We start from the raw sequence: 57199 nt of genomic DNA on the forward strand, positions 1-57199 counted from the left end.
AGAGCAGGTCGAAGGTCCGGTCCGGGGCGACCGGCTCGGCGGTCGCCGGCGGCGGGGTCAGCCGCGCCAGCCGGGTCTCGTACCAGGGACGGCGGAGCTTCAGCAGCGCGCAGAACGTCGACACGAAGAGCAGCGCGGCCGTACCGATCCCCGCCACCGGGTCGAGGCGGTTCGGGCCGTCCAGGAACGCGGGCACGCAGCTCGCCAGGCTCACGCCGAGCAGCAGGGCCCCCTGGATCCGTACCGCCGCCACGGCGCCCACCAGGCGCAGACCATCGTTCACGAGCCATCCCCACATCGATCGAAATCCGGGGAATCCTAGCTGGTCGCGGCCGCAGGAAGTCGGCCCGGCCGACTTCCTGTGCACCGGGGGCGGTCGATGCGCCTGGGGGGGCGCGCCCTGGCCGTGTCCTACCGGCGCGTGCGCCGGTCGGCGCCCGGGGCGCGGGCCGCGACGATCAGGCACAGCAGGGCCGCGACCATCGCGACCGCCGCGCCGTACTGCAGCGAGGGTGCCATGTGCCCGCCGTCCTCCAGGGCCTTGTAGAACCGGAAGAGCGTGATGCCGGTGAGCAGGCACAGCGCCAGGGCGCCGGTGACCGACAGCCAGACGAGACCGATCTCGGGTGCGAGCAGTCGGAGGAAGGCCAGGGCGGCGAGCCCGATGGCGATCCACTGGATCGCCTGCAGCGACACGGCGGCGCCGTCGACGTCCGCGAACACCCGGAACGGGCTCCGGATGATGTCGAAACCGGTCCACCGCACGTCGCCGCTCCAGCCGCTGCTGTAGCCGACCCAGGGCATCGCCAGCGAGCCGACGGTGAGCGCGGCGAGCAGCAGCGTCGCCACGGCATTGGTCCGGATGGCGGCGTACGGGGAGGACGGGGAGGACGGGGACGGCACGGGCGGCCCCGGCGGGTGGCCCGGCGGCGGAGGCATGGTCATAGCCCGGATGGTCGGCCAACTGACCTGGAAGCGCAAGGGGTTGGGCCGAACCCGGGTCGGCCTCCGGGGCGGGCCGGAGCGGGGATCGGCTTCGAGTCGACATGTGACCCAGATCACATATGTCATGACACATGTGTCGTGTAATGTGTCCGATATGAACACTTCAGCGAAGTTTCCGACCCTGGTCTTCATCCCCTGCTTCTCGGGTGCTCCGTGGAGCGCCGAGCAGCTCGCCCCCTACGGCGAGGCGCCCCGGCGGACGCTGCGGCTGCCCGAGGGCGTCGACGACATGGAGCGCTACGCCGACCACGTCCAGAACGCGGTCGCGGACCTGGACGACTACGTCCTGGTCGGCGACTCGTTCGGCGCCAACATCGCGCTCGCGCTCGCCACCCGCCGCCCGAAGGGCCTGCGCGCCCTGGTGCTGTCCGGCGGCTTCGCGGCCAACCCGGTCACCTCGAAGCCCTGGAAGGCCCTGATGCGGGTCATCGGCAAGGCCCGCGGCCCGCTCTACCGGCAGCTGACCCTGCGGGCCCACGCCCACCGCCTCGCCTCCCCCTTCGACGGCGAGGGGCAGGTGCCCTGGAGCGAGGCGCGCAGCCGGGACCTGTTCCTCGACAACACCCCGGCCGCCTCCTTCGGCGCCCGCGTGCGGGCCTCCCTGACCGCCGACTACGTCGACGCGCTCGGCCGCGTCCAGGTCCCGACCTTGGTCCTGAGCCCCTCGCACGACGTGCTGATCGGCGAGGACGCCTCCAAGGTCATGCTCGCGGGCATCCCCGATGCCCGGGAGGTCGTGCTGCCGCGCACCGGCCACATGTTCCGCTTCTCCCACCCGGTAACGTACGCGGCTGCGGTGGACGACTTCCTCGCCGCCCTGCCGACCACCCCGAAGGACGCTGATGCGTAAGGCCGAACACCTGCGGTTCGCCATCCTGGCAGCCCAGCGCGAAGGCAACCGGCTGCTGATCCAGGCCCTCAAGCCCCACGGCATCACCCCGTCCCAGGCCGAGGTGCTGCGCCTGCTCCAGCAGCACGGCACCCTGAGCCTGAGCGGGCTCGGGCAGCTCCTGGTGTGCGAGAGCGGAACCAACCCCAGCCGGCTGGTCGAACGCGTCGTCGCGGCCGGACTGGTCGAGCGCCGCACCGACGCCGAGGACCGCCGCTACCTCCACCTCAGCCTCACCCCCGAGGGCGAGCGCCTGGCCACCGAGGTCGCCGGCATCGAGGAGCTCCTCTACGCCGGGATGGACGCCGCCTGCGAGGGCCTGGACACCGACGCGATGCTCACCTTCCTCCACCGGTTCATCGACCCCCTGCCCTCGGGCGAGGCCCTCAACAAACGCCTCGACCTCGGCTGAGGCCGCTACAGGCCGAGGTCGGTGAGGCCCGGGTGGTCGTCGGGGCGCCGGCCCGGCGGCCGGTGGTACGTCCGCTCCTCCTCGGTCATGTTCCTGCCCCTCGAACGGCGGGACCCGGCAGGCGGCTCGGGCCGTCAGCGGATGTCCGAGCCGGGGTGGGCCTCGTCCCAGGAGCGGCGGGCGGTGACGATGGCGTCGTGGTGGTCGTAGGACCAGTCCGCCATCGCGCGGACCAGGTGGGTGAGGCTGTGGCCGAGCGGTGTCAGCTCGTACTCGACCTGGGGCGGGACGGTGGGGTGGACGGTCCGGGAGAGCAGGCCGTCGCGTTCCAGGCGGCGCACCGTCAGGGTGAGCATCCGCTGGGAGATGCCCGGCAGGGCGCGTTGCAGTTCGCGGAACCGCCTTACGCCCTGGGCGAGTTCAACGACGGCGAGGACACCCTGGGGGAGGCGTTCGCCGGGGTGCGGACGCTGCTGCTGATCTCCGCGGGCGCGGCCGAGGACGACGTGGTGACCGCCCGGCACGGCGCGGCGATCGCGGCGGCGGAGGCGGCGGGCGTCGAGCACGTCGTCTACACCAGCCTGTCCGGCGACGGCGACCACCTCCCCTACGCGCTCGCGCACCGCTGGACCGAGCGGCGGCTGCGCGAGTCGGCGACCCTGCGCTGGACGGTGCTGCGCAACGGCCTCTACGCCGAGCTGCTGGCCGCGATCGCCGCGCCCGGCCCGGACGGGGTGATCACCGCGCCGCTCGGCGACGGCCGGCTGGCCGCGGTGGCCCGGGCCGACCTCGCCGAGGTGGCGGCCGCCGTCGCGCTGGCGCCCGAGGCGCACGCGGGCCGGACGTACGAGCTGGTGGGGGAGCGGGCGGTGGGTGGCGCGGAGCTGGCGGAGGCGCTGGGCGCCGAGTACCGCCCGGGCGCGCTGGGCGCGGCCCGGGCGGCGGTGGCGGCCTCGGACGTGCTGGACTTCCAGGTGCCGATGCTGGTGGGCACCTGCTCGGCGATCGCGCACGGCTTCCTGGCCGGGCCGGGCGGGCCGGGCGACCTCGCGGCGCTGCTCGGCCGCCCGCCCCGCCCGGCCCTGGAGGTCATCGCGCCGGGGACGATCCGCAGGACCGGGCTCGGCTAGGCCCCGTTGATGAGGTCCTGGATGACCTGCGGTGCCTCACTGGCCTGCAGCGTGGTTCCTGGAATCGTGCCTTCGATCGCCTCGATCTTGCTCTGCATCGCCTGCATTTGGTCGCTGGTCAGATCGCCGACGAGCGTGTCGGTGGACACTTGGGCTGAGGCGGCGACGTCTGCCGCGTACTGATCGGGCGTGTTGCCGTCGGACGCGGGAGCGTACTTGCGGAAGGCCTCCAGGATCGACAGCGTCGGGTACGGACCTTGCCCGAGGAAGGAGGCGATCGCGGCGAAGCCGGTGTCGTGATCGGGGAAGATCAGGAAGTGGTGCCAGTTGAACTTGTTGGGGAACTGTCCGAAGTCCGGTCCGCCGGGAACGCCTGTGAGGTTGCCGGGATTGTTGTTGAGCCACGCGTGGCTTCCGGCGCCGGTGCGCAGATGCGGCTGGCCCCTGCGGATCTCGCTGTCGTAGATCACGAAGTTGAAGATGTGGATGCCGTTGTTGCGGTAGTCGTTCGGATCGTTGGGATCGGCGCCGGAGAACCACTGCAACCGCGGGATGTTGAGGTCCGTCGAGGTTTGCTCCCCGGATATCGCGAACTCGTTGCCCTGACCGTCGTAGTACCAGATGTGGTCGCCTGATTCGAGGGCCATGATCTGCCGCCCATCGGAGTAGAACTCGGGCACATACCTGTACGTCCAGTCTGTGCGGCGCCGCCCGGGCCCGCAACGCGGGCGGCCGCAGCCCGGAGCCCGGTCGCGTGAGAGCCCGTCAGCGATGCTGACGAACTCTCACGCGGGATCGAGGCCGGCCTCCGCCGCCGCCTCGGCGACCCACGCGGGCAGTGCCTCGCGGCAGGCCAGCCACTGCGGCGGTACGGCGGCCAGGCCGGTGCGGGCGGCGACCACGCCGCCGGTGATGGCGCAGGTGGTGTCCACGTCGCCCAGGCCCTCGGCGGTCGTCCACAGGGCGTCGGTCAGGCTGTCGAGGTGGTGCGCGGCGGACCACAGCGCGAACGGCACGGTGTCGGCCGCCGAGATCCGCTGCCCGTTGCCGAGCAGGTCGGCCGCCCGCCAGGGTTCGGTGGCGGCGGACAGGTCGGCGGCGCGGCGCAGCCCGTCCCGGACGGCGCCCGGGGGCGTACGGTCGGCGACCTCGGTGAGCAGGGCGGCGCCGGCGATCCCGGACGTGCTGCGGCCGCGCGCGGCCAGGGCCGCCGCCAGGGCGACGGCGACCGCCCCGGCGACGCCCTCCGGGTGCGCGTGGGTGACCTCGGCGGACAGCGCCGCCTGCTCGGCGGCCTCGTCCAGGTCCTCGTGGAACCAGGCGCCCAGCGGCGCCACCCGCATCGCCGCGCCGTTGCCGAGGCTGCCCCGGCCGTCGAACAGCGCGTGCGCCTCGGTGCGCCAACTCGCGGGATCGGCCCAGAGCTTGGGCAGCAGCTCGTGCATGCCGTAGCCGTAGCCGCGCCCGGAGTCGGCGCGGTAGGCGGCGCCGAAGGCCTGGGCGAGCCGTTCCTGGTGCACGGCGTCGAAGGCGGTCAGGATGCCGAAGACGGACAGCGCCATCGCGGTGTCGTCGGTCCAGTGCCAGGGGCCCTCCTCGGGCGTGCGCCGGGCCCTGATCTGGTCGAACGCCTCCCGGGGCGAGCGGAACAGGGGGAACCAGCGCTCCCCGAATCCGTCCCCGAGGGCCAGGCCCTCCACAGAGTCACGAGCGGCGGCGAAGGATGTCATCCGGGCATCCTGTCAGCCGCCGCCGTGCCCGTGCAGCGGGTTTTCGATCACTCCCCGAGTCGCTTCCCGGGTCACTCCCCGAGTCGCTCCCCGAGTCGCTCTCCGAGGACGGCGATCCGCCCCGTCGTGCGGCCGTCCGCGACCCGCTGGACGGCCTCCGCCGCGCCCGCCAGCGGCACCCGGTCGCTGACCAGCGGGCGGACCACGCCCTGCTCGGCGAGCTTGGTCAGCTCGTCGTGCGCGGTGCGGACGGCGCGCGGGTCGTGGGTGTTGTACAGGCCCCAGTGCAGGCCGAGGATCGCGTAGTTCTTCACCAGGGCGTGGTTGAGCGCCGCGGTCGGGATCTGCCCGGCGGCGAAGCCGACCACCACGATCCGGCCCTCGAAGGCGATGCACCGGGTGGAGCCGGTGTAGGCGTCGCCGCCGACCGGGTCGAAGACCACGTCCGCGCCGCGCCCGCCGGTGGCCAGCTTCACGGCGGCGACGAAGTCCTCCGCCGTCCGGTCCACCACCACGTCGGCGCCCAGTGCCCGGGCCGTCTCCGCCTTCGCCGCGCCGCCGACCACCGCGATCACCCGCGCCCCGGCGGCCTTGCCCAACTGCACCGCCGCGCTGCCGACCCCGCCCGCCGCCGCGTGCACCAGCAGGGTCTCGTCCGACCGCAGCCGCGCCCGGCGGTGCAGCGCGAACCAGGCCGTCTGGTAGCCGATGTGCAGCGCCGCCGCCTCCGCGTCGTCCAGCACCTCGGGCGCCGGGAAGGCGGCTGCGGCGTCCAGCAGCGCGTACTCGGCGAAGGCGCCGTGCGGCAGCACCGGGGTCCCGATCAGCCGCTCGCCGCGCCGCGCGCCGTCCGCGACCTCGCCGCACAGCTCCACGCCCGGCGTGAACGGCAGCGGCGGGCGCACCTGGTAGTGGCCGCGCACCATCAGCGCGTCCGGGAAGTTCACCGCCGCCGCCCGCACCCGGACCAGCAGCTGCCCCGGACCGGGCACCGGCCGCGGCACGTCCTCGGCCAGCCGCATCACCGCGGCCGGCTCGCCGAGCTCGCCCACCTGCCAGGCCCTCACAGCGCGCCGCCCTTCTCCAGTTCCCGCTGCATCCGGTTCATCCCGCCGATCCAGCGGTCCGGGTCGGTGGCCCGGTGCCGGTAGTACTCGGCGACCTCGGGGTGCGGGAGGAGCAGGAAGCGCTCCTCGCGCATGCCCGCCAGCGCCGCCGCGGCGACGTCCTCCGGGGCGATCGCGGTGGGCGCCAGCAGCGCCTCGCCGACCGCGCCGGTCGAGGCCAGCATGTCGGTGCGCACGCCCTGCGGGCAGAGCGCGTGCACCCGTACGCCGCGGTGGCGGTAGGTGGCGGCCAGCCACTCGGCGAAGGCCAGCGCGCCGTGCTTGCTGACCGCGTACGGGGCCGAGCCCAGCATGGTGAGCAGGCCGGCGGCGGAGACGGTGGAGAGGAAGCGCCCCTCGCCGCGCTCCAGCCAGCGCGGGAGCAGCAGCTCGGCCGCCCGGACGTGGGCCATGACGTTGACCTCCCAGGCGGCCGCCCAGGCGCCGGCGGGCGCGTCGGCGCCGCCGGTCGGGGCGACGCCCGCGTTGGCGCACCAGACGTCGATCTCGCCGAGCTCCGCGCGGGCCCGCCCGACCAGGGCGGCGACGCCCTCGGCGGAGGCGGCGTCGCCGGGGAGGGCGGTGCCGCCGCAGTCCGCCGCGACGGCCGCGGCCGCCTCGGCGTCCAGGTCGTTGACCACCACGCGGGCGCCGGCCGCGGCGAACGCCCGGGCCAGGGCGGCGCCGATGCCCCGGCCCGCGCCGGTCACCACCACGCCCTGGTCGGCGTGGCCGGTCGGGCCGGTCACAGGCCACCGCCGAGGGTGACGCCGCCGTCGACCACCAGGGTCTGGCCGGTGATCCAGCCCGCGTCCGGCGACAGCAGGAACGCCACCGCGCCCGCCACGTCCTCCGGCACGCCGAGCCGGCGCAGCGGGTACGCGGCCGCGACCTCGTCCTCCCGGCCCTCGTACAGTGCCTCGGCGAACCTCGTCTTCACCACGGCGGGTGCGACGGCGTTCACCCGGATCCCCTGCGGGCCGAGCTCGGCGGCCAGCTCGGTGGTCAGGCGGATCAGCGCCGCCTTGCTGACCCCGTACATGCCGATGCCGAGCGAGGACCGGATGCCGGCCACCGAGGCGACGTTGACGACGGAGCCGCCGTGCTCGCCCATCCAGGCGGCGTGCGCGCGGCGCGTCCAGGCCAGCGGGGCCAGCACGTTGACGGCGAGGATCTTGGCGGCCGCGGCGTCGTCGGTGTCCAGCACCGGGCCGTAGACGGGGTTGATGCCGGTGTTGTTCACCAGGTGGTCCAGCCGGCCGAAGGCCTCCAGGGTGCGGGCCACCGCCTCCTCCTGGTGCGCCGGGTCGTCGGCCTTGCCCGCGACGGCGATCGCGTTGTCCGGGCCGCCGAGGTCCCGGACGGCCTCGGCCAGCGGCTCGGCGCCCCGCGCGGTGAGGCAGACCTTCGCGCCGCGGGCCACCAGCTCGCGCGCGATCCCGAGGCCGATGCCCCGGCTCGATCCGGTGACGACGGCCACCCGGCCCTTGAGGGAGTGCACCACGGACGGTCCTGCCTTTCGCTGACGGGGCTCTTTCGCTGACGGGGCTCTTTCGCCGGCCGGGCCCTTCTCGCGGGCCCGGTCCTTCTCGCGGGCCCGGTCCTTCTCGGTGCTGACGGGGCCGGTCGGCCCGCCGGCCTGACTAAGCGCTTGCTCAGCATGGTGTCGGTGGGGGAGCCTGTCAACAGCCCTCCGGCACCGCCGGGGCGAATACGTGTCCGAGCTCCCTGGGAGGATGGCGGAATGACCAGAACGCCCAGCACGCCCATCGCCGACCTCTGGCCCACCCTGCCCGGCGACGCCCGCCCCGAGGCGGCGCACCGGCTGCTCCAGGCCGCCGTCGCGTCCTTCGCCGAACGCGGCTTCCACGCCACCACCACCCGGGACATCGCCACCGCCGCCGGGATGAGCCCCGCCGCCCTCTACATCCACTACCAGTCGAAGGCCGCGCTGCTCGCCGAGATCAGCCAGGCCGGGCACGCCGCCACCCTCGCCCTGGTGCGCCGGGCGGCGGCCGGCGAGGGCGACCCGGCGCAGCGGATGCGCGGCCTGGTCGAGCAGTTCACCGCCTGGCACGCCCGGGCGCGCACGGTCGGCCGGGTGGTCAACTACGAGCTGCACGCGCTGCCCGAGGACGCCTACGCCGTCGTCGCCGCGCTGCGCCTGGACATCGAGCGCGAGGTCAGCGCGCTGATCGAGGCGGGCGTGGCGGCGGGCGCGTTCCAGGTGGCGGAGGTGCGGACGGCGGCCCGCGCGGTCACCTCGCTGGGCATCGACGTGTCGCGCTGGTACACCGACCGCTCGACCGAGACGCCCGAGGAACTGGGCCGCCGGTACGGCGAGTTGGTGCTGCGGATGCTCGGCGCGGAGCTCTGAGCCGAGGGGCCTCAGCCGGTCAGGAGCAGCCGCACCGCCAGCCCGCCGACCAGGGCGGCGGAGGCCAGCGCGGTGAACAGGCGGCCGCGCGGTCCGGTGAGGGCGCGGCCGAGGAGGGCGCCGCTCGCGGCCAGCAGCAGCTGCCAGCTCGCGGAGGCGGCGAACACGGCGGCCGTGAACACCGCCCGGTCGGGGCCGGCCGGCGGGTGCGGGCCGTCGCCGAGGACGAGGGCGGCGAAGTAGAGCACCGTCAGCGGGTTGAGCAGGGTGATGCCGAGCAGGGTGAGGAAGGCCCGGGCGGGCGAGGGCGGCGCCTGCGCGCGCAGCGGCCCGCCGTCCGCGCGGCGGGCGCGCAGCGCGGTACGGGCGGTGCGGACGGCGAGGGCCAGCAGGACGAGGGCCGCGCCGATCCGCAGCGGCGTGGCGACGGGGGCGATCAGCGGGGCGAGCCCGGCGCCGCCGAGGACGGCGAGCAGCGCGTACAGCCCGTCCGCGGTGGCCACGCCGAGCGCGGCGCAGGCGCCGGTCCGCAGCGAGGTGCGGGCGGTGAGCGCCACCAGGTAGGCGCCGACCGCTCCGACCGGCACGGCGACGCCGTACCCGGCGAGCAGGCCGGCCACCAGCGCGGCGCTCACGCGAGCGGGCGGTCGGGCCTCCGGGGGCGGCCGGGACGCTGCTGTCGGCCGCTCGGCACCGGGCGGGCGGCGGCGAGGGGCGACGACAGGTCGGCGGTGTGGTCCATGCGTCGATGCTGGCCGCCCGGGGCCGGGGGCGGCAAGCGGTTTTCCGGAGACGGCCGGTAGCGTGGGCGGGGCCGTGACCGCCGCTTCGGAGGAGTGCCGATGAGTCGTCAGACCGATCCCGTGCGTGCCCTGTTGGCCGAGGCGTGGGCGTCCTGGGCCGAGCGCGGCGCCGCGCTGGACGCCGAGGGCTGGAGCCGGCCGACCAGGCTGCCCGGGTGGACGGTGCGGGAGCTGTACGCGCACGTGGCGCCGGTGCCGGAGATGTTCACCGGGCTGCGCGCGGCCGTCCTGGACGGGCCGGCGGCGGTGACCGGCGGGGCCGGGATCCTGCGCGCGTACAACCGGCCGGGCGGGATCGCGCACACCGCGGCCGACCAGGTCGCCGAGGTGGCGAAGCAGACGGCGGAGACGGCCGAACCGGCCGTGCTGCTGGCCCGGTTCGGGGTGGAGGGCCCGGCGGCCCTGGCCGGACTGGCCGACCTGTCGCCGGAGGCCGTCGTCGCGCACCCGCTGCTGGGCAGCGTGACGGTCGGCGCGCTCGGCGAGGTGGCGCTGATGGAGGCCACCGTCCACCTCCTCGACCTGATCGCGGCCATCGGCGGCCCGCCGCCCGCCGCGGCGGCGCTGGACTTCACCCGGGCGTTGCTGGCCGAGGTCGCCGACCCGGTCGCGTTCATCGAGGCCGCGACGGGCCGCAGCGCGGCGCCGGTGCTGCCGGTCATCCGCTGATCCTTGGGGCCCGCCGGCGGGGTTCGAGCAGGTCAGACGTATGATCGGGCGGAGACGTCGCCTCCGGGGGGAAGTCAGTGAGTTCGTTGATCGGCCTGCTGTGGCTGGTGCCCGCTGCCTGCTACGGCGCCGGATCGCTCGCCAAGCGCGCCCGCAAGGCGGCGACGGCCCGGCACGAGCGCAAGCTCGAACTCCTCGACCTCACGCACCGCCGGCGCGTCGCCCTGGAGGCGGCCAACCGCCCGCCCGAGCCGGTCTGCGGCTGCACCCACCACCTCGCCAAGCACGACCGGCAGGGCCGCTGCCGCGAGGAGCAGCGGACCGCCGTCGAGTGGGACGCCGAGCTGCGCCCGCTGCGCCACGAACTGCGCGCCTGCACCTGCCAGCAGTACGTCGGCCCCGAGCCGCTGGGTACGGTCTTCGCCCCGGAACTGGTCGACCCGCGCTGAGCCGGAGCCGGACACCGGGCGGCGCCCCGGTGTCCGGCAGGGATCCGAGCGACGGGCCTCGGGCCTGGAGCTGCAGACCTGGAGCTCCAGGCCTCGGCCTCCGGCCTCAGCCGAGGGCGAGCGCGCTCAGGCGGTCGGCGGCGCCGTTGAAGAGGTTCTGGTCGCCGGGGAAGGTGCCGGAGTCGGCGTACTGCCAGAAGGTCTGGTAGCCCCAGCCGTTCGGGAGGGTGCCGGGGCTGGAGGAGTAGCGGGCGATCCAGAGCGGGCTGGTGGAGCCGAAGCCGCCGTAGTTCCCGGTGCACTGGGTCCACCAGTTGGTGGTGGTGTAGATGGTCGGGTAGCGGCCGGTGCGGTACTGGACGGTGTTGCTGAAGTCGCGGATCCAGCTGACCATGGCGCTCTGGCTCAGGCCGTAGCAGGTCGCGCCGTACGGGTTGTACTCGATGTCGAGCGCGGGCGGGAGGGTCTGGCCGTCCGCGGACCAGCCGCCGCCGTGGCTGACGAAGTAGTTGGCCTGGGTGGCGCCGGAGGAGGAGTTCGGCAGCGCGAAGTGGTAGGCGCCGCGGATCATGCCCGCGTTGTAGGAGCCGTTGTACTGCTGGGCGAAGTACGGGTTGGTGTAGCCGGTGCCCTCGGTGGCCTTGACGTAGGCGAACCGGGCGCCGTTGGCGGCCGCGGTGCTCCAGTCGACGTTGCCCTGGTAGCTGGCGACGTCCATCCCGGGGGTCTGGGTGACGGCCAGGGAGGCGTACGGCGCGGCGCCGCGGCCCTCGTGGGCGGCGACGGTGGAGCCGGCGAAGTCGCGCTCGGGGTGGAAGCCGGGCCGGCCCTCGGCGACGGGGGCTGCGTCGGCCGTGGTCGGCCCGGCCGCGTACGCGGGGGCGGCGAGGCCGGTGACCAGGGCGGTGGCGGCGGCGAGGGCGGCGAGGACGGGCAGTCGGCGGTGGCCGGTCCGTCTCGGCGCGGTGGCGGCGGTGCGGGCGGAGCGGGAAGAGCGGGTCATGAGCACTCCTCTGTTCCGGTGCGGTGGCCCAAGGGGCCTACGGGTGCCGGGAGTTGATCCGGCAGGGGAGCACAGTAGCCAGGCACCCGCCGGTGCCGCCAGATATCCTCGGCCACTTCTTGAACGGACGTCACGCGGCGGCGGGCGCCCTCGCCCGTGCGGGCGGCGCCCGGCGGGGGCGGCCGGGCGGGGCGTTCGTGCTGGTCCCCGGCCCGAAGGGGCGTTCGGGCGCTGTGGCACGATGCCCGGACCGGCCGCCGCCCGGCGCGGCCGGTGCCGCCGTCAGACGAAGGGATTCGCCATGTCCGAGACCACCGCAGGTTCCGCCGGCTTCACCGGGGAGCCCACTCTCCGGACCGCCACGCTCGCCGACGTGCCGGCCCTGGTGGCGCTCGTCGAGTCCGCCTACCGCGGCGAGGCCAGCCGGGCCGGCTGGACCACCGAGGCCGACCTGCTGGACGGGCAGCGCGCGGACGTCGAGGGCGTCGCCGCGGCCGTCCAGGACCGGGACGGCGTGGTCCTGGTGGCCGAGCGCGACGGCGCGCTGATCGCCTGCTGCCAGCTGGAACGGCGGGCGGACAGCGCCTACTTCGGCATGTTCTCGGTGCGCCCGACGCTGCAGGGCGGCGGCATCGGCCGGGTGATGCTGGCCGAGGCGGAGCGGGTGGCCCGCGAGGAGTGGGGCGTGCGGGTGCTGGAGATGAAGGTGATCGAGCAGCGCGCCGACCTGATCGCCTGGTACGAGCGGCGCGGCTACCGCCGGACCGGGGTGTTCAGCCCGTTCCCGTACGGCGACGAGCGCTTCGGCCTGCCGCGCCGGGCGGACCTGCGGTTCGAGCAGTTGACGAAGGAGCTGGGGGAGCTCTGAGGGCGCTGGATGCTCCGAGCGCTCCGAGGACTCCGAGGACTCCAAGGGCTCTCGGGGGCGGGCGGGGCGGCGCGTGGTCGGACGTCCGAACGTTGATCATTTGACGTTTCGTCGGGGCCTGTTCGGCGACCTGACTCCACGTCAAGTCGCTGACCAGGAGCGATGCGGAGATGTCACACCGAATTCACGATTGGTCTAGGCCAATGTGAGAGGCTGAGGGCGAACGGCCACGTACCGTCCCATGCCCAGGGGGGCCATTTCCGCATGCCCGTACTCCATGGCACCGCCATGCCCGCACCCGACGCCGGCCCGCGCCGCCCGGCCGCCGCCCGCCCCGACCACCGCCTGCCCCGCCCACCCGACGACGAGGAGCTGTACTGGTACTTCGGCCCGCAGCGCCGCTGGGTGCTGCTCTGCGCCACCCTCTCCTACGCCGGCGCCACCGCCACCCTCGGCCTGTTCGCCCTCAGCGCCCCGCTGCTCTGGCCGTTCCTGGCCCTCACCCTGCTCAACGCCGCCACCTGGCTGCTCTCCGTCGCGGACGGGCAGCGCGCCCGCCGCTACACCCGCGACTCCCACGACCTGCTGCTGCGCGCCTGGAACCCCGAGCGCCACCCCGGCGTCGACCTGCTGCTGCCCACCGCCGGCGAACCCCTCGCCGTCCTCGACAACGCCTACCGGCACACCGCCGCCGTCCGCTGGCCCGGCGAGCTCACCGTCCTCGTCCTCGACGACGCCGACCGCCCCGAGGTGCGCGAACTCGCCCGCTCCTACGGCTTCCAGTACCGCGCCCGCCCCGACCGCGGCCGCTTCAAGAAGGCCGGCAACCTCAACCACGGCCTCGCCGAGGGCGACGGCGAGATCATCGCCGTCCTCGACGCCGACTTCTGCCCCCGCCCCGACTTCCTGCACCACCTGGTGCCCTACCTCGACAACCCCGAGGTCGGCATCGTGCAGAGCCCGCAGTGCTTCGACACCGACGCCGACATGTCCTGGCTCGAACGCGCCGCCGGAGCCACCCAGGAGATCTTCTACCGCTGGATCCAGCCCTCCCGGGACGCGCAGGACGGCACCGTCTGCTGCGGCACCAACGCCCTCTACCGCCGCGCGGCCCTCCAGCGCGTCGGCGGCTTCGCCGAGATCGACCACAGCGAGGACCTGTACACCGGCCTCTCCCTCGCCCGCGCCGGATGGACCACCCGGTACGTGCCCGCGCTCGTCGCCAAGGGCATGTCGCCCACCGGCCTGCCCGCCTTCATCAGCCAGCAGTACCGCTGGTGCCTCGGCTCGCTCGCGCTCGTCGGCGACCCCGACTTCCGGCGCGGCCCGCTGCCCCGCTCCGCCCGGCTCTGCTTCTGGAACGGCATCCTCGGCTACGTCACCAGCGCGGTCAACGTCCTCGCCGTGCCGCTGCCCGCCCTGATCATGCTGTACTTCCGGCCCGAACAGATCCAGCCCTGGCAGGTCCTGCCCTTCCTGCCGCCGATCTGGGTCGCCCTCGTCCTGCTGCCCGCGATGTCCCGCACCCGCTGGCGCTTCGAGGTCACCCGCGTCCAACTCCTCGGCGGGCTCTGCCACATCGTCGCCATCGCGCACGCGCTGCGCCGCCGCTCCGCCGACTGGGTGCCCACCGGCGCCGTCTCCGGCGGCAGTTCACTCGCCCGCACCGTCGCCCGGATCGGCGTCGGCTGGCTCGGGTTCGTGGTCGTGGCCGGCGCCGCCGGGCTCGCCCGCGCCGCCCTGCGGTACGGCTGGCAGCCCTACTGGGCGCTCACCGCGCTGCTCGGCCTCGGCGCGTACACCATGGTGCCGCTGATCCGGGCCCTGTGGCCGCTGCTGCGCCCCGCCGACGGCGGCAAGGGCGCCGCCGTCGGCGAGGTCGCGCCGCCCGCCCGCGGCCGCTCCGACCTCGGGTTCGGACGGGCCGAAGCCGTCGCCGTCACCGCCGCGCTGCTGCTGTGCGGGCTGCTCGCCTCGGGGTGGGCCGACCCGCTGCTGTTCTGACGGGACCGCCAGAAGCACCGCCCAGCCGTTTCCTTGCGCGTCGCCCCACCGGCGCGGACTCCGCCGCCCGGCCGCCCCATCGGCCGGCGGCCCGGACCACCGCCACCGCCCGCCCTGCCAGCCCTGCAAGGAGCACCGCCGTGTCAACGGCCGTACCACCTTCCTCCAGCCACTCCGCCGCCACCGCTGCCGAACTGCCCGGCGTCGTCCGGGTGTCGCGGCCGAACGCCGTCGCCGCCCTCGCCGGAACCGCCACCGCCACCACCGCCGCCGTCGAGACGGCGGCACCCCGGCGCACCGCCTTCCGGCCCGACATCGAAGGCCTGCGCGGCATCGCCGTCCTGGCCGTCCTCGCCTTCCACGCGGCCGTCCCCGGCCCGACCGGCGGCTACGTCGGCGTCGACATCTTCTTCGTCATCTCCGGCTTCCTCATCACCGGCCTGCTCATCGGCCGCCCGCTCGGCCTGTGGGACTTCGCCGCCCGCCGCGCCCGCCGCATCCTGCCCGCCGCCGCCACCGTCCTCGTCGCCACCGCCGCCGCCGGCGGCGCCCTGCTCGACCCGCTGCGCGGCACCGACCTCGCCCGCGACCTCATCGCCGCCGCCGGCCAGGTCGCCAACTGGCGCTTCGCCGGCCAGCAGACCGACTACCTGGCCGCCGAACGCGACCCCAGCCCGCTCCAGCACTTCTGGTCCCTCGGCGTGGAGAACCAGTTCTACCTGCTCTGGGGCGTCCTGCTGCTCGGCCTCGCCCGGTACCTGCACGGACGCCGCCGCACCGCCGCGATCACCCTCGCCACCCTCGGCGTCGGCGCCGCCTCGCTGCTGCTCTGCCTGCGCTGGACGGCCACCTCCGCGCCGCTCGCCTACTTCTCCACCGCCAGCCGGCTCTGGGAGTTCGCCGCCGGCGCCTGCGCGGCCCTGGCCGGGCGGGCCCTCGCCGCCCGCGACGCCACCCCCGCCCTGCGGCCGCTCGGCTGGCTCGGCCTCGCCGCCCTGACCGGCCCGGTCCTCCTCTACGACCGCACCACCCCCTTCCCCGGCGCCGCCGCGCTGCTGCCCGTCCTCGGCACCGCCGCCCTGCTCCTCGCCGGCGCCACCCCGCGCCCGCTCGGCGCCGCCGACGCCGGGCGGCTCCTCGCCACCCGGCCGCTGCGCGCCGCCGGACGCCTCTCCTACGCCTGGTACCTCTGGCACTGGCCCGTCCTCACCATCGCCCAGGCCCGCTACGGCGCCCTGCCCTGGCCCGTCCTGCTCGCCCTCACGGCCCTCAGCGCGCTGCCCGCCTGGCTCACCCTGCGGCTCGTCGAACAGCCCCTGCGGTACGGCAGCAGCCCGGCGCCCCGACGCGGCCTCGCGGTCGGCGCCAGCGCCCTCGTCATCCCGCTGATCGCCGCGCTCACCCTCGGCGGCGGCACCGTCCGCGCCCTCGGCACCGCCACCGCCGACGCTGCCGCGCCCGCCGGAGCCGTCGACGGGCCCGCCCTGCTCGCCCCCGGCACCCGGCTCGCCGCCCTCACCCCCTCGCTCGCCCGCGCCCGCGAGGACTTCCCGCCCGGCCAGGGCTGCGAGATCGCCCTCAACGCCGACCGCAGCCCCCGCTGCCTCTTCGGCGACGACCACAGCCCCGACCGCCTCGTCCTGCTCGGCGACTCGCACGCCGGGCAGTGGATCTCGGCGGCCAAGAAGATGGCCGAACAACGGCACTGGGCGCTGGAAGTCCTGGTCAAACCCGGCTGCCCGCTGGCCACCCTCACCGTCCGCAACAACGTCCTCGGCCGCACCTTCGAGGAGTGCGACCGCTGGCGGGAGAACACCCTCGCCCGGCTCGCCGACGAACCCAGGCCGCGCCTGGTGCTGATGGCCGGCCTCAACCGCTACGGCAGCCAGGAGGAGCGCACTCGGGGCTGGACCCGCACCCTGGACCGGCTCACCGCGCTCGGCGCCCCGCTCGCCTACCTCGGCGACACCCCGATGCCCGGCAAGGACATCCCCACCTGCCTCGCCGCCTCGGACGGGCGGGACGACGCCTGCTTCTTCGCGCGCGACACCGCCTTCGAACCCGACCCGATGCTCGACGGCGGCCTCGCGGCGCGCTACGGCGTCCGCACCCTGGACCTCGGGCCGCTGCTCTGCCCCGGCACCGGGCCGACCTGCCCGGCCGTCCTGGAAGGCGTCGTGCTGTACCGCGACACCGGGCACATCACCGACACCCTGGCGAGGGTGCTGGCCCCCCGCCTCGACAAGGCCCTCCTCGGGGCGGCCTGAGCCACCGTGAGAGCGGGACGGGCCGCGGGCTGCTCCGCGGCCCGTCCCGTACGCTCCGAGCCGTGTTCAGGTTCCAGGTGGCCGCGGACGGCCCGACCCCGCTCACCGTGCGGTTCGAACCGCTCGCCTGGGAGGTGGTGATCGACCCGGGCGACCACATCCTCGTCGAACGGCCGGAACACGGCCCCGGCCCGGGCACGTTCTGCCACGCGCCCGGCCGGCTCACGATCCTGGAACCGGACTTCCGGCCGGACCGCACCTGGGCCCGGGTCCGGACCTCGGCCGGCGAGGAGATCACCTACGAGCGCTCGTCCGCCGCTCCCCGCCCTCGCTCCCGGGCCCGCGCGGACCTCGCGATCCGACCGTCCGCCGCATCACCTACAGTGAGCGGGTGGTAACGCGACGTTCGTACACGCAGGCCGGTATCGCCGACCTCAAGACGACCATCCCGACGTCCCACGTGCCGCTGATCAGACGGGAGCCACTGCTGCGTTCGCTGGACGCGGCGGTCACCCGGCCGGTCGCGCTGGTCTGCGCCCCGGCCGGGTTCGGGAAGACCTCGCTGCTGGCGGACTGGGCGACGAACGGGACGTCCCACCGGCAGGGTGACGTCGCCTGGGTGAGCCTGGACGCGGACGACAACGACGGCTTCCGGCTCTGGACGGCGATCCTGGGCGCGCTGGCCCAGCTGTCGGCGGTCGGCGAGCACTGCACGCTGCCGCGTCCGGCCGAGGCCGGGCAGGACATCCGGCCCGGGTTCGTCGCCACGGTGGCCAACACCCTCGCCGAACTGCCGCGCCCGGTCTGGCTGGTGCTCGACGACGTGCACGAAGTGGTCGACCCGGGGACGCGGTGGGGCCTGCGCGAGCTGATGCGCTACCAACCGGACCAGCTGCACGTGGTGCTCAGCTCTCGCCACGACCCGCACCCCGACCTGGCGCTGCCCCGGCTGCGGGTCGAGGGACGGCTCGGCGAGCTCGACGCGGACGCGCTGCGGATCACCCACGAGGAGGCCCGCGCGCTGCTCGCCCAGCACGGCGTCACCCTCGCCGAGGACGACCTGGCGCGCCTGCTGGAGCGCACCGAGGGGTGGGCGGCGGCGCTCCGGCTGGCGGCCCTGTCGCTGCGCGGTCACCCGGACCCCAGCGGGTTCGTGGCGGGCTTCCGGGGCGACAACCGCCCGGTGGCCGACTACCTGTTCGCCGAGATCATGACCCGGCTGCCCGCGGCGCTGCAGGAGTTCCTGATGGACACCAGCGTCTGCCAGTACCTGACGGCGGACCTCGCCGACCGCCTGACCGGCCGCACCGACGCGGCGGAGGTGCTGGCCGGACTCCGACGCTCCAACATCCTGGTCACCGGGCTCGGCGCCGACGACCGCTGGCTGCGCTACCACTCGATGCTCACCGACTACCTGCGCACCGAGCTGGCCCGCCGCCGCTCGGCCCGGCTTCCCGAACTGCACCGGCGGGCTGCCGCCTGGCACACCGAGCAGGGGCTGCTGCCCGAGGCGCTGGAGCACGCCGTCGCCGCGGGCGACCTCGACGGGGCGGCCGGACTGCTGGACCGGCACGGCGTCTCGATGGTGATCGCCGGGCAGGACGCCGTACTGCGCCGGGTGCTGGACGGCGTCCCGGTGGACCGGCTGCGCCACCCGCCCGGTGCGCTCCTGGCGATGGCGTACGCCTGCGTCCACCGGGCCGACCTGGAGACCGCCGACCGGCTGCTCGCGCTGGACCGGAAGCCGGAGGACCAGGCGAGCCGGGAGGAGGTGCTCCGCGCGGTCGTCGAGCTCGACCGGGCGCGCCTGGCGGGCGGCCTCGACCGCGCGCTGCGCGCTGCCGAACCGCTGCTGCCCGACCACCTGGACGACCGCGACCTGGAGGCCGCCGTCCGGTTCAGCCGGGGCGCCGCCCGCTGCTGGACCGGCCGCCGCGGGCCGGGCACGGCGGATCTGGAGGCCGCCCTCGCGCTGGCCGGATCAGGACGCCGGGACCGGCTCGCGGTGGAGTGCCTGAGCGAGCTCGCCTCGATGGCCGCCACCGGCGGCGACCTGGTCGCGATGGCCGACCGGGCCGAGGAGGCGCTGCGGTACAGCGTCCGGCACCGCGCCGCGCCGCGGCTGCCCTGCGCCACGGCGTACGCGGCCCTGGCCTGGGTGAAGGTGCAGCGCTGCCGACCCGACGCGGCGGCGGACCTGGCCGGGCACGCCTTCGCGATGGCCGAGGGCCGGTCCGACCCCGGCGTCGAGCTCTGGGCGCTCGCCGTCCTCGCGATGGTCCGCTACGACCGGGGTCAGCGGCATGCGGCGCTCGACGAGCTGCACGCCGCGCTGCACCGCTCGGACGGCCGCCAGGTGCCGCCGGCCGTGCTCGCGGTGGTGCTGGCCGAAGCGGCCCGGACGGCCTGGGCGGTCGGGGACCAGGAGGGCACCCACCACCTCACCCAGCTGGCCCGGCGCCGGCTCGCCGACGCGCCGGACACCGGTCTGCTCACCGCCTACCTGCACCTGGCGCAGGGGCGCGTCGCCGCCGCCCGGCGGTCGCTGCGGCCCTTGCTGGACGGCTCGGCGGTTCCGCTGGTGGCCACGAACGCGGTGGGCGCGGCCCTGCTGGAGGCGCAGATCGCGATGGAGCACGGGCACCACGCCCCTGCGCTGGCGGCGCTGCGCCAGGCCGTCGTGCCGGCCGCGCCGCAGGAGCTGCACCGGCCGTTCCAGGTCACCGGCGAACCGGCCCGCGAGCTGCTCAGCCGGTACGGGCCGGGGCTCGGCCCGTACCGCGGGTTCGCGCTGCGCACGCTGGCGCTGTTCTCGCAGCAGGCGGTGCGGGCACCGCTGACCCCGCGCGAGTACGCACTGCTGGAGCAGTTGGACACGGTGCAGACGCTCTCCCAGGTCGCCGCCGCGCTGAGCGTCTCGGTGAACACCATCAAGACGCAGGCCCGGGGCCTGTACGGCAAGCTCGGCGTCGGCAACCGGCGCGACGCGGTCCGGGCGGCGCGGGCGGCGGGCCTGCTCACCGTGGACGGACGGCCCACCGGCCCCACCCCGCCCGGGAAAACGCCGCCCGGAATCACCCCGCCCGGAATCACCCCTCGGGGGTGAGGCGGAGTCCGCGTCCGGCGGCAAGCGTGACGGGTGACCGACCGGGAGACCGCGACCGATCCGGTCGACCGGCTCCCGCTGACCCGACCGGCGAGGAGACGAGCGATGTCCGGTGTGTTGGAGGAACGCTACGGAGTGGCCATGTCCGGGGTGGCATGGGACTCGGGGAACTTCAAGTTGTGGGGCGGCCAGGCCGCGGACGTGATCCTGTTCAGTCCGAAGCAGCCGATGCTCGCCCGGAGTGCCACGACCGGGCGCTACGAAGCGGCCTGCACGGAGTTCCGCGCCCAGAAGGACAACACCTACCAGATCATCGGCGGGGCGGCCTCGTTCACGGCGACGAGCGCGATCCAGGCCGACGACAGCCAGCTCGCGGCCCTCAAGGACCAGTGGCGGCAGACCCTCGCCGGAGCCCAGGACGCGCCCCAGAACCCGATCTTCGTGCCGCTGAACACCCGCAAGGGGCAGACCGCACTGGCGATCCCCGCCGTCTCGGGGACGGTCTCCGACCTCACCGCCAAGGCCAACGACGCCGGTACACCCGGCGGCACGGTCACCTACCTGGCCGACCTGACGGCGTACGGCGCCCAGGAGTGGGCCGATGCGATCAGGAACGGGCGCTCGCCGGTCGCGCAGGTCATGCTCAGCTACGAGTACCTGCGCTACATGCCGCAGTGCTCGGTCGAGATCCTGATGCACGGGGACCGGGTCTTCCAGCACTTCTCCGGTGAGCTGAAGGCGAGTTACGACGGCTGGCTGTACGGCGGGAGCGTCGACATCCAGGCGCAGCTCGAGTCGCTGCGGGCGGACAGCAGCATCGAGATGAAGTTCTACGGTCTGGACGACCTGCCGGGCGGGATGGAGAAGATCAAGGAGAGCGTCACCAACACCATCATCGACCAGGGGCTCAAGGCGCTGCTCGGCATGCTCTTCCAGCCCAAGCCGGACGTGAAGCCGGCGGTGGCGGGCAGTTCCGGCGGCATCTTCGGCGGGGCGAACCTGGCCCTCAAGTGGCAGCGGGCGGAGCAGGCCGCGGACATCACAACCAAGCTGGAGTTCGGCGGGTTCACCTGGCTGACCGAACGGGCGGACGTCGACCTGAGCATCTTCGCCGCGCTGGACGACAGTTACGTCACCACGGTGAACACCGAGCTCCAGTTCCCGAGCACCATCACGGTGGTCGGCAACCCGCAGGTGGCGAGCACCGCGGTGGCGTTGGACTACTCGGAGGGCCAGGCCCCGCAGTCGCCGGTCTTCCTGGCGGACGGCGGCAGCAAGAGCTACGTCGTCACCAGCGCGGCCCCGGACAACGTCACGGTCCACTACGACGCGAAGATCAACTATGCGCCGGGCAGCTGGCCGATCGTGGACGACGCGGCCAGCGGGACGGTCAAGCAGGGGTTCGGCAACATCCTCATCAAGCCCTCGCAGTGGGTCGGCTCGACCACGATCTACCTGTACGTCAAGAACGCCGCCGCCAAGGGCATCCAGCTGATCAACCCGACCATGGGCAACGACTACCTGGTGGTCAACGTCACCTACACCTCGCCCGGCCTCACCCAGCCGATCAAGGCGTCCACCAAGCTCACCATGGACACACCGGTCACCTTCAGCTATCCGATCAGCCCCGGCGGCCAGCCCGGCACGGCGACCTTCAGCGCCTTCGGGATCATCGGCGGCAAGCTGGTGCACGCGGCCGAACAGCCGCTGGGGATCAACGAGTCGGCGGTGTTCGTGCTGGTCAGCGACACCGGGGTGCAGCTGATCTCCGACGCGGCGGTGCTCGCCGAGGACGACGCCACCGCCCAGGACCTGCTGCGCAAGAAGGACAACGTCGTCGTCACCGGAGGCACCGGCGACGGGAAGCAGGGCGAGACCACGAAGGCCGCCGCCGGCAACGGCGCCGGCCACCTCAAGGGCACGTTGGTGGGCGTCGAGTACGACGACACCGGCGCCTGGCTGCTGATCGACTCCCCGGACGGGCGGCACCGGCTGGCCCTGCACTCGGACCGGCAGGCCGCCCGCTTCACCGAGCGCGAGGCGGTCGACGTGGCGCTCGACCCGGCGGGCGCCGTCGCCAGGGTGACCGTCGAGCTGCCCGCCTGAGCGGCAGACCTCCGAGGACCGCACGCCGCGAGCCGCAGGTTCGAGAGCGCAGGGAGAACGTGATGAGCCGGACCGTGATCGTCCCGCAGACGTCGCCGGTGCTGCGGGACGCCAGCACCCACGTGCTGTTCCACTACGCCAACGGCGAGCTCCTGGTCGAGACGGACGCCGCGACGGTCGAGGACGCCCGGGGCGGGGGCGACGGTGGCGGCGACGGCGGGGGTGGGGGCGGTGGACAGGACGGCGAGATCCCGGTGACGACCGGTCTGGCCATCGGCACGCCCCATCAGCTGGCGGCGGCCCGGTCCGGGCTCGACGCCGTCCCCGGCAACGCGCCGGCCACGGCGTACGTCGAACTGCGCGGTCCGGCCGACGGCGACATGCTCGCCGCGATCGAGCGGGCCGGCGTCCACCCGCAGCAGTTCGTCCCGGCCGCCAGCTACCTGTGCACCGGCACCGGGGCGGCCCTGCGGGCCGTCCGCGCGCTGCCGTTCGTCCGCTCGGTGATACCGGTCGGCGCCGACCTGAAGGCGAGCGTCCCCACCAGCGAGGACGCGAACGCGCCGGTCGACGTCGAGGTGGTCGCCTCGGCGGCCCTGGTCGAGGCGGGTTCCTTCGCCGAGCAGCTCGCGGCCGTCCCCGGGGTCACCGTCGAGGGCCCGGCGGAGGCCGCCGGGGCGTGGGTCCGGGTACCGGCGAAGGTCACCACCGCCGGTCAGGAGGCGCTGCTGGCGGACCGGCGGATCGTGGCGGTGGAGCCACGCGCCGCGAAGGTGCCCGAGGACGAGGTCGCCGACCTCGTCCTGGTCGCCGGCCTGGACGCCGCGAACCACCCCGAGGGCTCGTACACGACCTGGCTGGACGACCACGCGGTGAACGGCACGGGCGTCACCATCGGCATCGTCGACGGCGGCGTGGACGTCTCGCACCCGGCCTTCACCGGCCGGATCACCGACCTCGCCGCCGGGCAGAAGGCCTGGCACGCCACCTTCGTGGCCGGGCACGCGGCCGGCTCGTACCTGGACTCCAAGGACAAGGACGGCTTCGTCTACGGCCTGGGCGTGGCCCCGTGCGCCGGGCTGCTCGCGCAGGACATGACGAAGAACGCCGGCACGCTCTGCTCCGAGACGGTGTCCTCGTCCAGCCCGGCGGGGGTGGCCGGCTCGATCCAGAACAACTCCTGGGGCGCCGGCACCCACGACCCGATGGACTACCTCTCGCTGGAGGCCACCTACGACGGCCTGGTGCGCAACGCCACGGGCGCGGCCGAGGCCGTCCCGCTCACCATCTGCTTCTCGGTCGGCAACGACGGCACGGCGGGCATCACCAGACCCCACGGCGCCAAGAACCTCATCGTCACCGGCAACTCCGAGAACTACCGCCCGGACTTCGGCGGCACCGACGCCGACAACGTCCGCGAGGTCTACAGCGGTGCGCACGCCTCCAGCATCGGCAACTGCGGCGACGGCCGGATCCGCCCGCACGTGGTGGCACCGGGCGAGTGGACGGCCTCGGCCAACTACGACTCCCACCCGGGGGAGAAGGAGTACGTCGACGACAGGATCACCTGGGGCGGCGGCTCCTCGGGAGCCAGCCCCAAGACGGCGGGTGCCTGCGCGCTGCTCACCCAGTGGTGGCGCGCCCACGACGGCGGGGCGAGCCCCTCGCCCGCCATGCTCCGCGCGCTCGTCGTCAACGGCGCCGAGCCGATCGACTCCGGAGGCACGGTACCCAACACCACCCAGGGCTGGGGCCGGCTCGACCTCGACAACGTCGTCTCCGACACCGTCCACCGCTGCTACGTCGACCAGACGATCCTGCTCACCTCCCGTGGTGACAGCCGGACCTGGACGATCCGCCCGACCGATCCGACCCGCCCGCTGCGGGTCACCCTGGCCTGGACCGACCCACCGGGCGCGCCCGGCACCGGCACCGCCACCGCCCCGGCGGTGGTCAACAAGCTCGCGCTGCGGGCGAGGAGCAAGGGCCTGCTCTACCGCGCGAACCAGTTCGGCTCCGGGTGGTCCGTCCCCGACCAGGGCGAGCAGCACGAGGGCTGGGACAACACCCAGTGCGTGTTCCTCCGCCCGGAGGACCTGGACGACACCGTCGAGGTGAGCGTCACCGCCCTCGACCTGGCGATGAACTGCCTGACCAACACGGCCGACACGCCCCAGCAGGACTTCGCGCTGGTGATCCGCGGCGGCTTCCTCGACCAGGGGGCCACCCCCGCCGACGTCTTCCTGGTCATCGACCCGGCCGCCGGATCGGCCTCCATCGACACCACGAGCAACTGGGCGCCCGGCAGTTCGGACAGCGCCGCGGTCGGCTCCCCGCCGGTCTCGACCCAGACCGCCCGGCCCACAACCGCCGCCACGACGACGCCCGGCTCGGACGGCAGTAGCGCCGGATCGAACGGCAGCGGTGCCGGATCGGACGGCAGCGGCACGGATTCGCCGACCACCGACAGCTGGTGGAACGAGCCCGGCGCGGCCACCGAGACCACCCGGGCCCTGCCGCCCGTGCCGCCCGCCGTCCTCGCCGGCGCGGCCGCGGGGCTGGGGATCGCCAGGGGCGTGGCGGCCGTCAGCACCCCCGACGCGGCCGCCCGGCCCGTCGACGACCTCGGTGCCGCCCTCGCCCGGATCGACGCGAGCTGGGCCACCCACGACGGCACCCGCCGCCGCGCGGCCGTGCTGGTCGTCGGCGACGCGACCCGGGTGTCCCTCGCCGACGTGGCGACGCTGCGCCGGCTCGCCTTCCGAGGTGAGCTGTGGGTGCTCAGCTCCACCCGGTCCGTCCTCGGCTTCCTGGCCCAGCGGGTGCACCGCCGCACCGGCGTGCACTACCGGCTGAGCCTCGACGCCAACGGGCTCGCCCAGTCCGTGCGCGACGCGCTCGCCGAGGCCGCCGGGCTCCAGCGCCTGGAGGTCCGGACCAGGGTGCTCCCGCCCGCGACGGACTGCGAGTTCGACGTGCTGCCGGCCGACGAGGCCCTGCTGCTGCGGGTGCAGTCGCCGCAGGCCCATGCCCTCGTGCTGCGGCTGGCCGAGGGGCCGGGCGCGGCGCCGGTGCAGCTCACCCCCGGCGCGCTGCCCGCGGGCGTCTCGGTGACGGTGAGCGACGGCCTGGTCGAGGTGCGGACACCCGTCCTGCCGGGCAGGGCCGGTCCCTGGACGCTCTCGGTCACCTTCCCGGCGGGCAGCCCCCCTCCGGTCGTCGACGTCTACGCCCGCAGCCGGTTCGCTCCCGGGGCGACCCGCACGGACACCGGGGCGGGGCCGCTGGTCGCGGTGCACGGCGGGAGTTCGGGGCGGCTCGGACGGCTCCACTTCGAGCCGCCGCGCGTCGCGGGCGCGACCGGGCAGGTCCGGGGCCTGGAGACCGACCGAGGCATCGATCTCGTCTCCACCACCAGTCGGCTCGACCAGCGCGGCCCGGTCCAGGAGGCACCCAAGGAGGTCCTGGTCCGATCGCTCGGCACGGTCGTCCGCACGCAGCAGGTCGGCCGGGGCGCCAGGGTGATCGACCTGATCGGCACGGCCTCCGGGGCCGTCGCGACCGGGCACCGGTTCTCCCGGAAGGTGCGCACCGGCGTCGTGGAGCTGGAACCGCGCTCGGTCTGGCGCGCCTCGCTGCCGCCCGCTCCGGTGATCACCACGGCCGCCACCGAGGTCGTCGACGTCGCCCGCGGCGCCGACGGCGTCAGCGCGCTCACGCTCTGCCGCGGCCCCCGGCGGCGGCGGATCGCCGTGCCGGACCCGGCACTGCGCCGCAGGATCGCCGACCTCGACCTGACGGATCGTCACCTCATCTTCGCCGTGCGCGGATCCGACCTCGTCGCCGTGGTCCGGGGACTGGACGGGATCCGGCCGGGCTCCGCCGTCGCCCAGCCCCCGGCCGGCGGCGCCCCCGCCGTGGAGGACGTCCGGGTGGCGAGAACCGTCCTGCTCGCGGACGACATCCAGAACGACGCCCAGGACTTCAGCACCCTGGACGACCGCCCGCCCCAGCTGCGGCACTTCCCCGTGTCACCGCCGCACCGGAGCCCGGTCGTGCTGCGCCCGGTTTGGCACGGCCCGGCCCAGGTGCTGCCCGTGCCGGTACCGACGCTCGGCGCGCCCGTCGCCGTCGGCGGCTTCGTCCTGTGGCCGGACCAGGCGCACAGCCAGGCCTACTTCAGCCTCGCCGCCCCCCGACTGCGCACGGTCTCGCTGGTGGTCGACCGGGCCGACGTCCCGGCCGCCGGGGGAACCACCACCAAGATCACCGGCGGCAATGCCGTGGTCACCGTGAGCGCGTACGCGGACGACGACCCCACCCGACTCCCGGCGCTCCGCGCGGGCTGGGCCACGGCACTGATCGGCGGCGGCTACGCCGGCGCGGGCAGCTGGCAGTACGCGCCGCTGAGCCTGCAGGCGCTGGACGGCCTGCTGGACATCCCGGTGACCGACCTGGCCGGCCCGGTCACCGTCGCGACGGCTCGCGACGCCGGGACGGCCGTGTTCTCCGTGCCGCTCTCCGAGACCGGCGCGCTGGGCTGGTCCTCGCTCCTCAACAGCAGCAGCGGCAGCCGGATCGTCGGGGCGTGCACCCTCAAGGCCAAGTACGCCGCCAAGCTCGGCGACACCGTCGTCGCCCAGGACAGCACGCTCGCCTGCGCCCTGGGGACACTGCTGGCCGGCGCCGGCCCCGGCGACGTCACCACCGTCGACCCGCAGGTCACCGTGGTGAGCCAGGTGATCGTCACCCCGAACCAGCTCGTCGACAGCGTCACCGTCGACCTGCTGCCCAGCCAGGGCGCCCCACCGGCGTCGCTCACCTTCACCAAGGAGGGCGGGCAGACACCGGTTCCCGTGACGGCCCAGCACATCGAGACCGTGACGGTCGGCTACGACGCGTCGGTCCGCTTCACCCAGGCCGGCTGGCCGCTGATCCCCCAGAAGGGCACCCTCGACTTCGCGAAGGCGGACTGGAACCTGTGGATCAAACCCGACTCCTGGCTGGTCGAGTTCAGCCTGCTGGCCCTGTTCCTCGACGCACAGAACCAGGTCCAGGCGGCCCAGGGCCCGACCGACGTCGTGACGCTGCGGATGGCGTACAACCATCCGGTACTGGCGGGCCCCCTCACGCTCGCCTTCGCGGCACCTGACAACCAGTTGGTCACCGTCCCCTTCCCGGTGCCGCCCGGTGCGGCCGCACCCCCGACCCTCGAACTCGACGTGCTCGGCACCCGCGGCCCGACCGTGGTGGGGCCCAAGAGCCGGGTCCTCACCGCAGAGGAGACCATGATCGTCGTCAAGATCTACGCCAACGGCGCCGTCGACATCACCACCAACAAGGACCACGTCGCCGAGGGCACCCAGCTGGACTACGCCCTGAGCATGCTCGCCAACCTGCACGGATAGCCACGGCCCCGCCCCCGGCCACAACGGGGCCGCCGGGTCGTGCGTGCGTCAGCCGTAGACGCTGCGGCACAGGCGGGCCTGTTCGGAGCCGGGGGCCCAGCGGGCGGTGCGTTCGGCCTGGTCGCAGACGTTGCCCGGGCCCAGGGACGGCGGTGTCGGGGCGGTGCCCGGGGGCGCGGCGGCGTGGGGGGAGGCGGTGGCGCGCGCGGGGTGGCTCGGCTTCGGGCGGGGGGCGCCCGTGGGGTGCTGTGCGTCGGCGGCCGAGGGTTCGGGCTCGACGGTCGTGCCCAGGCCGGCCTCCGGGGTGGGCGCCGGCAGCGGGGAGGGCGCGGGCGGGCCGGGCGGCGGCCCGGCCGAAGGGGTGGCCGGGCCGGAGGGCAGGGCCACCAGCCGGGGGTCGTCGCCCGCGCCCGGCCCGCCGCAGGTCGCCAGGACGGCCGCCAGCACCGCGCCCGTGCCGACCGCCGCCAGCACCCAGGCCGTCCGGGCCCGGGGCGAGCGACGCGGCCCGGGCGAGGGCGCCGGGGCGGCGGGCGGCGCGCCCGGCGGGGGCGGGGCGGGCACCGGGGGCGGCTGCCAGGCGTTCGGCGGCCACTGCCACGGCTGCGCCTCGGAGGGCCGCCCGGTCACGTCCTGGTCCTCGTCATGTCCTCGTCCTCCAGCCGCCGAGCCCCCGCCGTACCTTTCCGTGCTCAACGAGCGCGCGGACGCGGGGACATGACCCGGAAGAGGGGTCTGGACGGGCGCGGGTTGCCGCCGGACCACATGCTGGGGGGCATGGGAAACGACAGCACGTCCGCGCACCTGGTCGAGGTGGCCGAATTCGGCACCGACAGCCGCTACCGGCTGGTCCACTTCGAAGGGCAGGGCTGGGAGCCGCTGGGCCCCGAGGAGTTCGAGCCCCGCTGCCACCAGCTCTTCCCCGACCTCGACCCGCACGACCCGGTCCGGGTCCACTGGGCCGACCACCCCTGGGAGTGGCCCACCTGGCACCCCGGCGAGGCCTGACCCGCCGTTCGTTACGCTGTCCGGGTGAGTGTGGATCACTTCTGGCGCCGCCTGCCCGGGCGGGCGGTGGACGGCTGCTCGCCGCAGGAGCTCGGCGAGCTGGTGCCCCGGCACCGCGACGTCCGGTACGACCGGCTGGCCGCCGCCGGGCTCGCCCTCGGCGTGCGCCGCACCGCCCTGCTGATGGAGCTCGCGCTCACCGAGAACGGGTTGCACCCGGACCCGGCCGCCCGGCTGCCCGTCTACGGCGGCCCGCCCGGTCGGCCCGGTCGGCCCGGTCCGCCCGGTCCGCCCGGTCCGGACGGCGCCGCGGCGGCGGGCGTGCCGCTGGTCCTGCGGCCCGAACAGGTCGCGGCCGCGGCCGCGTTCCTGCGCGGCTCCGCGCTCGGCGAACTCGTCCGTCAGCAGGCCGCCGTGCTCGCCCGCACCGTCGCCACCCAGGGCTTCCCCACGCCGTGGTCCGAGGCGTGGGCCGCCCGCATCGTCGCCGACCTGCGCGACCTGCGGGACTTCTTCGCCGACGCGGCCGCGGCGGGCGACGCCGTACTCGTCGGCGACGCCGAACGGGCCGTCCAGGGCAACAGCGGGGGAGCACGATCATGAACCGGCCTGCGGGCACGACCGGTTACGGCCCGGCGGCCGCGCGGCTCGCCGAACAGTACGAGGCCGTCGACTTCGCCGACGTCCACCGCGAGCTGCGGCCGCACTACCCGGCGCCGCCCGCCGCCGTCCTCGACGTCGGCGCCGGCACCGGGCGCGACGCCGCCGCGCTCGCCCGCCTTGGGCACCGGGTGACCGCCGCCGAACCGACCCCCGAACTCCGCGCCATCGGCGAACGGTTGCACGCCGGCGCCGGCATCCGCTGGGTCCCGGACGCGCTGCCCGAGCTGCCGCTGCTCCGCGCCGAGACCGCACGCTACGACCTCGTCCTGCTCACCGCCGTCTGGATGCACCTCGCCCCCGAGGAACGCCCGGCCGCGATGGACGCGCTCGCCGCCCTGCTCGCCCCCGGCGGCCGGCTCTCCCTCACGCTGCGCCACGGGCCCGTCCCCGCCGACCGCCGGATGTACGACGCCGGCGCCGAGGAGGCCGTCGACCTCGCCGCCGCCCGCGGCCTGCGGCTGCGCCACCGCGCCGAACGGGCCGACCTGCACGGGCGGACGGACGTGCACTGGTCGCTGCTGCTCCTCGAACGGGCCGGGTAGCGGCAGGGGGACGGAACCGGGCGGCGGTCCGGCCGCGTCGCTCCGGGAACGACCCCCACCGCCCCACCTGCAGCAAGGACCCGCATGAGCGACACCGCCACCCGCTACCTCTACCTGGCCCGGCACGGCGAGGCGACCCCGGACGGCGAACTCACCGACATCGGGCGCCGGCAGGCCGTCCTGCTCGGATGCCGCCTCGCCGAGCGGCCGATCACCGCCGTCCACCACGGGCCGCTGCCGCGCGCCGCGGAAACCGCCCGGCTCGTCGCCGAACAGCTCGGCGGCGTCCGGGCGGCGGCCTGCGCCGAGGCCGGCGACTACGTCCCGCACGTTCCCGAGCGGGGCGAACTGCCGGACGACAGCGCGGAGTTCCTGCTCGACTTCCTGTCCAGCACCTCGGCGGAGGAACGCGACCAGGGCCGGGAGCTCGCCCGGCAGGCCGTCGAGCGCTTCACCGGGCCGGTGGCGGGCGGCGCGGAACGGCACGAACTGGTCGTCACCCACGCCTTCCTGATCGGCTGGCTGGTCCGGCAGGCCATGGACGCCCCGGCGTGGCGCTGGCTCGGCCTCAACCCGGGCAACACCGCGCTCACCGTGCTGCGCTACGCGCCCGGCCGGCCGCCGTCCGTGCTGCTCTACAACGACCTGCGCCATCTGCCCGAGGAGCTGTGCTGGACCGGGTTCCCGCCCGCGCTCAAGGTCTGACGGCGCCGAACTCGTCCGCTGGGCGGTGTTGTTGATCCGGCGACAGGAATATGTCGACCGGTCTATGGTTTCCCGCATGGGATCCAAGGGGGCGGAGACCCGGGCCCGGCCGCCCTGCGGCTGATCGGCGCGCCCAGGCCGCCCCCGCTCCCGGCCCCCGAGGCCCGGGGCGGGGGCGGCTCTTCCGCATGCCCGTCAGCAGCCGGTAACCTCCGCGCGCCAGACCAGAGTTGTCGCAGACCGGTATCCAGATTACGGAGTGTCCGTCATGTCACCCACCCTGCCGCCCCGAGTGCTGATCCTCGGCTCCACCGGCTTCCTCGGACGCTGGCTGGCCCTCGAACTCCTCACCCAGGGCGTGCCGGTGGCCGCCGCCGTCCGCGGCGTCGGAGCCGCCGCCTGGCTGCGCAGATGGCTGCGGGACCACGGCGCCGACAGCGCCGAACTCACCACCGTCCCCGCCGACCTCACCCGACCCGTCCTCGGCCTCTCGCCCGCGGACGACGCCCGGCTCGGGGAGGTCAGGGACGTGTACAACCTCGCCGCCCGCTACCGCTTCGGCCTCACCCGCGCCGAGGCCGAGCCCGTCAACCTGTACGGCGCGCTGAACGTCCTGCAGTGGGCGGCGGGCCGGCCGATGCTGCGGCGGATGGTCCACGTGTCCGGGTACCGCACCGGCAACGACCCGCAGCCGCGCTACCCGCTCGACCAGCCGGCCGTCGAGGCGCTGTACCGCGGCCTCGACGGGTACCTGGCCTCCAAGCGGCTCGCCGACGCCGCCGTCCGGGTCACCGCCCCCGGGCTCGGGGTGCCGCTCACCACCGTCAACCCGGCCAGCGTCATCGGGCACTCGCGCACCGGCGAGGCCGGGCAGCACATCGGCCTCGCCGAGATGGTCCGCCACCTGCACACCGGGCGGCTGGCGCTGCTGCCCAGCAGCAAGCGGACCTTCGTGCCGGTCGTCACGGTCGACCACCTGGCCCGGTTCCTCGCCGCCGTCCCCGAGTTCGACCGGGAGCCGGTCCAGGTGCACACCGTGCTCGACCCCAGTACCCCGTTCCTCCCCGACCTGATCGGGATGCTCGCCGCCCACCTCGACGTGCGCCCGCCCCGGGCCACCGTCCCGCCCGCCCTGGTGCGCAGGCTCCCGCGGGTGCTGACCGGGAGCGCGCCGAGGAGCTTCGCGTTCCTGTCGGAGGAGCAGTACGACACGGCCTCCGCCGAGCGCCTGGCCGCCACCGTCGGCCTCACCCACCCGCCCGTGCTGCCCGCGCTCCAGCGCTGGGCGACGCGGCTGGTGGCGGACGGCTTCGGGGTGGCGTGAGGGGGGCCGGCGCCCTCCGGGCCGCTCCGCCATCCGGGCTCGGCGCGGCAGCCGACGCGGCCGGCCGGTCGGATACTGACCGCATGGTGAGCCGAGACGGCGCTGCGGGCCGGCGCGAGGTGTTGCGGGTCGGGGCGGCGGCGGTGCTGCTGGGCGTGGCGGGGTGCGGGAGCGGGGCCGCCCGGCGGGCGGGCGGTGCGACGGCCTCGGCCGGCCCGGCGTCCACCGGTTCGCCGGGCGCCGTGACCCCGGCGCCGTCCGGGAGCCCGTCCGGGAGCCCGTCCGGCAGCCTCGCCGGGAGCCCGTCCGCGCCGCCGAACCCGCCGCTGCCGAACCCGCCGCTGCCGAACCCGCCGCTGTGGCAGCCCGGCCCGGGCGAGCTGCAGCCGGACGTGAAGCGCCGCGCCGTCGAGCTGGTGGCCGCCCTCGGCGGGTGGCCGACCGGCGGGCAGGGTGCCGGGGCGGCACGGGCCCGGGTGGCGGCGCTGGGCCTGCCGCCCGCCCTGGCGGACCGGGCGGGCCCGTTGGCCCCGGCCGCGCCGGAGGCGAGCCTGGAGGTGATCGACGCCCAGTACGGCGGGCTGCTCGCCGACTCGGCCAGCGTGCTGGTGGTGTGCCGCCAGTGGCGCCGGCAGGCGGACGGTTCGGTGGCCGAGGGCGGCACCACGGTGGACGTCCGGCTGAGCCGGGCCGAGCCGCGCTGGACGGTCACCGACCTGCGCCCGGGCGATCCCGGCCCGGCCGTCGCTTCGCCCGCCCCGGCGGTGGCCCGGGTGCTGGCCGAGCCGCGGATCGAGCTGCCGCCCGAGGCGGCGGCCGACCTGCGCAGCGGCAACGTCCACGACAGCGTGCTGGAGGCGATGCTGCGGCTGGCCGGCCCGTACACGCTGTCGGTGAGCGTGGTGCGGACCGGCCACCCCGTGGACGTGTTCGGGACGACCCGGCCCAGCGACCATCCGCTGGGCCGGGCCTTCGACGTGTGGCGGATCGACGGCCGGGCCGTGGTGGATCCGGCGACGCCCCGGCAGCTGGTCGAGTCCTTCATGCGGGACGCGGCCGCCGCCGGCTCGTACAACGTGGGCGGGCCGGTGGCGATCGCGGGGGCCGGCAACCAGTTCTTCACCGACGACACCCACCACGACCACGTCCACGTCGGGTTCAACTCCTAGCCACAGTAGGCTAGTTGACGTTGACCCCGCTCCAGGCCGCCGCGATCGCGTTGTACTCGGTGCTGCCGGCGCCGTACAGGTCGCGGGCGGCGTTGAGGGAGGCGGCGCGGGCGCCCTTGTAGTTCGTCGTGGAGGTCATGTAGACGGTCAGCGCGCGGTACCAGATCTTGGCGACCTTCTGGTTGCCGATGCCGGTGACCGTGGAGCCGTTGCAGGTCGGGCTGTTGTACGGGACGCCGTTGACGGTCTTGCTGCCGCTGCCCTCGCTGGCCAGGTAGAACCAGTGGTTGCCGACGCCCGAGGAGTAGTGCACGTTGAGCTTGCCGACCGAACTGCTCCAGCAGTCCGCCGACTTGCCGTCCAGCGAGGGCTTGTCGAAGCGGCGCAGCCACGGCGGGGTGGACTGGTCGCTGAACAGGTAGTCGCCGGTGTCGAGGCTGTTGTTGGCGTACCACTCCACCATGGTGCCGAAGATGTCGCTGGTGGACTCGTTGAGGCCGCCGGACTCGCCGCTGTAGCGCAGGTTGGCGGTGGCGCTGGTGACGCCGTGGGTCATCTCGTGGCCCATGGTGTCGAGGTCGACCTGCTCCGGGTCGGTGGTGCCGTTGCCGTCGCCGGTCATCATGCAGAAGCAGCTGTCGGACCACTGGGCGTTGTCCCAGTTGGTGCCCACGTGGACGAACACGGTGGCGCCCCGGCCGTCGTTCTTGATGCCGCTGCGGCCGTGCACGTTCTTGTAGTAGTCGTACGTCCAGGCGGTGTTGGCGTGGGCGTCGACGGCCGCGGTGGAGCGGTCGGTGGAGAACTTCTTCCCGTCGCCCCAGACGTTGGTGGCGCTGGTGAAGGCGACGCCGGAGCCGGCGCTGATCGAGCTGGAGCTGAGGTTCTTGGCGTCCTTGGTGACGTGGCCGCGGACCGGGTCCGTGAGGGTGTAGCCGCCGCCCGACTGGGCGGTGGTGTCGATGGTCACGGTGCCGGTGTACTCGGAGTTGCCGGTGCCGGAGGCCTCGTGCTCGGCGTCGTAGGCCTCGATCTGCTCGCCGGTGGCGGCGTCGGTGACGACGATCCGCCCGGCCGGCTGGCCGTGTTCGCCGGTGCCCTCGACGGTGGTGCGCCAGGCCAGGCGCGGGGTGCCGTCGGCGGCCCAGACGACCAGTTCGGGGGTGCTGGTGGCGTCCTTGACGCCGGGTGCGGCGGAGAGCGCGTTGGCGGCGCCGGACTGCGCGGGCACCTTGGGGACGGTGGACTTGACGGCGGCGTCGTGGGCGGCGGCGCGGGAGGAGTCCTTCAGTCTGCCGCGGGCGTCCTGGTGGACGACCAGGTCGCCGCCGACGACCGGCAGGCCCTGGTAGGTGCGGTCGAAGCGGACGTGCGAGCTGCCGTCCTGGTCGAGCACGACGTCCTTGAGGACGAGGTCCTGGCCGGCGCCGAAGCCGAACACCCCGGAGTTCCGGGCGACGTTGGCGCGGGCCTGGGCGATCGCGGCCTCGCGCATGCCGGGGGCGGCCGAGGCGGTGGTGGCGGGGACGGTCACGGCGGTCAGGGCCGCGACGACGGCTATCGCGCCCGCTGCGAGGGCACGACGGGAGGAGGTGTTGGGGAACACTCCGGCTCCTGTGGGGGTAGGGGCAGGGAAAAGAGCTGGACCGAGATTGACGGCGGCCGGTCATGGTCAGCTAGAGGGAAGGTCATATCTTTGCCAAGTTGTGTCCTGTTCAAATCAAAATGACCGGACGTCAACCGCCCCCCTAGGCTGTCGCCGTGACGATCGAACACCCGCCCACGCGCCCGCCCGGCCCCGACCCCGACCCCGACGCCCCGCTGCTGCGCACCCGCGGCGTGGACGTCGTGCGCGACGGCCGGTACCTGCTGCGCGGCATCGACCTGACCATCCGCCCCGGCGAGCACTGGGCGCTGCTCGGCCCGAACGGCGCCGGGAAGTCCACCCTGCTCGCCCTGCTCGGCGCCGTCTCCCACCCCACCCGCGGCGAGGTCGACGTGCTCGGCCGCCGGCTCGGCCGGGTCGACGTCCGCGAGCTGCGCGCCCACCTCGGCCACGTCGACCCCCGCCACCCGCTGCGCTCCCCGCTGAGCGTGCGCGAGGTGGTGCTCACCGGCCACGCCGGCACCATCGAGCCCGACCTGTACCGCAAGCCCGCCCCCGAGACGGTCGACCGGGCCGAGCTGCTGATCGCCACCCTCGGCATGACCGCGCTCGCCGATGCCCCGTGGACCACCCTCTCCCAGGGCGAGCGCGGCCGGGCCCTGATCGCCCGCGCGCTGATGCCCAGCCCCCGCCTGCTGCTGCTCGACGAGCCCGCCACCGGCCTCGACCTGACCGCCCGCGAACTGCTGCTGGACAGCCTCGACCTGCTGCGCCACCAGCACCCGGAGCTGGCCAGCGTGCTGGTCACCCACCACCTGGAGGAGCTGCCGGAGAGCACCACCCACGCCCTGCTGCTGCGCGGCGGGGAGCGCGTGGCCGCCGGGCCGGTGGAGCGGGTGATGACCACGGAGCTGATCAGCGAGACCTTCGGCCACCCGATCCGGATCACCCGCCACGAGGGCCGCTGGACGGCCCGGGCCGCCGCCCGCCGGGCACCGGAACGGTAACGGTCAGGGGGGTGGGTGTGGAAGGTAAAGCATTCCTACGTAAGGTATGCCTTAGCTAATGAGGAGGCTCCGGTTCCGGCCGGCGCTTTACCCCGCCTTGGCACCCCCATGCCCTTTTCCGTTGGAGCCCGTATGTCCGCCCGCCGCCGTTCCACCGCAGCCGCGCTGCTCACCCTCGCCGTGGCCACCGCCGCCCTGGCCGGCTGCGCCGCCAAGAAGGACGACAAGGCCGGCGACGCGGACGCGGTCAAGGTGAACGCCACCGACAGCGCCTGCGAGGTCTCGAAGACGACCTTCCCGGCCGGGCACGTCGTGCTGGACATCAGCAACAAGGGCTCCAAGACGACCGAGGTCTACGTCTACGGCGAGGGCGACAAGATCGTCACCGAGCGCGAGAACATCGGCCCCGGCACCAAGGCCAGCATCAACGCCGAGATCAAGGCCGGCTCGTACGAGATCGCCTGCAAGCCCGGCATGGTCGGCGACGGCATCCGCCAGAAGATCACCGTCACCGGCGCGAGCGGCAGCGCCGCCCCGGCCGACCCGCGGCTGGCCGGCGCCGTCGACGCCTACCGGAAGTACGCGCAGGAGCAGGCGGACGCCACCATCCCGGCCGTCGAGGCCTTCGCGGGCGCGATCAAGGCCGGCGACCTGGAGAAGGCCAAGTCGCTGTACGCGCCCTCGCGCACCGGCTGGGAGCGCACCGAGCCGGTCGCCGAGAGCTTCGGCGACGTCGACCCGAAGACCGACACCCGCGAGGACAAGGTCGAGCAGGGCCAGAAGTGGACCGGCTGGCACCGGCTGGAGAAGGCGCTCTGGGCCGACGCGAAGATCGGCGACGAGGAGAAGACCCTCGCCGACCAGCTGGTCGCCGACCTGAAGGACTGGCAGAAGAAGATCCCCTCCGCCGAGATCACCGCCACCAGCATGGCCAACGGCGCCAAGGAACTGCTGGACGAGGTCGCCACCAACAAGATCACCGGCGAGGAGGACCGCTACAGCCACACCGACCTGGCCGACTTCCAGGCCAACGTCGAGGGCGCGCAGAAGGCCTACGAGCTGCTGAAGCCGGTCGCCGCCGAGAAGGACCCGGAGCTGTCCAAGACCCTGGACTCCGAGTTCACCGCCATCAACGCCCTGCTCGCCAAGTACAAGCAGGCGGACGGCAGCTTCACGTCCTACGACAAGGTCACCGAGGCCGAGCGCAAGGCCTTCTCCGACGCGGTCAACTCGCTGGGCGAGCCGCTGTCGAAGCTGGCCGCCGCCGTGGTCGTGAAGTAGCCGACCAACGGCAGCGGTTCACCCGCACCGGGGCCGCTCGGCCCCGGTGAACCAGCACCGAGCAGTTCAGCACAGCAGTCCAGCACAGCAGTTCAGCGAGAACGAGAAGGGCCCGGCCGCCGATGGACGCCGAGAACCAGCAGCAGAACGAGACGCCGGCCGGCACCGACGCCACCGCCACCGCAACCGCCACGACCGCACCCCGCAGCGCCGTCAGCCGTCGCGCCTTGATCGGCTGGGCCGGTGCGGGCGTCGCGCTCGGCGCCGCCGCGGTCGGCTCGGTGGCCGCCGCCACCCGGCAGGACGACGACCCGGCCCCCGCCTCGGCCGCGCAGCCCGCCGCCGAGGTGCCGTTCTACGGCGAGCACCAGGCCGGCATCGCCACGCCCGTCCAGGACCGCCTGCACTTCGCCGCCTTCGACGTCTCCGAGCGCGCCACCCGGGACTCCCTGGTCAAGATGCTCAAGGAGTGGACGAAGGCCGCCGCCGCGATGACCGGCGGCCGCGAGGTCGGCACCGGCGCCGCCACCGGCCTGCCCGAGGCGCCGCCGGACGACACCGGCGAGGCGCTCGGCCTGCCCGCCTCCCGGCTCACCCTCACCATCGGCTTCGGGCCCACCCTGTTCGAGAAGGACGGCGTCGACCGCTACGGCCTCAAGGCCAAGCGGCCCGAGGCGCTGATCGACCTGCCGGGCTTCAAGGGCGACAAGCTCGACCCGCTGCGCAGCGGCGGCGACATCTGCGTCCAGGCCTGCGCCGACGACCCGCAGGTCGCCGTGCACGCGATCCGCAACCTGGCCCGGATCGGCATGGGCACCGTCAGCATCCGCTGGTCGCAGCTCGGCTTCGGCAAGACCTCCTCCACCACCCCGGACGCGCAGACCCCGCGCAACCTGCTCGGCTTCAAGGACGGCACCCACAACATCGCGGGCACCGACACCGACAAGCTGGCCGAGCACGTCTGGGCCGCCCCCGGCGACGGCGCCGACTGGATGACCGGCGGCTCCTACCTCGTCGCCCGGCGCATCCGGATGCACATCGAGACCTGGGACCGCACGTCGCTCAAGGAGCAGGAGGACGTCTTCGGCCGCACCAAGGGCGAGGGCGCCCCGTACGGCAAGGCCAAGGAGCACGACGCGCCCGACCTGAAGGCGATGCCCGCCGACTCGCACGTCGCCCTCGCCCACCCGGACGCCAACGGCGGCCTGATGATCCTGCGCCGCGGCTTCTCCTTCACCGACGGCACGGACGGCCTCGGCCGCCTCGACGCCGGCCTGTTCTTCCTCGCCTACCAGCGCGACAGCCGCAAGGCCTTCGTGCCGCTGCAGCAGCGGCTCGCGGGCAGCGACAAGCTCAACGAGTACATCCAGCACGTCGGCTCCGCCCACTTCGCCTGCCCGGCGGGCGTGCGCAAGCCGGGGGAGTGGTGGGGCCAGGCCCTGTTCGGCTGACCCCCCGTCCCCTACGTACCTCAACCCCCTCCAGGAGCCCGCGTGTTCGGCAACTACCTGATCGGCCTGCGCGAAGGCCTCGAAGCCAGCCTGGTCGTCTGCATCCTGATCGCCTACCTGGTCAAGACCGGCCGCCGGGACAAGCTGCCGCCGGTGTGGACCGGCGTGCTGACGGCCGTGGTGCTGAGCATGGCCTTCGGGGCCGTGCTGCAGTTCGGCTCCTCGCAGCTCACCTTCGAGGCCCAGGAGGCGCTCGGCGGCTCGCTGTCGATCATCTCGGTCGGCCTGGTGACCTGGATGGTGTTCTGGATGCGCCGCACCGCGCGGCACCTGAAGACCGAGCTGCACGGCAAGCTGGACGCGGCGATCGCGATGGGCACGACGGCGCTGGTGGTCACCGCCTTCCTGGCGGTCGGCCGCGAGGGCCTGGAGACGGCGCTGTTCATCTGGACGGCCGTGCAGGCGACGGAGGACGGCTGGAACCCGCTGGTCGGCGCCGCGCTCGGCCTGCTCACCTCGGTGGTGCTCGGCTGGCTGTTCTACCGCGGCGCGCTGAAGATCAACCTGGCGAAGTTCTTCACCTGGACCGGCGCGATGCTGGTCGTCGTGGCCGCCGGCGTGCTCGCCTACGGCGTGCACGACCTGCAGGAGGCCGGCTGGCTGCCGGGCCTGCACGAGCTCGCCTTCGACATCTCCAGCACCATCCCCAAGGACAGCTGGTACGGCACCCTGCTGAAGGGCGTGTTCAACTTCCAGCCGGACCCGACCGTGCTGCAGCTGGTGGTCTGGCTGCTCTACCTGGTGCCGACGCTGGCCGTCTTCTTCAACGTCCTCGGCGGCGGCAAGGCGAAGCCGGCCAAGACCCCGGCAGTCAAGTCCGCCGCCTGACACGGCACTTCACCACCGCGCCCCGCCCGGCACCCGCCGGGCGGGGCGCGGTCGTGTCCGATCGACGTCATCCCGGTGGGTGACGCCGGTACCTCGCCGGGAGTACGAACGGCGTCGGAACGTTTACCTCCGCGGGCCGACTCGATCCGGCGCCGCGGAATCTAGCGTCTGTCCCATGAAACGCAATCGCCGTATCAGCGCTGTCGCGGCCCTGACGCTCGCCGCCCTCGTCACCGGAACCGGCGCCGGGTTCGCCGCCACGACCACACCGCCGACCACGCAGTCGGCCTCGGCCGCGGCCACCGCGCCCACGCGGTCCTTCCAGGGCACGCTCCCCGCGCCGACCGGCCCCTACGCCGCCGGCGAGGACGTCATCCACCTCACCGACGCGAACCGCCCCGACCCGTGGGTGCCGTCGTCCGGCCCCCGCCGACTGACCGTCACGATGTTCTACCCGGCCGTCCCCGGGACCGGGACCCCGGCCCCGTACATGACCCTCGCCGAGGCAGCCGGACACATCGAGCGAGCGAAGGTACCGGCGAGCACCGGCATCACTCCGCGGAACCTTGCCGGCGTCACCACGCACGCCTTCGACGGCGCGCGGCCGCAGCGCGGCAAGCATCCGCTGGTGGTCCTCTCACCCGGGTTCGGGGACCCGCGCGTGGTGCTCACCTCGCTCGCGACCGAGCTGGCCAGTCACGGCTACGTCGTCGCGCTCGTCGGCCCGACCTACGAGGACAGCGGCGAAACGCTGGACAACGGCCGGACGCCGTCGTGCGCGATCTGCGACGACCCGAAGTTCGACATGGACAGGGTCACCGCCAGCCGCGCGCTGGACGTGTCCTTCGTGATCGACCGGTTGACGCACGGCACCACCGCGTGGCCCCTGGCCCACCTCATCGACAAGCACGAGATCGGCATGGCCGGACACTCCATCGGCGGAGCGTCGGCCGCCACCACGATGATCGCCGACCCGCGCGTACGGGCCGGAGTGAACATGGACGGCACGTTCCACCCGGCCCCGGCGCCCGGCCGGATCAACCGGCCGTTCCTCATGCTGGGCGCGGCCGAGAACAGCTCGCCCGGCAGTCACGACACCTCGTGGGGGAAGGCCTGGGCCGCCCTCGGCGGCTACAAGAGGTGGCTGACGGTCACCGGCGCCAACCACCCCAGCTTCACCGACGTGGACCTGCTCGAGGAGCAGGCCGGGTTCCCGACGCCGCCGCTCTCCCCGGCCCGCGGCGTGGTGATCACCCGCGAGTACGTGACGGCGTTCTTCGACCAGACGCTGAAGGGGATCCACAGCCCGCTGCTGGACGGCCCCTCGCCGGACCATCCGGAAGTGGTCTTCCAGCCCTAGTCGTGGTGTTCGGGGCGGCTGCCCCGGACGGTTCCGGGGACGCGGGAGCCCCGTACGGTCAGGACCGTACGGGGCTCCCTCGCGGCGTCGCGGGTGCTACTCGCTCTTGATGCTCTCCAGGATGTCGAGCCTGGAGGCCCGGCGGGCCGGCCAGAGCGCGGCCAGCAGGCCGATCGCGGCCGCCGCGAGCAGGAAGCCGAGGGTCTGCACCGGCGGCACCACGGTGGTGAGGCCCTTGAAGGAGTCGCGGAGCGTCCGCAGGCCCGCCCAGGCGACCAGGATGCCGAGGCCGACCCCGACCAGACCGCCGAACAGCGCGATCAGCAGCGACTCCAGCCGGACCATCCGGCGGATGCCGAGCCGGTCCAGGCCGATCGCCCGCAGCATGCCGATCTCCCGGCGGCGCTCGAACACCGACATGGCCATGGTGTTCACCACGCCGAGCACCGCGATGACCACGGACATGCCGAGCAGCCCGTACATCATGTTCAGGAGCCCGGTGACCATCGAGCGGCTCTCCGCCTTGACGTCCGCGTCGCCCTTGACGGAGATCAGCGGGTTGCCGCCGGTCGCGTCGCGCAGGGCCTGCTTGAGCTCCGCGGTCGCGCCGCCGCTGCCCTTGACGAGGACCTTGTCCACCCCGCTGCCGGGCGTGGCGTGCGGGCCGGCCAGGGCGTCCGGGACGAGGACGTTGCCCAGCGCGCTGTTCTCGGCGAGGATGCCGCCGACGGTGAGCGAGCCCCTGGTGCCGTCCGGGTAGGTGACGGCGAGCGTCTGGCCGAGCCGGTAGCCGTCGTGCTCGACGGCGTACGGGCCGACCAGCAGCTTGCCCTGCTGGAGCGCGTCGGCCGCGCCCTCCTTGACGGTGAGCTTGTACACCCGGTCGATGGTCGCGCCGTCGACCGAGGTCAGCCACTCGTTGTCCTGGCCACCGCCGGCCGTCTTGACCGGGACGCCGCGCACCACGCTGGTCGCGGTGACGCCCGGGGCCTTGGCGATCGCGGGGGCGAGCTCGGCGGAGAGCATCGAGCCGTTGCTCATCGCGACCGTGTAGTCGGCCCTCAGGTCGCTCGCGTTCTCCTTGTCCAGCGCCTGGTTCACCGAGGCTCCGATCACCGTCAGCGAGGTGATCAGGGTGACGCCGATGGTCAGCGCCGAGGCCGTGGCGGCGGTGCGGCGCGGGTTGCGCACCGCGTTCTCCTTCGCCAGCTTGCCGGGCGTCCCGTACAGGGCGCGCAGCAGCGGGGCGATCAGGGCGATCAGCGGCCGGGACAGCAGCGGGGTGAGGACGAACACGCCGATCAGCAGTGCGCCCGCGCCCAGGCCGACCAGCTTGACCTCCTTGCCGCCCACACCGGCCGCCAGCGCGCCCGTGCCGGCCAGCGAGCACAGCAGGCCGATGGTGTTGCGGACCAGCAGGCTCTTCTGGGTGGCGGGCTGCTCGGCCGAGCTCATCGCCGCGACCGGGGCGATCCGGGAGGCCCGGCGGGCGGGCAGCCAGGCGGCCAGCACCGTCACCAGCACGCCGACCGCGATCGCGGTGCCGACGGTGGCCGGGGCGACGATCAGCGGGCCGTCCGGCAGGTTGGCCTCCATCGGGCCGTTGAGCACCGCCTTCAGCCCGATGGCGATCCCGATGCCGGCCAGCAGGCCGGCGACCGACGCCGTCAGGCCGACCAGCAGCGCCTCGACCAGCACCGAGCGGGTGATCTGGCGGCGGGTGGCGCCGACCGCCCGCAGCAGGGCCAGCTCCCTGGTGCGCTGGGCGACCAGCATCGAGAAGGTGTTGGCGATGATGAAGATCCCGACGAACAGCGCGATGCCCGCGAAGCCCAGCAGGAAGGTGGTGAGGAACTTGGTGCCCTGCTCGATCATCCGCTCCTGCTCGGCGGCGAGCTCGCGGCCGGTCCTGGCCTCGATGCTGTCGCCCTGCGGGACGGCCTGCCGGACGGCGGCGAGCAGTGCGGCGTCGTCGGTGCCCGGCTTCGCCTTGACGTCCAGCTCGGCGAACCGGCCCGGGCTCAGGTAGAGCCGCTGGGCGGTGGCGGTGTCGAAGGCGGCCAGCGAGCCGCCGGCCTGCACGCGCGGGTCGTTGGTGTGCAGGGTGCCGGTGAGCCGGAGCTCCATCACCGGGCCGTTGACGGCCACCCGCACGGTGTCGCCGACCTTGAAGCCGCCCTTGTCGGCGGTCCGGGTGTCCAGCGCGATCTCGCCGGCGTTCTTCGGGCCGCGGCCCTCGACCAGCGGGTAGCGCGGGTCGGTGCCGTCCGCGCCCGGCACGTAGTTGGTGCCGGTGGTGGAGAAGCCGTTGCCGATCAGCGCGCCCTTGCGGTCGGCGATGCCGGCGAAGCCGCTGACCACGCCGCGCGCCTCGGCGGCGCCGGGCAGCGCGGCGACCTTCGTCCGGGTCTCCTCGGTGAGGTGCGGGCCGTCGTCGGCCCGGGCGCCGTGGTCGTAGCCGGGGCCGACCGCCCCGTTGTCGCTGACCGTGACGGCGATGTCGGTGTAGCTCTTGGAGTTCTGGGTCCTGAGGGCGTTGCCGAAGGTGTCGGAGAAGACGAGCGTGCCGGCCACGAAGGCGGTGCCGAGCATGACGGCGAGCGTCGTCATCAGCAGTCGGCCCTTGTGGGCCAGGACGTTGCGCAGTGCGGTGCGGAACATGGGGGAGTGTCAGTCCTGGGGGGTAGTTCGGGAAGCTGCGGGCTGGCTTTCGAACGGGCTCAGCTGGTGCGGCCCTTGGCGTCGAAGCGGCGCATGCGGTCCAGGACGGTGTCGGCGGTGGGGTTGAGGAGTTCGTCGACGATGCGGCCGTCGGCGAGGAAGACGACGCGGTCGGCGTAGGAGGCGGCGACGGGGTCGTGGGTGACCATGACGACGGTCTGGCCGAGTTCGCGCACGGAGTTGCGCAGGAAGGAGAGGATCTCGGCGCCGGAGCGGGAGTCGAGGTTGCCGGTGGGTTCGTCGGCGAAGATGATGTCGGGCTTTCCGGCGAGGGCGCGGGCGCAGGCGACGCGCTGCTGCTGGCCGCCGGAGAGCTGGGAGGGGCGGTGGCCGAGGCGGCCGGAGAGGCCGACGGTGTCGACGACGCGGTCGAGCCAGGCCTGGTCGGCCTTGCGGCCGGCGATGTCCATCGGGAGGGTGATGTTCTCGAGGGCGGTGAGGGTGGGCAGCAGGTTGAAGGCCTGGAAGATGAAGCCGATGTGGTCGCGGCGCAGGCGGGTGAGCTGCTTGTCCTTGAGGCCGACGAGTTCGGTGTCGCCGATGGTGGTGGAGCCGGAGGAGACGGTGTCGAGGCCGGCCATGCAGTGCATGAGGGTGGACTTGCCGGAGCCGGAGGGGCCCATGATGGCCGTGAACTCGCCCTCGGGGAAGGCGACGCTGACGTCGTCCAGGGCGACGACCCTGGTCTCGCCCTCCCCGTAGACCTTGTTCAGGCCGGTGGCGCGGGCAGCCGCCCGGCCGGTGCGGACGGCGGTCGCGGTCGACGTCACGAGAGATCCTCCGAGGGTGGGAAGGGATGGAACGGATGTGCTGATTCCGTTCCATCCTCCCAAGCCGTTCGAGTCCGATCCGTATGCCGCGGGGAGGGTCGGCCCCCGCCGACCCGGCGGCGCGGCGGGGGCGGGCTCCTCCTCAGGTATGACCCGGCGCCCTGAGGACCAAGGTCCCCACCGCTGCGCGGACGGCCCCTCAGCCGCTACTCCACGGCCACGCCGAAGGCCGTCGCCAGGCCGGCCAGGCCGTTCGTCACCGCGCGGCCGGACGGCGCGAACTGCCAGCCGCCGTCCGCCCGTTGGAAGGCGCCGAGGAGCATCGCCGAGTCCGGGACGCCGCCGTTGGCGCCCGGCCACCGGGCCGGCCCGCCCGCCCCGGGCCCGTACGAGGCGGTGACGGCGAGCCCGTACACGTGGCCCAGCGGCAGCGCCGGCGGCTCCTCCTCCTCGGTGGAGACCGCGACCACCACCTCCTCGACGGCGGCCGGCAGCCGGTGCAGGTCCAGGGTCAGCCGGGCCGCCCGGGTCGGCTCGCCCGGCACCGAGCGGGTCGGGTGCAGCCGCACGGCGCCGTCCGGGTCCTGCGGGTTGTTGAAGAAGACGAAGTGCTCGTCGCTGAGCACCCGGCCGCGCGCGCACAGGAAGGCCGTGACGTCCAGGTCCACCGGATCCCCGCCGGCCGTACGGCTCTGCCAGCTCACCGTCAGGCTGCTCCGCGCCCCGGCCGGCTCCTCGCGGGGCCCGGCGGCGGCCGGGGCCGGGGCGCTCCCGCCGCCGAGGCGGCCGCGCAGCCCCTGCTCCGCCAGCAGCTCCACCAGCTCCGGGCCGCTCACCAGGGTCAGCGGCTTGCCCTCGATGTAGCTGTACGAGCCCCTGCCGAAGCCCGCGGTGGTGACCAGGATGCCCTTGATGGCGCCGTGGTGGCGGACGGTGGACTCCAGGTCGCGCACGGCGGTCGGCGGCACGGTCTTCTTGTAGCGCTTGGCCTGGATGACGATCTTGCCGCCGGTCACCGGGTCCAGGTCCTCGGCGACCACGTCCACCCCGACGTCACCGCTGCGGGCCGTCGTCATCACGCGGAAGCCGCGCAGCCGGAACAACTCGGCGATCAGGTCCTCGAAGTCGAGCGGGTCCATCTCGAAGAGGTCCGGCTCGTCCTCGCCGCCCTGCCCGGCCGGCACCCCGCCGACCGTCTCCGGCAGCCGGTCCGGCCGCACCTCGTCCAGCCGCTCCGGGCGCGCGGACAGCTTCCCGCCCAGGCCCAGGAAGCACTCCACCGGCGCCACCCGGTCCAGCGCCAGCGCGGCGAAGCCGGCCGGGGACGCGGTCAGCGTGGACAGGAAGCGCTCGGCCTCCCGGCCGGTCGCCGGATCGATGCCGAGCACGAAGCCGTTCAGCACCACCGAGTCCAGCATCCCGTCCCGGTCCGCCCGGAACAGCTCCGCCGCCACCCGCAGCGCCGACTGCGCCAGCACCTCCCGGTACAGCGCCTTGCGCTCGGTCGCCGGGCGGGCCACCTCGGCCTCGCGGTCGTCCGACTTCACGTACCGGACCCGCGCCGCGGCCGGGACCACGTCCGGGCCCGGCAGCTCCCAGTTCACCACCAACTGGCGGCTCGACGCCTCCCAGGCCGCCACCAGCCGGTGCGGAAAGCCCTCCGGCCAGGCCGCCGAGGCGTACAACCCGGCCGTGAAGTACTCCTGCACCGCCTCCGGATCGCCCGCCCGCAGCCGGCGCAGCAACTCCTGGGTGCCGGCCCCGCGTTCCTCCTCCTGGCGGCGGAAGCGCTCCGCCCAGTCCAGGTACTCCCGGTGGTACGCGGCCAACCGCTGCTGCCGCTCCGCCTCCTGGGCCTGCGCCGCGTACCAGTCCCGCTCGAACCGGGCCCGCGCCTGCGCCACGTACTGCTCGTACTGGCGCCGCACCCCCGCGTTGCGCGCCTGGGCGGCGTCCGGCGCCGGCACGTGGTACGCCGCCGCGTGCTGGTCCGGCATCGCCACCGGCACGCCCAGCGGCCCCGGATCGAACGGCGGCACCTCGCGCCGCACCAGCAAGGCCTGCGGACCGAACGCCGGCGCCGCCAGACCCGCCGTCAGCAGACCGCGCAACTCCTCCACCCGGGCCGCCAGTTCGGCCGTCCGCCGGGCCGCCTCCGCCTCCCGGGACTGCTGGTAGGCGGCCTTCGCCTCCCGCTCGGTACGGGCCGCCGCCCGCTGCGCCTCCCGCTGCGCGCGCTCGTGCCGCCGCAGCTCCGCCTCCTCGGCGCGCCAGCGGGCCTCCTCCCGGCGCTGCTGCTGCCGCTGCGCCTCCGCCCAGACCGCCAGCACCCCGCTGTTCCGCCGCCCCGCCACCAGCCACCCCTTCGCCTCACGCGCCGTCCCGGCCGCACCACCCGCCTCCCGGCGTCGGCACCGACCGCGCCCGCCACAATAGAACGTGCGCGGCCCACCGGGCGAAGCGCGGGGAGGGGGCGGCCACGCGCGCGCCACCGCCCGGCCCGCCCCACCCCGCGCCCCGCGCCTCGCGCCCGGAGGGTGGACACCGGGCACGGGGTGGGCGAGGATCATCAACGAGTCGACTCAGGGGGAGAGTTCATGAGCATCAGCACCGGGCTCCGGCGCGCCGCCGTGGCGGTCGCCGCGGTCGGGATCACCGTCCTCACGGCCGGGGCCGCGCACGCCGACTGGCCGTCCGGGAACAGCCTGGCGTCGCCGGACCCGGGCAACACCTACGGCGCCTTCACGGCACCGGCCGGTGACCCGGTCACGCCGCAGGTCGGGTCGGCCGGGCGGCGGTAGGCCGGGCGGCGGTAGGCCGTCCGCCGTCACGGGCGGCGGCCGCGGAAGGTGCGGCGCAGGTCGTCGATCCAGGCCCGCGGGTTCTCCCAGGGGATGAAGTGGCCGCCGTGGTCGTGGGCGGTGAGGTTGACGTGGTGGTACCAGTCGGCCCGGTCGCCGGCGAGGAAGCTCCGGACGCGCTGGTCCGTGGTCACGCCCGGGGGGTTCTCGAAGCCGACGAAGGTGATCCCGGTGGGCGCCTCGACGACGGGCCGGCGGTCGTGCGAGGGCCGCCAGGGGTGGCGGTTGATGTTGCTGTAGTAGCGGATCGAGCTGCCGATGGCGTTGGTGGCCCAGTACAGGGTGGCGTGGGTGAGCAGGTCGTCCTTGGTGAACACGCTCTCCACGTCGCCGCCGTGGTCGCTCCACTTGGCCCAGCGGGCGAGCAGCCAGGCGAGCAGGCCGGCGGGCGAGTCGCTGAGCCCGGGGGCGAGGGTGGCGGGTTCGAGCATCTGGGCCGTGACGTGGACGGCGAAGCGCCGGTCGAGCTCGATCGTCCGCTCGCGGACGTCGGCCGGCGCGTCCGCGGGGATCGGGCGGCCCTGGGCGACGTCCCAGGCGCGGTCGCCGTTCAGGAAGTCGAGCCGCTGGCCGGAGCCGATGTGGATGCCGTACAGCGAGTCGGCGTACTTGTGGCCGAGCTGGCCGCAGACCAGCGCGCCGATGTCGCAGCCGCCGGCCGCGTAGCGCCGGTACCCGAGGACGTCGGTCATCAGGGTGTGCCAGAGGTCGGCGACCCGGACGAAGGTGAGGTCGGGTTCGCCGGTCAGCGGGCCGGGGAGGCCGAAGCCGGGCAGGGTGGGCACCAGGACGTCGAAGGCGTCGGCCGGGTCGCCGCCGTGCGCGCCGGGGTCGGCGAGCGGGTCGATCACCTTCGACCAGTGCCAGAACGTCCACGGCCAGCCGTGGCTGAGGATCAGCGGCACCGGGCGCGGGCCGACGCCGGCGCGGCGCAGGAAGTGCACGGGCACGCCGTCGACGGTCACCGTGTAGTGCTCGTAGGCGTTGATCGCGGCCTCGGCGCGGCGCCAGTCGAAGCCCTCGCGCCAGTACGCGAGCAGCTCGGTGAGGTAGCCGCGCGGGACGCCGTACGACCAGTCGTCGGGGTCGCCGAGCGGGGCGCGGGTGCGGGCGAGGCGGTCGCGCAGGTCGTCGAGGACGGCGTCGGGCAGGTGGACCGGGGTGGGGGAGAGCGGGAACGGGTCGGTGGCCAACTCGGGTTCCTTGCCTGGTCGGTGGAGCGACAGGGCGGCGGATCAACCGGCGACGGTCCGCCGCCGACAATCTACTGTCAGTGCCACGAGGTAGCCTCACTGGACCCGAAGGGAGGCAGGACCACGTGACGATCGCACCGCAGCGCTCCGACCGGCCCGCCGGCTGGATCTCCACCGGCCTGAGCTGGCAGGACGGCCGCGCCGTGCTCGGGGCCGTGTCCGGCACCCGGGTGCACGAACGCGCCGTGACGCCCGGCGCCGAGGTCGGCTGGCTGCTGGGCGGCCCGCGCCGCTGCACCGGCGCCTGGCTGGCGGGGGCGACGGAGCGCACGCCCTGCCCGCACCGGGCGGTGATCGACCCGGGCGCCGGCGCCACCCAGTGCCCGGCCTGCCAGAGCGTGGACCGCGGCCTCGCCCTCGCCCGGGACCAGATCCTCGACGACGGCCGCACCTACCTGCTCTACCTCGCCTGGTTCGGCGAGGGCCTGCTCAAGGTCGGCCTGACCGCCGAGCAGCGCGGTGACAGCCGGCTGCTCGAACAGGGCGCGCTGGCCTACGCGTTCACCGCGCGCGGCGCCCTGCCCGCGGTGCGCCGCGCCGAACTCACCGTGGCCGCCTCGGGGATGGCCCGCGAGCGCTTCAAGTCCCGGATCAAGACCGACCACTGGTGGGCGCACGGCGACGCGGCACACCGCCGGGCCGTCCTCACCGAGGCCCGCGGGCGTGCGCACCGCCTCCTCGACGGCCACGCCGTCGAACGGCTCGCGGACCGCCCGGTGGTGGACCACGTGGACCGCTTCGGCCTGGCCGGCGGCGCCCCCGAGGCGTACCAGGAGGTGGCCGGCCTGGCGGACGGCGCGGTCCTGGCGGGGGCACTGCGCCCGCCGGTCGGCCGGCACCTCTTCCTCGACCAGCCGGACGGCTCCGGCCCGCTGCTGCTGGACACCCGGCGCCTCACCGGCTGGACGCTGACGCCCGTCACCGGCCGCCGCAGCGCCGGCCTCACCCTGGAGGAGCGGGTCCGCCCGCCGGAGCCGGACACCCAGGAGGCGCTGTTCTAGACGGGTCTGCTCAGCTCAGCCCAGCTTGCCGCGCACCCCGCCCGGCCCCTTGCGGGCGCGGCGGGACAGCGGCGGCCGGGACGGCCGGACGTCGCCGCGCCCGGCCGGGGCCGGGTCGGCGGTGTCGGCGGCCCGGCGGGCGAGCGCGGCCCGGGCGGCGGCCAGCGCGACCCGGGCGAGCAGCGGGTCCTCCCGGAGCCCGGCCGCGTGCTTGGCGTGCTGGCAGGTGGCGCACCAGAGCGGGGAGGCGGGCCCGTCCGGGTAGGCCATGCCCTCCGGTGGCAGGTAATGTCCACCGCACTCGACGCACTCGAAGACCAGCCTCATCCGACGATCACCGTCCCTGACCCGTGGCACCGACCGCAGGGCGACCAGAACTCGTGGATCCTGGGCGCCATGCTTCCTTCCTCGTCCAGTTCGACCGTTGCCTCGGTCTTCTGGGTCCCCCCGGACCCGCCGCAGCCGGAACAGGACTGAACCTCGGGCATATGCCGTCCCTCCCTAGCGGAGGACCACCGTAGCGCGATTCTCCGTGTCGCAGCACCGCTCTTGACGATCCGCCACCCGTACGGGGAGCGCGAACGGCCACCGCGCGCCCCACCCCCGCACGCTCCCCACGCGCTCCCCGCACGCGCCCTCGCACGCCCGCACGCCTGTACGCTCGCACGCCCGTACGGCGAAGGCCCCCCGCGATGAGCACCAGCGCGAGGGGCCTTCCGTACCGAGGGGGCGTCAGCCGAGCGACGCCCGCAGGAACTGCCGGTTCATCGCGGCGATGCTGGTGAGCGGGATGCCCTTGGGGCAGGCGGTGGCGCACTCGCCGGTGTTGGTGCAGCCGCCGAAGCCCTCGTCGTCCATCGCCGCGACCATGTTCCGCACGCGGGAGGAGCGCTCGGGCGCGCCCTGCGGCAGCACGTTGAGGTGGACGACCTTGGCCGAGGTGAACAGCATCGCGGAGCCGTTCGGGCAGGCCGCCACGCAGGCGCCGCAGCCGATGCACTCGGCGTGCTCGAAGGCGGTGTCGGCCGCCTCCTTGGGGACGGGCGTGGCGTGCGCGTCGGGGGCGCTGCCGGTGGGCGCGGTGATGTAGCCGCCCGAGCCGATGATCCGGTCGAAGGCGGTGCGGTCCACGACCAGGTCCTTGACCACCGGGAAGGCCGAGGCGCGCCACGGCTCGACGTCGATGGTGTCGCCGTCCTTGAAGTGCCGCATGTGCAGCTGGCAGGTGGTGGTGCGCTCGGGGCCGTGCGCCTGGCCGTTGATGACCATGCCGCAGGCGCCGCAGATGCCCTCGCGGCAGTCGTGGTCGAAGGCGACGGGCTGGTCGCCGCGGGTGATCAGCTCCTCGTTGAGGGTGTCGAGCATCTCCAGGAAGGACATGTCCGGGCTGATGCCGCTGACCTGGTAGGTGGTCATCGAGCCGGGGGCGTCCGGGCCCGCCTGGCGCCAGATGCGCAGGGTGAGGTTCATGCGTAGCTCCGCTGGGTGGGGTGGACGTACTCGAAGTCGAGGGCCTCGCGGTGGAGGACGGGCGCGGTGCCGGTGCCGGTGAACTCCCAGGCGGCGGCGTAGCTGAAGTCCTCGTCGCGGCGGGCGGCCTCGCCCTCGGGCGTCTGGCTCTCGGTGCGGAAGTGGCCGCCGCAGGACTCGGCCCGGTGCAGCGCGTCCAGGCACATGAGTTCGGCGAGCTCGAAGTAGTCGACGAGCCGGTTGGCCTTCTCCAGCGACTGGTTGAGCTCCTGGCCGGTGCCGGGCACCTTGATCCGGCGCCAGAACTCCTCGCGCAGCTCGGGGATCCGGGTGAGGGCCTGCTTGAGACCGGCCTCGTCGCGGGCCATGCCGCACTTGTCCCAGAGCAGTTCGCCGAGCTCGCGGTGGAAGGAGTCCGGGGTGCGGTCGCCGTTCACCGCGAGGATCCGCTCGAGGCGGTCGGTGACCTCGGACTCGGCCTCGGTGACCGAGGGGTGGTCGGCGGCCACGGCGGGCAGCGGGTTGCGGGCCAGGTAGTCGTTGAGGGTGGGCGGCAGCACGAAGTAGCCGTCCGCGAGGCCCTGCATGAGCGCGCTGGCGCCGAGCCGGTTGGCGCCGTGGTCGGAGAAGTTGGCCTCGCCGATGGCGAACAGGCCGGGGACGGTGGTCTGCAGGTCGTAGTCGACCCAGAGTCCGCCCATGGTGTAGTGGATCGCCGGGTAGATCCGCATCGGCACCTTGTACGGGTCCTCGGCGGTGATCCGCTCGTACATCTCGAACAGGTTGCCGTACTTGGCCTCGACGGCGTCCCGGCCGAGCCGGCGGATGGCGTCGGCGAAGTCCAGGTACACGCCCTGCCCGCCGGGGCCGACGCCGCGGCCCTCGTCGCAGACGTTCTTGGCGGCCCGGGAGGCGATGTCGCGCGGCACCAGGTTGCCGAAGGAGGGGTAGATCCGCTCCAGGTAGTAGTCCCGCTCGTCCTCGGGGATCGCCGCCGGCGGGCGGGTGTCGCCCTGGGCCTTGGGCACCCAGATCCGGCCGTCGTTGCGCAGCGACTCGCTCATCAGGGTGAGCTTGGACTGGTGGTCGCCGGAGCGCGGGATGCAGGTCGGGTGGATCTGGGTGAAGCACGGGTTGGCGAAGTAGGCGCCGCGCCGGTGGGCCCGCCAGGCCGCGGTGGCGTTGGAGTTCTTGGCGTTGGTGGAGAGGTAGAAGACGTTGCCGTAGCCGCCGCTGGCGAGCACGACGGCGTCCGCCGTGTAGGTGCGGATCTCGCCGGTGACGAGGTCGCGGGCGACGATGCCGCGGGCCCGGCCGTCCACCACGACGAGGTCCAGCATCTCGGTGCGGGCGTGCATCTCCACGTTCCCGGCGGCGATCTGCCGGGACAGCGCCTGGTAGGCGCCGAGCAGCAGCTGCTGGCCCGTCTGGCCGCGGGCGTAGAAGGTGCGGGAGACCTGGACGCCGCCGAAGGAGCGGGTGTCGAGCAGGCCGCCGTACTCGCGGGCGAAGGGCACGCCCTGGGCGACGCACTGGTCGATGATCTCCACCGACACCTGGGCGAGCCGGTGCACGTTGGACTCGCGGGCGCGGAAGTCGCCGCCCTTGACGGTGTCGTAGAACAGCCGGCGGATCGAGTCGCCGTCGTTGCGGTAGTTCTTGGCCGCGTTGATGCCGCCCTGGGCGGCGATCGAGTGGGCCCGGCGCGGGGAGTCCTGGAAGCAGAACTGGACGACGTGGTAGCCCTGTTCGGCGAGGGTGGCGCCGGCGGCGCCGCCGGCCAGGCCGGTGCCGACCACGATCACGGTGTGCTTGCGGCGGTTGGCGGGGTTGACCAGCTTGGCCTGGAACCGGCGCTCGTCCCACCGCTGTTCGATCGCCCCGGCCGGGGCCTTGTCGTCGGCGATCGGCTCGCCCACGGAGTACTCGGGGTAGGTGGTCACTTCACGACTCCGAACATCACGGCCAGGGGGACGGACACGAAGCCGACGCTGAGCAGCAGCGCCAGGCCGTTGGCGGCCAGCTTCAGGAAGAAGTTCAGCCGCGCGTTGTTGGCGCCGAGGGTCTGCGCGGCGCTCCAGAAGCCGTGCCGGATGTGCAGACCGAGGGCCAGCATCGCGAGGATGTAGAACACGCAGCTGTACCAGCGGTCGAACGAGGCGACGATGTTCTGGTACGGGTGCTCGTGCTCGGCGACCGGGTTCACGGTGCCGGTGGTGAGGTCGAGGATGTGCCAGATGACGAACAGGCCCAGGATCACCCCGCCCCAGCGCATCGTGCGGGTCGCGTAGGTGGCCCGCTGGCGCTGGTGCGCGTACTTGGTCGGCCGGGCCGCGATGTCGCGGCGGCTGAGCTGGTACGCGGAGACGCCGTGCGCGACGACGCAGACGGTCAGGCCGGCCCGGAAGATCCACAGCAGCCACTCGTAGCGCAGGAAGGGCATGCCGAGGGTGCGCAGCCAGTGGGCGTAGTGGTTGATCTCCTCGGGCCCGAAGAAGATCTGCAGGTTGCCCAGCATGTGGAAGACCAGGTACAGCAGCATGAGGAGTCCGCTGACGGCCATGACGGCCTTCTTGCCGACGGTCGACCGCCACAGGTTCAAGAGCAGGGACGGAGGGCGGCCCGTCCGCGTCACGGTTGTCATGGCGGCAACCGTAGGGACGCGTTCCAAGCCCTGTCCAAGACATGATCCGGCTCGTGACGATAGCCCCAGCCTATGGAAGGCCTTTACGCTGGGCTTATGCAGCTCCAGCAACTCCGCTACTTCCTGGCCGTGGCCGAAACCTGTCACTTCACCCGGGCCGCTGAGACAGTCCGGGTCGCCCAGCCCTCGCTCTCCCAGCAGGTCCGGGCACTGGAGCGCGAGCTGGGTGCCGAGCTGTTCCACCGCACCCGGGGCAACATCGCGCTGACCGACGCCGGGGCGGCGCTGCTGCCGCTGGCCCGGCGCATCGTGGCGGACACCGAGAGCGCCCGGCTCGCCGTCCAGGAGACGGTGCAGCTGCGCCGCGGCCGGGTGCGGCTCGGCGCGCCGCCGAGCCTGTGCACCAGCCTGGTGCCGGACGTGCTGCGGGTCTTCCGGGACCGCTACCCGGGCGTCGCGCTCGGGGTGCGCGAGGGCGGTTCGCGCGACCTCGTCGAGCTGCTGGCGGCGGGGGAGCTGGACCTCGCGCTGGTGATCACCCCGGCGGGCGGGGAGGGGCCGCCGGACCCGGCCGTCACCGAACTGCTGCACGAGGAGCTGGTGCTGGTCTCGGCCGGGCGCCCGGCCCGGCGCAAGGCGCGGGTGGCGGAGCTGGAGGGGCGGCCGCTGGTGATGTTCCGGGAGGGCTACGACGTCCGCGAGGCCACCCTGGCGGCCTGCCGGGAGGCCGGGTTCGAGCCCGAATTCGCCGTCGAGGGCGGGGAGATGGACGCGGTGCTCGGCTTCGTCCGGGCCGGGCTCGGGCCCGCCGTGGTGCCCGGCATGGTCGCCGCCCGCTCGGGGCTGGCGGTGACGCCCTTCGCCGCGCCGGGCCTGGGCCGCACCATCGCCGTCGCGCACGGGCCCGAACTGCGGCCGACCCGGGCCGCCGAGGCGCTGCGCGACACCCTGCTGGCGCACCTGCGCGACGCGGCCCGGGCGGGTGAACTCCCGCCCGGGACGCGGCTGTTGCTGTGACCAGGGCCTGTCTCCAGGAGGTCAGGCCGGGAGGACCGCCTCGATCGCGGTGAGCACCTCGGCCGCCTCCGGGTCGGTGGCCGGGCGGATCCGGGCGGTGACCGCGCCGTCCGGCGAGACGACGAACTTCTCGAAGTTCCAGGTGACGTCGCCGGCCTGGCCCTCGGCGTCGGCGTGCCGGGTCAGCACCTCGTACAGCGGGTGCCGCTGCTCGCCGTTGACGTCGATCTTCTCGAACAGCGGGAAGGTCACGCCGTAGGTGGTGGAGCAGAAGGTGGCGATCTCCTCGGCGCTGCCCGGCTCCTGCCCGGCGAACTGGTTGCACGGGAAGCCCAGTACGGTGAACCCGCGCCCGGCGTACCGCTCCTGGAGCCGCTCCAGGCCGGCGTACTGCGGGGTGAGGCCGCACTTGGAGGCGACGTTGACGATCAGCAGCGCCTTGCCCTTGTGGTCGGCGAGCGAGGCGGGCTCACCGGCGAGGGTGCGCAGCGGAATGTCGTACAGGCTCACGGTGGTGGTCCTTCCGGCGGGTCGTGGAGCGGGTCGGGTCGGGACGGGCGGGGCCCGGGGCCGTGCCCGGCAACACGGTAGCGGCCCCGGACGGGTCAACCGCGCCGACGCCGCGGCTGTTCCGCGGGCGCGGGGGCGTACGCGAACGGCGTGCGGCACCCCCGCGCCCGGGGTGCTCAGCGAGCGAGCGGGCGCACGGCGGTGGGCGCGTGCTCCGGGAGGGTGGCCAGCTCCTCGAACTCGTTGACCTTGTCGATGTCGGCGGCCGCCATCGAGATGTTGGTGACCCGCTCCAGGATCGCCTCGACCACCACCGGGACGCGGAACTCGGCGGCCAGCTTCTTGGCCTCCTCGAAGGCGGGCAGCAGCTGGTCCGGCTCGGTGACGCGGATCGCCTTGCAGCCCAGGCCCTCGACCACCCGGACGTGGTCGACGCCGTAGACGCCCAGCTCCGGGGCGTTGATGTTCTCGAACTCCAGCTTGACCTGGAAGTCGATGTCGAAGGCGCGCTGCGCCTGCCGGATCAGGCCCAGGTAGGAGTTGTTCACCAGCACGTGGACGTACGGGATCCGGTGCTGGGCGCCGACCGCCAGCTCCTCGATCATGAACTGGAAGTCGTAGTCGCCGGAGAGCGCGACGACCTGCCCCTGCGGGTCGGCGCTGGCGACGCCGAGCGCGGCCGGGATGGTCCAGCCGAGCGGGCCGGCCTGGCCGCAGTTGATCCAGTGCCGCGGCTTGTAGACGTGCAGCAGCTGCGCGCCGGCGATCTGGGACAGGCCGATGGTGGTGACGTACCGGGTCTCCGGGCCGAAGGCGCGGTTCATCTCCTCGTAGACGCGCTGCGGCTTGAGCGGCACGTCGTCGAAGTGGGTGCGGCGCTGCAGCCGGGCCTTGCGCTCCTGGGCGGAGGCGGCCCAGGCGGTGCGGTCCTTGAGGGCGCCGGCCTCCTTCAGCTCCTGGGCGACCCGGACGAAGAGCTCCAGCGCGGCCTTGGCGTCGGAGGCGATGCCGAGGGCGGGCGCGAAGATCCGCCCGATCTGGGTGGGCTCGACGTCGACGTGGACGAAGGTCCGGCCGGCGGTGTAGACGTCCAGGCCGCCGGTGTGCCGGTTGGCCCAGCGGTTGCCGATGCCGAGGACGAAGTCGGAGGCGAGGAAGGTCTCGTTGCCGTAGCGGTGCGAGGTCTGCAGGCCGACCATGCCCGCGTTGAGCTCGTGGTCGTCGGGGACGACGCCCCAGCCCATCAGGGTCGGCACGACGGGCACGCCGGTCAGCTCGGCGAACTCCAGCAGCAGCGCGGAGGCGTCGGCGTTGATGACGCCGCCGCCGGCGACGATCAGCGGGCGCTCGGACTCCTGGAGCAGCGCGATCGCCTTCTCGATCTGCACCCGGTTGGCGGTCGGCCGGTGGACCGGCAGCGGCTGGTAGGCCTCGGGGTCGAAGTCGATCTCGGTCAGCTGCACGTCGATCGGCAGGTCGATCAGGACGGGGCCGGGGCGGCCGGAGCGCATCAGGTGGAAGGCCTGCTGGAACACGCCGGGCACCTGCGCGGCCTCCAGCACGGTGGTCGCCTTCTTGGTGACCGGCGCGGCGATCGAGGCGATGTCGACGGCCTGGAAGTCCTCCTTGTGCAGCCGGGCGACGGGCGCCTGGCCGGTGATGCACAGGATCGGGATCGAGTCGGCGATGGCCGAGTACAGGCCGGTGATCATGTCGGTGCCGGCCGGGCCCGAGGTGCCGATGCAGACGCCGATGTTCCCGGCGGCGGCCCGGGTGTAGCCCTCGGCCATGTGCGAGGCGCCCTCGACGTGCCGGGCCAGCGTGTGCCGGATCCCGCCGGACGCCTTGAGCGCGGCGTAGAAGGGGTTGATGGCCGCGCCCGGCACGCCGAAGGCGGCCTCGACGCCTTCGAGCTTGAGGATCTCCACGGCCGCGCGGGCGGCTGTCATTCGGGGCATCGGGTCTCTCCTGCGTCGGCCCGCAGTGGGTCGGAGGGCTCATCTCCAGAATTCCACCATACGGAAGAACGGTTTCTGTATGTGGAAGGAACGTACGGCGGGCCGGGCGGGCCGTCAAGGGGACTTCAACAGAATGTGGAACCTCGGCCCGGTGCTCGGGGGCGGGCGCTCGGGATGGTCTCTTGACCTTCCGGTTCGTACGGGCGCTCGCCGTTCGCGCGCGTGTACCCGGGGAACCCGCCGCTCCGCCCTCGAAAGCGCGTCCGGTGTGGAGCGCGGGTGAAGGCCCGGTGCCGGAGGTCGGCCCACCCCGCGCGCCCGGGTACCGTCGGTGCCACGCCGGGCCCGTGACGTCCAACTGAGGCCGCGGCAGGGGGGTTTGAGGCCGTCCGGGAAGTGGGGGAGCTTCCGGGGGCGGCCCCGTCCAGGACCAGCGCGCCCGGTCCGCCGCACCCGAGCGAGGGACGCACCCCCTGACCGCACCGACCCGACACCCGCCGCCGCCCTCCGGTCCAGCCGGACGCGCGGGCGTACCGTTGTCGCCCGCCGCGGTCAACACCACTCTCCTCGGCCTGCAACGGCGTGCCCGCGGTCGCGGGTGCGCGGAAAGAAGCACCCCATGCGCTGTCCCCCTGCCCTGCCGGCGGTGACCGGGTGA

48 protein-coding genes and 1 pseudogene (1 of these 49 only partly in view) are annotated in these 57199 nt (G+C 74.2%); 27 read left to right on the forward strand and 22 right to left on the reverse strand.

The genetic code is table 11. From position 1 onward, the window contains the following. Both AB2U05_RS31650 and AB2U05_RS31655 read right to left on the reverse strand, forming a co-directional pair. On the reverse strand, positions 1-283 hold the 5' portion of the coding sequence (locus tag AB2U05_RS31650; protein WP_369185022.1) for a hypothetical protein. Its footprint begins 281 nt before the window's first position; the window shows 283 of its 564 coding nt (coding positions 1-283); the start codon lies at positions 281-283; the stop codon falls past the left edge of the window. Positions 284-411: 128 nt separating this feature from the next. Continuing rightward, entirely contained in the window at positions 412-945 is a 534-nt protein-coding gene (locus AB2U05_RS31655; RefSeq protein WP_369185023.1) for a hypothetical protein, read from the reverse strand. A gap of 154 nt (positions 946-1099) precedes the next feature. Between AB2U05_RS31655 and AB2U05_RS31660 the strand changes: the two genes are divergently transcribed. Then, positions 1100-1855 carry an alpha/beta fold hydrolase gene (locus AB2U05_RS31660; RefSeq protein WP_369185024.1) on the forward strand — a complete coding sequence of 252 codons (756 nt, stop codon included), beginning with the start codon at positions 1100-1102 and terminating at the stop codon, positions 1853-1855. Continuing rightward, complete coding sequence (locus AB2U05_RS31665) at positions 1848-2306, forward strand: MarR family winged helix-turn-helix transcriptional regulator (protein WP_369185025.1); 459 nt, start codon at positions 1848-1850, stop codon at positions 2304-2306. The genes AB2U05_RS31660 and AB2U05_RS31665 overlap by 8 nt, the downstream gene beginning before the upstream one ends. 134 nt (positions 2307-2440) lie before the next feature. Here the strand turns inward: AB2U05_RS31665 and AB2U05_RS31670 are convergent. Beyond that, a pseudogene (locus tag AB2U05_RS31670) lies at positions 2441-2743 on the reverse strand (winged helix-turn-helix transcriptional regulator); the annotation flags it as partial. Between AB2U05_RS31670 and AB2U05_RS31675 the strand changes: the two are divergent. After that, entirely contained in the window at positions 2690-3436 is a 747-nt protein-coding gene (locus AB2U05_RS31675; RefSeq protein ID WP_369185026.1) for an NAD(P)H-binding protein, read from the forward strand. The pseudogene AB2U05_RS31670 and the gene AB2U05_RS31675 sit on opposite strands and share 54 nt — an antisense overlap. Here the strand turns inward: AB2U05_RS31675 and AB2U05_RS31680 are convergent. From AB2U05_RS31680 to AB2U05_RS31700, 5 genes are all read right to left on the reverse strand, one after another. Further along, positions 3433-4116, reverse strand: a complete 684-nt coding sequence (locus AB2U05_RS31680) for a hypothetical protein (RefSeq protein WP_045700119.1) — start codon at positions 4114-4116, stop codon at positions 3433-3435. The genes AB2U05_RS31675 and AB2U05_RS31680 overlap by 4 nt on opposite strands. Positions 4117-4221: 105 nt before the next feature. Next, a complete protein-coding gene (locus AB2U05_RS31685) occupies positions 4222-5166 on the reverse strand; it encodes an ADP-ribosylglycohydrolase family protein (RefSeq protein WP_369185027.1) in 945 nt (314 codons plus the stop codon). A 71-nt stretch (positions 5167-5237) separates the two neighbouring features. Beyond that, positions 5238-6233, reverse strand: coding sequence for an NADPH:quinone oxidoreductase family protein (locus tag AB2U05_RS31690; protein ID WP_369185028.1), 996 nt, complete (start codon positions 6231-6233; stop codon positions 5238-5240). Continuing rightward, positions 6230-7021, reverse strand: coding sequence for an SDR family oxidoreductase (locus tag AB2U05_RS31695; RefSeq protein ID WP_045700122.1), 792 nt, complete (start codon positions 7019-7021; stop codon positions 6230-6232). The genes AB2U05_RS31690 and AB2U05_RS31695 overlap by 4 nt, the downstream gene beginning before the upstream one ends. Further along, positions 7018-7776: an SDR family oxidoreductase gene (locus AB2U05_RS31700; protein WP_369185029.1), complete on the reverse strand. Its 759-nt coding sequence runs from the start codon at positions 7774-7776 to the stop codon at positions 7018-7020. Before AB2U05_RS31700 ends, AB2U05_RS31695 begins: the two co-directional genes overlap by 4 nt. Positions 7777-8016: 240 nt before the next feature. On the opposite strand from AB2U05_RS31700, the gene AB2U05_RS31705 reads away from it, so the two are divergent. Beyond that, the gene (locus AB2U05_RS31705; RefSeq protein WP_045709734.1) at positions 8017-8649 is read left to right on the forward strand and encodes a TetR/AcrR family transcriptional regulator; all 633 of its coding nucleotides are present in this window, start codon (positions 8017-8019) and stop codon (positions 8647-8649) included. Positions 8650-8660: 11 nt separating this feature from the next. Here the strand turns inward: AB2U05_RS31705 and AB2U05_RS31710 are convergent, their stop codons facing one another. Next, entirely contained in the window at positions 8661-9284 is a 624-nt protein-coding gene (locus tag AB2U05_RS31710) for a LysE family transporter (protein WP_369185030.1), read from the reverse strand. A gap of 207 nt (positions 9285-9491) precedes the next feature. Between AB2U05_RS31710 and AB2U05_RS31715 the strand changes: the two genes are divergently transcribed. Further along, positions 9492-10121, forward strand: coding sequence for a maleylpyruvate isomerase N-terminal domain-containing protein (locus tag AB2U05_RS31715; protein WP_369185031.1), 630 nt, complete (start codon positions 9492-9494; stop codon positions 10119-10121). Between the two features lie 107 nt (positions 10122-10228). Further along, positions 10229-10570 carry a hypothetical protein gene (locus AB2U05_RS31720; protein WP_244178923.1) on the forward strand — a complete coding sequence of 114 codons (342 nt, stop codon included), beginning with the start codon at positions 10229-10231 and terminating at the stop codon, positions 10568-10570. Between the two features lie 106 nt (positions 10571-10676). Here AB2U05_RS31720 and AB2U05_RS31725 read toward each other — a convergent pair whose 3' ends face one another. After that, positions 10677-11573, reverse strand: coding sequence for a lysozyme (locus AB2U05_RS31725; RefSeq protein WP_369185032.1), 897 nt, complete (start codon positions 11571-11573; stop codon positions 10677-10679). Between the two features lie 301 nt (positions 11574-11874). Here AB2U05_RS31725 and AB2U05_RS31730 point away from each other — a divergent pair, with 301 nt between their 5' ends. The 7 genes from AB2U05_RS31730 (at position 11875) to AB2U05_RS31760 (ending at position 27332) form a co-directional block, all read left to right on the forward strand. After that, entirely contained in the window at positions 11875-12441 is a 567-nt protein-coding gene (locus AB2U05_RS31730; protein ID WP_369185033.1) for a GNAT family N-acetyltransferase, read from the forward strand. Positions 12442-12705: 264 nt separating this feature from the next. After that, complete coding sequence (locus AB2U05_RS31735) at positions 12706-14445, forward strand: glycosyltransferase family 2 protein (RefSeq protein ID WP_369185034.1); 1740 nt, start codon at positions 12706-12708, stop codon at positions 14443-14445. Positions 14446-14585: 140 nt separating this feature from the next. Beyond that, positions 14586-16712, forward strand: coding sequence for an acyltransferase family protein (locus tag AB2U05_RS31740; RefSeq protein WP_369185035.1), 2127 nt, complete (start codon positions 14586-14588; stop codon positions 16710-16712). Between the two features lie 62 nt (positions 16713-16774). Further along, positions 16775-17110 carry a hypothetical protein gene (locus AB2U05_RS31745; protein WP_369185036.1) on the forward strand — a complete coding sequence of 112 codons (336 nt, stop codon included), beginning with the start codon at positions 16775-16777 and terminating at the stop codon, positions 17108-17110. Further along, the gene (locus AB2U05_RS31750) at positions 17104-19818 is read left to right on the forward strand and encodes a LuxR C-terminal-related transcriptional regulator (RefSeq protein WP_369185037.1); all 2715 of its coding nucleotides are present in this window, start codon (positions 17104-17106) and stop codon (positions 19816-19818) included. The genes AB2U05_RS31745 and AB2U05_RS31750 overlap by 7 nt, the downstream gene beginning before the upstream one ends. A gap of 105 nt (positions 19819-19923) precedes the next feature. Then, a complete protein-coding gene (locus AB2U05_RS31755; RefSeq protein WP_045700130.1) occupies positions 19924-21924 on the forward strand; it encodes a hypothetical protein in 2001 nt (666 codons plus the stop codon). A 62-nt stretch (positions 21925-21986) separates the two neighbouring features. Next, positions 21987-27332: a S8 family serine peptidase gene (locus AB2U05_RS31760; RefSeq protein ID WP_369185038.1), complete on the forward strand. Its 5346-nt coding sequence runs from the start codon at positions 21987-21989 to the stop codon at positions 27330-27332. Positions 27333-27380: 48 nt separating this feature from the next. Here AB2U05_RS31760 and AB2U05_RS31765 read toward each other — a convergent pair whose 3' ends face one another. Beyond that, positions 27381-27962, reverse strand: coding sequence for a hypothetical protein (locus AB2U05_RS31765; RefSeq protein ID WP_369185039.1), 582 nt, complete (start codon positions 27960-27962; stop codon positions 27381-27383). A 147-nt stretch (positions 27963-28109) separates the two neighbouring features. On the opposite strand from AB2U05_RS31765, the gene AB2U05_RS31770 reads away from it, so the two are divergent. From AB2U05_RS31770 to AB2U05_RS31795, 6 genes are all read left to right on the forward strand, one after another. Beyond that, positions 28110-28340, forward strand: a complete 231-nt coding sequence (locus AB2U05_RS31770) for a hypothetical protein (RefSeq protein WP_045700152.1) — start codon at positions 28110-28112, stop codon at positions 28338-28340. A gap of 24 nt (positions 28341-28364) precedes the next feature. After that, positions 28365-28943: a hypothetical protein gene (locus AB2U05_RS31775; RefSeq protein ID WP_369185040.1), complete on the forward strand. Its 579-nt coding sequence runs from the start codon at positions 28365-28367 to the stop codon at positions 28941-28943. After that, positions 28940-29545 carry a bifunctional 2-polyprenyl-6-hydroxyphenol methylase/3-demethylubiquinol 3-O-methyltransferase UbiG gene (locus AB2U05_RS31780; protein WP_045700134.1) on the forward strand — a complete coding sequence of 202 codons (606 nt, stop codon included), beginning with the start codon at positions 28940-28942 and terminating at the stop codon, positions 29543-29545. The genes AB2U05_RS31775 and AB2U05_RS31780 overlap by 4 nt, the downstream gene beginning before the upstream one ends. An 84-nt stretch (positions 29546-29629) precedes the next feature. Beyond that, positions 29630-30250, forward strand: coding sequence for a histidine phosphatase family protein (locus AB2U05_RS31785; protein WP_369185041.1), 621 nt, complete (start codon positions 29630-29632; stop codon positions 30248-30250). Positions 30251-30518: 268 nt separating this feature from the next. Beyond that, complete coding sequence (locus AB2U05_RS31790; protein ID WP_369185042.1) at positions 30519-31574, forward strand: SDR family oxidoreductase; 1056 nt, start codon at positions 30519-30521, stop codon at positions 31572-31574. Positions 31575-31657: 83 nt separating this feature from the next. Then, positions 31658-32743 (forward strand): hypothetical protein, encoded by a 1086-nt coding sequence (locus AB2U05_RS31795; protein ID WP_369185043.1) that lies wholly within the window; start codon positions 31658-31660, stop codon positions 32741-32743. Between the two features lie 10 nt (positions 32744-32753). On the opposite strand, the gene AB2U05_RS31800 is transcribed toward AB2U05_RS31795, so the two are convergent. Next, entirely contained in the window at positions 32754-34349 is a 1596-nt protein-coding gene (locus AB2U05_RS31800; RefSeq protein ID WP_045700137.1) for a M4 family metallopeptidase, read from the reverse strand. 155 nt (positions 34350-34504) lie between these two features. On the opposite strand from AB2U05_RS31800, the gene AB2U05_RS31805 reads away from it, so the two are divergent. The 5 genes from AB2U05_RS31805 (at position 34505) to AB2U05_RS31825 (ending at position 40336) form a co-directional block, all read left to right on the forward strand. Beyond that, a complete protein-coding gene (locus AB2U05_RS31805) occupies positions 34505-35356 on the forward strand; it encodes an ABC transporter ATP-binding protein (protein ID WP_244178922.1) in 852 nt (283 codons plus the stop codon). Positions 35357-35488: 132 nt separating this feature from the next. Next, a complete protein-coding gene (gene efeO, locus AB2U05_RS31810; protein WP_045709745.1) occupies positions 35489-36637 on the forward strand; it encodes an iron uptake system protein EfeO in 1149 nt (382 codons plus the stop codon). A gap of 122 nt (positions 36638-36759) precedes the next feature. Continuing rightward, on the forward strand, positions 36760-38088 hold the full coding sequence (efeB, locus tag AB2U05_RS31815; protein WP_369185044.1) for an iron uptake transporter deferrochelatase/peroxidase subunit: 1329 nt from the start codon (positions 36760-36762) through the stop codon (positions 38086-38088). A 42-nt stretch (positions 38089-38130) separates the two neighbouring features. Next, positions 38131-38976: an iron uptake transporter permease EfeU gene (gene efeU / locus AB2U05_RS31820; protein ID WP_045700139.1), complete on the forward strand. Its 846-nt coding sequence runs from the start codon at positions 38131-38133 to the stop codon at positions 38974-38976. 175 nt (positions 38977-39151) lie between these two features. Next, positions 39152-40336 carry an alpha/beta hydrolase family protein gene (locus tag AB2U05_RS31825; protein WP_369185045.1) on the forward strand — a complete coding sequence of 395 codons (1185 nt, stop codon included), beginning with the start codon at positions 39152-39154 and terminating at the stop codon, positions 40334-40336. Positions 40337-40432: 96 nt separating this feature from the next. Here the strand turns inward: AB2U05_RS31825 and AB2U05_RS31830 are convergent, their stop codons facing one another. The 3 genes from AB2U05_RS31830 to AB2U05_RS31840 all read right to left on the reverse strand — a co-directional run bounded on the left by AB2U05_RS31830 (position 40433) and on the right by AB2U05_RS31840 (position 46181). Continuing rightward, positions 40433-42997 carry an ABC transporter permease gene (locus tag AB2U05_RS31830; RefSeq protein ID WP_369185046.1) on the reverse strand — a complete coding sequence of 855 codons (2565 nt, stop codon included), beginning with the start codon at positions 42995-42997 and terminating at the stop codon, positions 40433-40435. A 59-nt stretch (positions 42998-43056) separates the two neighbouring features. After that, complete coding sequence (locus tag AB2U05_RS31835) at positions 43057-43827, reverse strand: ABC transporter ATP-binding protein (RefSeq protein ID WP_369185047.1); 771 nt, start codon at positions 43825-43827, stop codon at positions 43057-43059. Between the two features lie 206 nt (positions 43828-44033). Continuing rightward, complete coding sequence (locus AB2U05_RS31840; protein WP_369185048.1) at positions 44034-46181, reverse strand: restriction endonuclease; 2148 nt, start codon at positions 46179-46181, stop codon at positions 44034-44036. A 243-nt stretch (positions 46182-46424) separates the two neighbouring features. On the opposite strand from AB2U05_RS31840, the gene AB2U05_RS31845 reads away from it, so the two are divergent. Further along, positions 46425-46628 carry a hypothetical protein gene (locus AB2U05_RS31845; RefSeq protein WP_369185049.1) on the forward strand — a complete coding sequence of 68 codons (204 nt, stop codon included), beginning with the start codon at positions 46425-46427 and terminating at the stop codon, positions 46626-46628. Positions 46629-46654: 26 nt separating this feature from the next. Here AB2U05_RS31845 and AB2U05_RS31850 read toward each other — a convergent pair whose 3' ends face one another. Further along, entirely contained in the window at positions 46655-47881 is a 1227-nt protein-coding gene (locus AB2U05_RS31850; protein WP_045703136.1) for an epoxide hydrolase family protein, read from the reverse strand. 125 nt (positions 47882-48006) lie between these two features. Between AB2U05_RS31850 and AB2U05_RS31855 the strand changes: the two genes are divergently transcribed. Next, positions 48007-48942 carry a DUF2797 domain-containing protein gene (locus AB2U05_RS31855; protein WP_369185050.1) on the forward strand — a complete coding sequence of 312 codons (936 nt, stop codon included), beginning with the start codon at positions 48007-48009 and terminating at the stop codon, positions 48940-48942. Positions 48943-48957: 15 nt separating this feature from the next. On the opposite strand, the gene AB2U05_RS31860 is transcribed toward AB2U05_RS31855, so the two are convergent. From AB2U05_RS31860 to AB2U05_RS31875, 4 genes are all read right to left on the reverse strand, one after another. Then, on the reverse strand, positions 48958-49269 hold the full coding sequence (locus AB2U05_RS31860) for a hypothetical protein (RefSeq protein WP_157882248.1): 312 nt from the start codon (positions 49267-49269) through the stop codon (positions 48958-48960). Positions 49270-49674: 405 nt separating this feature from the next. After that, positions 49675-50412, reverse strand: coding sequence for a succinate dehydrogenase/fumarate reductase iron-sulfur subunit (locus AB2U05_RS31865; RefSeq protein WP_045703132.1), 738 nt, complete (start codon positions 50410-50412; stop codon positions 49675-49677). Then, positions 50409-52355, reverse strand: coding sequence for a fumarate reductase/succinate dehydrogenase flavoprotein subunit (locus tag AB2U05_RS31870; protein ID WP_045703130.1), 1947 nt, complete (start codon positions 52353-52355; stop codon positions 50409-50411). Before AB2U05_RS31870 ends, AB2U05_RS31865 begins: the two co-directional genes overlap by 4 nt. Beyond that, positions 52352-53056, reverse strand: a complete 705-nt coding sequence (locus AB2U05_RS31875; protein WP_045703128.1) for a succinate dehydrogenase cytochrome b subunit — start codon at positions 53054-53056, stop codon at positions 52352-52354. The genes AB2U05_RS31870 and AB2U05_RS31875 overlap by 4 nt, the downstream gene beginning before the upstream one ends. 96 nt (positions 53057-53152) lie before the next feature. Here AB2U05_RS31875 and AB2U05_RS31880 point away from each other — a divergent pair, with 96 nt between their 5' ends. Next, positions 53153-54073 carry a LysR family transcriptional regulator gene (locus tag AB2U05_RS31880; RefSeq protein WP_369185051.1) on the forward strand — a complete coding sequence of 307 codons (921 nt, stop codon included), beginning with the start codon at positions 53153-53155 and terminating at the stop codon, positions 54071-54073. A gap of 21 nt (positions 54074-54094) precedes the next feature. Here AB2U05_RS31880 and AB2U05_RS31885 read toward each other — a convergent pair whose 3' ends face one another. Both AB2U05_RS31885 and gcl read right to left on the reverse strand, forming a co-directional pair. After that, positions 54095-54583, reverse strand: a complete 489-nt coding sequence (locus tag AB2U05_RS31885; protein WP_045703124.1) for a glutathione peroxidase — start codon at positions 54581-54583, stop codon at positions 54095-54097. Between the two features lie 176 nt (positions 54584-54759). Next, positions 54760-56541 carry a glyoxylate carboligase gene (gene gcl, locus AB2U05_RS31890; RefSeq protein ID WP_369185052.1) on the reverse strand — a complete coding sequence of 594 codons (1782 nt, stop codon included), beginning with the start codon at positions 56539-56541 and terminating at the stop codon, positions 54760-54762. Positions 56542-57199 lie beyond the last annotated feature (658 nt).

Source organism: Streptomyces sp. Y1 (genome assembly GCF_041053115.1).
In the GTDB taxonomy this organism is placed as follows: domain Bacteria; phylum Actinomycetota; class Actinomycetes; order Streptomycetales; family Streptomycetaceae; genus Kitasatospora; species Kitasatospora rubellomurina.

Excerpts from the sequence above, each read along its gene's own strand:
- AB2U05_RS31655 (WP_369185023.1), bottom strand. The coding sequence starts at position 945 with ATGACCATGCCTCCGCCGCCGGGCCACCCGCCGGGGCCGCCCGTGCCG.
- AB2U05_RS31660 (WP_369185024.1), top strand. The coding sequence starts at position 1,100 with ATGAACACTTCAGCGAAGTTTCCGACCCTGGTCTTCATCCCCTGCTTC.
- AB2U05_RS31665 (WP_369185025.1), top strand. The coding sequence starts at position 1,848 with ATGCGTAAGGCCGAACACCTGCGGTTCGCCATCCTGGCAGCCCAGCGC.
- AB2U05_RS31685 (WP_369185027.1), bottom strand. The coding sequence starts at position 5,166 with ATGACATCCTTCGCCGCCGCTCGTGACTCTGTGGAGGGCCTGGCCCTC.
- AB2U05_RS31705 (WP_045709734.1), top strand. The coding sequence starts at position 8,017 with ATGACCAGAACGCCCAGCACGCCCATCGCCGACCTCTGGCCCACCCTG.
- AB2U05_RS31715 (WP_369185031.1), top strand. The coding sequence starts at position 9,492 with ATGAGTCGTCAGACCGATCCCGTGCGTGCCCTGTTGGCCGAGGCGTGG.
- AB2U05_RS31725 (WP_369185032.1), bottom strand. The coding sequence starts at position 11,573 with ATGACCCGCTCTTCCCGCTCCGCCCGCACCGCCGCCACCGCGCCGAGA.
- AB2U05_RS31730 (WP_369185033.1), top strand. The coding sequence starts at position 11,875 with ATGTCCGAGACCACCGCAGGTTCCGCCGGCTTCACCGGGGAGCCCACT.
- AB2U05_RS31735 (WP_369185034.1), top strand. The coding sequence starts at position 12,706 with ATGCCCGTACTCCATGGCACCGCCATGCCCGCACCCGACGCCGGCCCG.
- AB2U05_RS31755 (WP_045700130.1), top strand. The coding sequence starts at position 19,924 with ATGTCCGGTGTGTTGGAGGAACGCTACGGAGTGGCCATGTCCGGGGTG.
- AB2U05_RS31760 (WP_369185038.1), top strand. The coding sequence starts at position 21,987 with ATGAGCCGGACCGTGATCGTCCCGCAGACGTCGCCGGTGCTGCGGGAC.
- AB2U05_RS31770 (WP_045700152.1), top strand. The coding sequence starts at position 28,110 with ATGGGAAACGACAGCACGTCCGCGCACCTGGTCGAGGTGGCCGAATTC.
- AB2U05_RS31780 (WP_045700134.1), top strand. The coding sequence starts at position 28,940 with ATGAACCGGCCTGCGGGCACGACCGGTTACGGCCCGGCGGCCGCGCGG.
- AB2U05_RS31785 (WP_369185041.1), top strand. The coding sequence starts at position 29,630 with ATGAGCGACACCGCCACCCGCTACCTCTACCTGGCCCGGCACGGCGAG.
- AB2U05_RS31790 (WP_369185042.1), top strand. The coding sequence starts at position 30,519 with ATGTCACCCACCCTGCCGCCCCGAGTGCTGATCCTCGGCTCCACCGGC.
- AB2U05_RS31795 (WP_369185043.1), top strand. The coding sequence starts at position 31,658 with ATGGTGAGCCGAGACGGCGCTGCGGGCCGGCGCGAGGTGTTGCGGGTC.
- efeO (WP_045709745.1), top strand. The coding sequence starts at position 35,489 with ATGTCCGCCCGCCGCCGTTCCACCGCAGCCGCGCTGCTCACCCTCGCC.
- efeB (WP_369185044.1), top strand. The coding sequence starts at position 36,760 with ATGGACGCCGAGAACCAGCAGCAGAACGAGACGCCGGCCGGCACCGAC.
- AB2U05_RS31825 (WP_369185045.1), top strand. The coding sequence starts at position 39,152 with ATGAAACGCAATCGCCGTATCAGCGCTGTCGCGGCCCTGACGCTCGCC.
- AB2U05_RS31830 (WP_369185046.1), bottom strand. The coding sequence starts at position 42,997 with ATGTTCCGCACCGCACTGCGCAACGTCCTGGCCCACAAGGGCCGACTG.
- AB2U05_RS31845 (WP_369185049.1), top strand. The coding sequence starts at position 46,425 with ATGAGCATCAGCACCGGGCTCCGGCGCGCCGCCGTGGCGGTCGCCGCG.
- AB2U05_RS31860 (WP_157882248.1), bottom strand. The coding sequence starts at position 49,269 with ATGAGGCTGGTCTTCGAGTGCGTCGAGTGCGGTGGACATTACCTGCCA.
- AB2U05_RS31865 (WP_045703132.1), bottom strand. The coding sequence starts at position 50,412 with ATGAACCTCACCCTGCGCATCTGGCGCCAGGCGGGCCCGGACGCCCCC.
- AB2U05_RS31875 (WP_045703128.1), bottom strand. The coding sequence starts at position 53,056 with ATGACAACCGTGACGCGGACGGGCCGCCCTCCGTCCCTGCTCTTGAAC.
- AB2U05_RS31880 (WP_369185051.1), top strand. The coding sequence starts at position 53,153 with ATGCAGCTCCAGCAACTCCGCTACTTCCTGGCCGTGGCCGAAACCTGT.
- gcl (WP_369185052.1), bottom strand. The coding sequence starts at position 56,541 with ATGCCCCGAATGACAGCCGCCCGCGCGGCCGTGGAGATCCTCAAGCTC.